The organism is Salinivibrio sp. IB643, from assembly GCF_001996105.1.
GTDB lineage: Bacteria > Pseudomonadota > Gammaproteobacteria > Enterobacterales > Vibrionaceae > Salinivibrio > Salinivibrio costicola.
Map to the genome: position 1 here is coordinate 1 of NZ_MUFF01000022.1, position 57,671 is coordinate 57,671.

The following is a 57,671-nucleotide window of genomic DNA, read 5'->3' on the forward strand; positions in this document are numbered from 1 at the left end:
CCTATATATAACAATAATATAGGTCGATTAGCGGTTCATGATTGCCTGTATTTTCAATGTTGATTTTTGTGATGGCACTCAAAAAAGTGTTCTTAATTGTGAAAATACACTACTAAAAGCTTGTTAACTGTTAATAATTGGTAAATTATGGGTGGAGTAACCATATACTCACAAAACATAAATAAAACAAAACTATCTGAAATAGATTGAAAAGGACCCTACCATGAGAAAGATTGCCACACTATCAGCTGCTCTAACCTGTATGGTTTCTCTACCTAGCTTTGCTGAAACCACGATTCGTATTGCACACGATAGCCAGCCAGGTTCTCCACTTTTCGTTGCATTTGAAGCGTTTGAAAAAGATCTTGAAGTTCGTTCAAATGGTGATATTCAGGTTGAGATTTATGGTGCAGGCCAACTTGGTGGTGTACGAGAAACTACTGAAATGGTTCAGTCAAATAACCTTCAAATGACAACGGCGGCATCAGTGCTGCTTTCTCCTATTATTCCACAATTTAACGTGCTTGATACTTTCTATATGTTTGAAGATCGCGACCACGCACACCGTGTTCTAGATAGTGATGCAGGACAGGCTTTGCTAAACAGCATGGATGAAAAAGGGTTAAAAGGCCTTGGTTATTTAGAACTTGGTTTTCGTAGTTTTACCAACAATAAAAAGCCACTAGAAACCCTTGAAGATTTTAATAATCTAAAGATTCGTTCAGCAGCAAATCCGAGCCAAATCAAAGCATGGAAATCGGCAGGGCTTTCTCCAATACCACTGGCATGGGGTGAGATCTATACCTCTCTTCAACAGGGGCTAATTGAAGGACAAGAAAGTGCGATTGACTCTATCTATACCCAGCGCTTCTATGAAGTACAAAAATACCTATCTTTGACAGAGCACATGTACAGTAACCACGTTCTGTTTACTAACACAGAGTTTTGGGAGCAGCTCTCTGGTTCAGACAAAGCTTTGGTTGAACAATCGATGGACGCATTTATTGCTAATCAGCGTGTTCTAGCTGAAGAGAAAAACCAAGCCACACTCGCAACGCTACAAGATGAGGGCGTTATTATCACTGAAGTTCCAGCTGAGACTCGTGAGCAACTTAAACAAACGCTTAATTCTGTTATCACGGAAGAAATTAAAGCGAAGACAGGTGAAGGACTGTACAGTTTTATTATGCAGAAGACTGCATCTCTACGCTAGAAGATCATGGAGAGGGCATGCAAGTGCCCTATTTAAATTATGTTGAAAAAAACGTTTAACCTGCTGGATAAATACTTCGAGCCTAGCATAATTGTTACCTTTACTCTTGGTTTGTTCACTTTTATTTTTTTAGAGATCATTTTACGTCCATTCAATATCTCAATTGCCTGGTCTGGTGAAGCAGCTCGCTTTTTATTTGTGTGGGTGATCTATCTCGGTATTAGCTATGCGATCCGTGACGGACGTCATATTCGAGTCTTGGCATTGGTGAAATTATTTCCGGTTAAAACGCAACAGTTTTTTAACTTAATCAGTAATCTAGTCTTTCTCAGCTATCAAGGGATCGTGCTTTATTACGCGATAAAAATTACTGAAAAGAGTTTTCGCTTGGGGCAACTTGCACCAGCAATGGAAATCTCACTTGCTTTTCTTTATGCCTGTCTTGTAGTAAGTGCTGCTCTTTCACTTATTAGGCTGTCTATCACCATAAAACGCGATATATCGATCCTTTTCAATATTTCAGAAAAAAACGCAGTAGCGAAAAAAGCCTAACTGGATAATAACTATGACTACGCCAATTCTATTTTTGTCTCTTACTTTGCTGATCGCAATTGGGGTTCCTATTGGTATCGCACTTGGTTCTGCAAGTATTCTCGCCATTTTAAATCTCCCATTTCTCAATATCGATTTCTATGTTCAAGGACTAGCGTCTGGTCTAGATTCATTCCCACTCATCGCCATTTTACTCTTTACTCTGGCGGCTAGCATTATGAGTCATGGTGGTATTTCGAATCGCCTACTTGCACTTTGCCAAAGTTTTTTTGGTCATTACACCGGTGGTCTTGGTGTGGTAGCAATCATGTCGTGTATTTTCTTTGCTTCTGTGTCTGGTACAGGCTCGGCAACTGTTGCGGCTATCGGTCTTACAATGATCCCGATGATGGTTAAAAGTGGCTATGACAAAGCTTATTCTGGTGCCATGATTGCTACAGCTGGTGGTATTGGTGTCATCATTCCACCGAGTGTAGTCATGATTGTGTATGCCATTGTTTCTGGGCAATCAGTGTCTGCGATGTTCATGGCGGGTATTGTTCCGGGCATTGTTGTTGGTCTGTTTTTGCTTGGGTATAACCTGTATCAATCAAAGAAACATGGTTATGTGGGTACGCCACGAAAAGCGACATGGCCTGAGCGTTGGCAAGCATTCAGTGCGGCAAAGGAAGCGATGCTACTGCCAATGATCATTTTAGGTGGGATTTACAGTGGTCTATTTACGCCTACCGAGTCAGCAGCGGTAGCAGTCGCTTACGGCATCGTACTGAGTATGTTCTACTACAAAGAACTGACACTCAAGAGCTTAGCTAAGATGACACTAGAGTCTGCTCTGCTTGTGGCAACCGTATTGGTGATTGTTGGTGCATCAGTGGCGTTCGGTCGTATCTTAACCATTGAGCGTATTCCAAGTATGATCACTGAATTCATTTTAGGGATCACTGAAAACAAGATTCTAATCTTACTGTGTATCAACTTGCTGTTGTTGTTAATCGGTACTTTCTTAGAAACTCTAGCCGCAATTGTTATTTTGACGCCTATCTTATTGCCAGTTACTGCATCTATCGGTATGGATCCGGTTCACTTCGGTATTGTTATGGTGGTCAACCTAGCCATTGGTTTTGTGACTCCGCCGTTGGGTGCAAACCTGTTTATGGCATCGCAAGTTGGCGATATTCGGTTTGAGGATCTCTCACGTGCCGTCATGGGTTGGATCGCCAGCATGATTGCAGCACTAATGTTAATTACTTTCGTGCCTGAAATCTCGCTATGGCTACCTAGCATAATAGCAAAGTAACTCTTTCTCTTGCCCTGTTTTAAAATAGTAAATAAAAATAAGGGTCAGCTCAATGTTCCATAGATTACATAGTGCTATTAATATGGCAGTGCTTAACAATATCGGAAAATACTATGATCCCAGCAGAGCGCCGCAGAACCATTATTTCGCTGCTTTCAGCCCATGAGGTTATAAGCATTAATGAGCTTGCAGATCGGCTGCAAGTCTCACATATGACCATTCGTCGCGATATCGCAAAACTTGAAGATGTTGAAAACGTAACTTCCGTATCCGGTGGTGTGCAACTGACTCAGATACTCGACAACGAGCCATCTCACGATGTGAAGTCGGTGCTTAATTCAAATGAAAAATCAGCTATTGGCTACATCGCAAGCCAGTTGATTCCGAAGAAGAGTACTATTTATCTTGATGCGGGTACGACAACACTTGAGATTGCTCGTCACATTGCCCAACGTGATGATTTGCTGGTGATCACTAACGATTTTGTGATCGCCGCTTATCTGTCACGCCACAGTGAATGTGAGTTGTATCATACTGGTGGGCGTGTGGATAAAGCCAACCAGTCCACTGTTGGTGGTAAAGTCGCGGAGTTTTTGACCTCAATGAATATCGATATCGCTTTCATTTCGACATCTTCATGGAATATAAAGGAGATTTCAACACCAAGTGAACCTAAGGTTGCCGTGAAAAAAGCGGTCGCCACTGCGTCACAACGGAATATTCTTGTTAGTGATTCATCCAAATATGGGCGAGTTGCAACGTTTCATGCTATCGGCATTAAATACTTTGACACAATCGTTACTGACACTGGCTTTCCGCTCCATGTTCAAAATGAGCTAGAGGAGAAAGGTATTAAGGTATTAACTGCACACCTTGATGAGCCTCTTGCTACACTGGATAATAAAGTAGTGAAACCCAAGTAATCAGGGCGAGATCGCGAACGTTTTTAACCAAAAAGATCGGTTCGACGATCACCTCTGGGTGTGATCGTATAGGCCGATTATCAAATAGGTCGGGATAGATATCGTGCAGATAAATACATTTAAAGACTACTTCAGCGCCGTTGATGATAATTGCCAGAATGCTGAGATGACCTTTCCGCTATTCGACCTGCTTTTTTCTTCATTGTGCTCGGTTATTGCGGGGTCGAGCGGATGCCAGCGAAAACCATCTGGTGCTTGGCCAGCTCACAAAAGACGAAAAAAGCAATGAAATCAGTGCGATTCCCGAGAACTTTACCCGTCTGCGACACATAGCCTCAAACATGGTGCGGGCTGAGCCGACCAACACCAGCTCGGTGGCCAAGAAGAAACGTTGTCTCATGAATCCCAGCGTCATAGAGCAGGTTTTAGCCGCAGGCATACCGGCAAGGGTTGAAGAATGAACACTCATGCGCTCGCCCTGCCCAGGCAATTGAGTTTTGTCGCTCAAAATAAATCTTATCTTTAATTTATAGGAAGAACAATCATGGTGGATCTGCTCTTTCAGCTATCCTTTTCCCTTTCTATTGTTGCCCCGATCTTTTTTATAATTACCCTTGGCTACACCTTTCGTCGTATCAATTGGATTGATCCCCACTTTATAGATATCGCATCAAAACTTGTTTTTCGGATTGGTTTACCCGCGATGCTATTTATTAGCATCGCTACAGCAAATCATAACTTTCTTCAGGCCATCGATTTTTTAACACTATCTGTCATTTTGACGGTAGCATTTTTTCTTATTTGCACCCTATCAACCAAGCTATTTTTTAAACATTCTAAAGATCATGGTGTACTGATACAGGGCTGCTTTAGAGCGAACACATCTATAGTTGGTGTTGCTTATGTCGATAATGCGTTTGGTAGTCAAGGGGTGGCACTTGCTGCACTATATATCGCAGTTATCACGGTAGTATACAATATCCAAGCAGTTATTTGTTTATCGCCTCATAAGAGAGGCACTCGCTCAATCAACATTGCAATCCTTGTAACCAACTTAGCCAAAAATCCGCTAATTATTGCGATTACCTTAGGCTTACTCGTGGCGATCTCTCCTTTTGCTTTACCTAATGTGATAGTAGATACGGGTAATTACTTAGCGAAAATGACCTTGCCTCTCGCGCTTATCTGCACTGGAGGGAGCCTTAACTTAAAGATGTTACGCAATAATCAAGGGCCCACTTGGTTTGCGTCATCCTATAAATTGGTAATTGCTCCGCTGCTGTTCACCCTTTTTGCTTACTACTTTGGTTTTCGGGGTGTTGAATTGGGGGTATTGTTCTTTATGAACGCAGCTCCAGTTGCGGCTGCAAGTTATGCGATGGTACTGACATCGGGCGGTGATACTACCTTATGCGCCAATTTAATCGGTCTGACAACCTTGCTTTCTAGTCTCACTGTTTGTTTAGGAACGTTAGCTTTAACGTTACTTGAAGTTATTTAGTATTCATTCGAACTAAACGGCGTTGTTGATCAAATCACTCAGCTAATGCATTGATTCTATTTGGACTACTTCCACCAAGCAACTCGGTGACTAACAGGCATACCGAGTCTTATGAAGTTGTAAATGATCGCTGGATCACACTGTTTTAATCCATTAATTGGCTGCGGAATGGCGGGCGGAGGTCAACAGTGTTGTTTGATAAGAGGCATCACTAGCTTGATAATGGGCTATCTAATTTGGCGTCAGTACAGATGGTTTTTACTCTTCATTTTAATAATACCTATTATTCAATAAGATATAGAAGCGAGAATACGTTACCCGATTTCTGAGATAGTTCTTTTACCGAATCGGCCAGTTCGCAACAGGGTTGATACCGCGGACACGTGACGACATGATCATTGACCATGCCCAGCGCTTGCATCAACGAATAACAAATGGTTTCTCCCACAAACTTAAATCCACGCTTTTTCAAAAAACGACTCATGGCACGGGACTTGTCCGTCGCAGTAGCCACATCGGCATCTGATTGATGCTGGTTCACAATCGGTACACCGTCAGTGAACTGCCAAAGTGCCTTAGCCAATGATCCGTACTGTTCCACCAGCGTTACTGCAGCCTTGGCATTGGTAAACACAGAGGCCACCTTCAGTCGATTACGGACAATCTCATGGTTGGCCATGATCTCAGCAATATTTGGTTCAGCCACCGCGGCAAGCTGATAAAAATCGAAGTGAGAAAAAGCGTCACCATAAGCCTGCCGTTTTTCCAGTATTAGCCGCCAATTTAATCCTGCTTGCGCGCCCTCTAAACAAATGAACTCAAAGATCGCTTGATCATCAAATGTCGGTACGCCCCACTCGGTATCGTGATACACACGTTCAGATTCACTGTGCTGCGCCCATTGGCAAATTTTCATCTTTTTTCCCTTCTTCAAACACGACATCGGGTGTCAATTTTGTTGCTTATGGCACGAAATCAGCGAGTTAACTGAGTAAATGCTATCGTTATGTGCAATATGACGCTATCTTTGATCGCGATAAGTGCATGAAACGTAATAGAACCGTTAATCCTTGTTATTGATGCCATCCATACATAAATGCAAAGGAACACGCGTGACAACAAAGCATATATTGATTACCGGCGCCGGACAGCGCATTGGCTACGCACTCGCCTGCCACTTTCTCAATCAGGGTCACCAGGTAACGTTATCTTATCGTACCGAGCGCCCTCAAGTGGCCGATTTAAGAGCGCGGGGCGCGCGTTGTTTGCACGCAGACTTCTCAACGGATGAGGGCGTTTATTCCTTCATCGACCACATTGATGCTTTAAATCCCACTTTCGATACATTGATCCACAATGCGTCATCTTGGGACAGTGAGAAACACAGCCAAGATATTGCATCGCTGTTTGATAACATGATGCAAATCCATGCAAAAACCCCTTATCTCATCAATATGGCCGCGCCCCGCTGGATGCAACAGGGTGATATTATTCATCTCACCGATTATGTCGCGCAAAAAGGCAGTGCCAAACACACCGCTTATGCCACCAGCAAAGCTGCGCTCGAAAATCTTACCCTCTCGTTTGCACAGAAAATGGCACCATCAATCAAAGTGAACAGTATTTCACCAGCATTAATCATGTTTAATGATGGCGATGATGAAGCCTATCGAGAAAAAGCACGCTGTAAGTCACTATTAAGATCGGTCCCCGGTGAGCAAGAAGTGGTGAATGCATGCGAATTTATCCTTGCGAGTCAACATATGACTGGCCAATCCATCAAACTTGATGGCGGCCGCCATCTTATCTAACTTTCGTGACCAGGAAACGACTATGAACGACGCTGTGATTAAAATAACCAACCTACGCCTACGTACTTACATTGGGTTTAATCCTGACGAGCAGGAGAAAAAACAAGACGTAGTCATCAATGTCGAGATTCATTATCCCGGCCACAAGGCGTGTGAAGAAGACAACGTTGATGATGCACTCAATTACAAAGATATAACCAAAGCGATTATTGACTATGTTGAGAACGGACGTTTTCTCTTACTCGAAAAGCTGGTTGCGGGTGTTTTAGAGATTACACGTGATCATCACTGGGTGCGCTACGCACAAGTGACCATTGATAAGCCGCATGCACTCAGATTTGCCGACTCTGTCTCATTAAGCCTAAGCTGGACCGCTAGCGAGTCGTAACACCGCACAGAGTTTGTTAGAATTATTCGAACATCATGTTCAAGGTGAACAGCTTCTATATTGCCGTTCACCTTATATACTGTGTTGGATTAGTAATTGGGAGCGGGAACAAATGACACCGAAAAATAGCTACGATCGCGTTATGCGTACGCTACACTGGCTATCGAGTCTCGTTATCGTTGGCCTTTTCGCTGTCGGATTGTGGATGGTCGACTTGAGCTACTACAGTAGTTGGTATCAAACTGCGCCACACTGGCACAAGTCGATAGGTATATTACTGGCGATAACGACTGTTGGTCGACTTGTGTGGAAAGCAACACACACTATGCCCACCGTTGAAGGTAAGGCTTGGGAACGTAAAGCGGCAACAGCAGGCCATCATACTATTTACTTGCTCCTTGCCACACTGTTTGTCTCTGGATACTTGATCTCAACCTCAGACGGACGCGGGATTGAAGTATTCACCTGGTTTACCGTGCCGAGCGCAGGGGAGCTGTTTCCCAATCAATCAGACATTGCTGGCGATATACACTACTACGTCGCCATCACCTTGATTGTGTTAGCAGCAGGCCATGCCATTATGGCACTTAAACATCATTTTAAAGATAAAGATAATACGTTACGGAAGATGATCGGAGGAAACCCGAAATGAAAAAACTCATGTTAGCCATGGGAATGAGCGCCGCGACACTCTTATCTGGGCCTGCACTGGCAGACACTTATATGATTGACACCAAAGGCGCACATGCCTCGGTCAACTTCAAAGTGCCACACCTAGGCTACAGCTTTATCAAAGGTCGTTTAAATACGTTTGACGGCCAGTTTGAATTCGACCCAGATAACATTGGCGCATCAAGTGTGTCGGTGACGATTGATACAACCAGTATTGATTCTAACCACGCTGAGCGTGATAAGCACATTCGTAGTGGTGACTTCTTGGATGTAGGCGAATATGGCCAAGCGTCCTTTGAAAGCACCAACGTAACCGACAACGGCGACGGCTCGATGACCATTGCAGGCGATCTCACTTTGCATGGCCAAACCAAGCCAATTGAAATCGACGCTGAACTCATCGGTCACGGTGAAGATCCTTGGGGCAACTACCGCGCTGGCTTTATGGGTAACACCCGCCTGGAGCTAGAAGACTTTGGTATTCCCACTATGGGCCCTGCCACATACGTTGATATGGAGCTGCACGTAGAAGGCATTCGCCAGTAACTTGCTAGACTCAGTAAACTAAAAAAGCCTTGGCCACATGCCAAGGCTTTTTTGTCGCATCAACACTGAAACCTTTTCGTCAAAGTCTTTAGTTACGATGGCGGCAATAATACAGAAAAATTAGTTTAGCTATGACAGTACCTATTAACATTGCATTCTTTGACTTAGACGAAACCCTGGTCGCTACCGACACCAAACAAGCGTGGCTGGAATACCTTTGCCAGCATGATCTCGCCCCGCAAAACGTGGTCGATCAAGAAAAGCGGGCGTATTTGGATTTTAAAAAAGGCCGCATCAACCTTGAGCAATATATGCAAGTACAGCTAATCTCGGTCAAAGGAAAATCGATTCAAACCGTGGCTGCTTGGGCCACCGACTTTATCGATCAGCATGTCGCTCCCGTGGTGGTACCACAAGCATTAGCGCGTATCGAGTGGCATCGCAACCGCGGCGATCACTGTGTGTTAGTTTCCAACACCGCCACCCACCTAGCGCGTCCGATTGGCAAACTGCTCAAACTCGATACCGTGATTGCGATTGAGCTTGAAACATTAAATGGCGTGTATACGGGCAGCATATCGCATTGCGTGCGTGATTATCGTGGCAAGCACGACTACATGCAGGCGTGGCTATCTGACCGTCATGACACCGTAGGCCATACCTACGGCTACAGTGATTCACATTGGGATGTCCCCTTGCTTGAGCAAGTTGACAGCGCTTTTGCGGTTAACCCTGATCCGCACTTGAGCCTGCATGCCCAAGAAAAAGATTGGACCATTATGGAATGGGCGCGCTACGACACCATTCGTGATTAGTAAAAGATCACAGGAAACGTGACGACAGGGCGCCTCGTGTGCTCTTTTTAACAACACTAAATTGAGAATGATTATCATAAACGTTATTTTTAACGCATGATCGGCTGGCGACCTCTCGCCGTAGTCACACGCATAATGAATGAGATTAACGCTTATGAGAAAACACCTGCTAATTATTGCGGCGATCTTGCTCTCTCCGATGGCGCACGCCGACCAATTAAAACACGCGGACAAGTTAAAAGTGGTGACCAGCTTTACCATTCTCGCGGATATGGCTGCCAACGTAGCGGGCGAGCATGCCGAGGTAGTGTCGCTCACTAAACCCGGCGCGGAGATCCACAATTACCAACCCACTCCAGGAGATATTCTGCGCGCGCAAGGTGCGGATGTGGTGATGTGGAACGGATTAGGCTTAGAGCGCTGGTTCGAACGTTTTTTCCGTAAGCGGTTAATAAACCGGTGAACCCCTACTCGACATCACTGAGATCCACACACCATGGCATCAGATCTGACATATCACCTTCATCAACAAGCTCTACGGCATCGAGCGACGCGGGAAACACTTATCGGCCGAGGCTCGGCAACAACTCAGACAGCAAGAAAGTCTGCCTCTGTTAAATGACTTTAAACGCTGGCTTGATAGCATGCATGTGTTACCCAAAGGCACCTTAGGCCAGGCCATCACGTATGCGAAAAATCAGTGGCCCAAACTGCNTCACCTTCATCAACAAGCTCTACGGCATCGAGCGACGCGGGAAACACTTATCGGCCGAGGCTCGGCAACAACTCAGACAGCAAGAAAGTCTGCCTCTGTTAAATGACTTTAAACGCTGGCTTGATAGCATGCATGTGTTACCCAAAGGCACCTTAGGCCAGGCCATCACGTATGCGAAAAATCAGTGGCCCAAACTGCTGACCTATCTGGAAGATGGCCGCATTAGCATCGACAACAATGTGACGGAGCGAGACATCCGCCCGTTCGCCACGGGTCGAAAGAACTGGATGTTCTCGACATCTGTCGGTGGAGCAAAAGCGAGTGCTAATCTGTATAGCTTGGTGATGACATGCCGTGCCAATGACATCAATCCCTATTATTACTTCCGGCACCTGTTCGCTGAATTACCCAAGCGGTCGCCATCGGATGATATGTCAGATCTGATGCCATGGTGTGTGGATCTCAGTGATGTCGAGTAGGGGTTCACCGGTTTATTTACCGCTTACCACCGGTAATGAAGCAGGGCGAGATCGCGAACGTTTTTTGACCAAAAAACGTTCGCTATCTCGCCCTGGTATTACAGCCAACTTAGGCCACATCAGCATAATAGCGGTATGAGTCCGAACCTGGCAGAGAAAAAATACTGGATTAACTATAAACCGGTGGCCAGTTTTTCTTGACCACGACAATTTGCACATGACCAATAAATCGGTCATCTAAGTGTAGGTTAATGTCGTAGTGAAGGCAGTCATCTATCTAAAAGGATCCACTATGTTCTCGTTTCTAAAACCGAATCCGGTTAAAAAGCTAAAAAAGCAGTACGACGCCAAACAACAACAAGCCTTTGAAGCTCAACGCAATGGCGATATCAGAGGTTACTCACTACTCACCGAAGAAGCGGAAAAGATTGACCAACAAATTAAAGCCTTGGAAAACAAGGCTTAGTGACTTGAAGAAGGGTTAAATTGCCGTTTTACCAAGCGCTGGTATAAAGGGCAGCGTGCCAACAGCTCGGTATGACTGCCCACATCCACCAACTTACCTTGATCCATCATCACAATGCGATCAACATGTTGAATAGTCGACAAACGATGAGCAATAATCAAGGTCGTTCTATTGCGCATCAAGGTGGCCAATCCTTGTTGTACCGCATGCTCACTTTCGCTATCCAGCGCGCTGGTAGCTTCATCAAGTAATAGAATCTTTGGATCCTTAAGAATCGCGCGGGCAATTGCAATCCGCTGTCGTTGGCCGCCCGAAAGCCGAACACCACGCTCGCCCAAAAAGCTGTGATAGCCGTCCGGTAATTGCTGAATAAAGCCGTCAGCATGCGCTTGAACTGCCGCCTCTTTCACCGCTTGCTCACTGGCGTCTGGCCTGCCGTAGCAGATGTTTCCTATCACATTATCGCTAAACAATGCCGGTTGCTGCGGCACCAATGCCATTTGTTGGCGCAAGGCTTGCGGGGACAAGCTGCGAATATCTTGTCCACCCAGCGTAATCGCACCCGACTGCGGATCGTAGAAGCGTTGCAGTAACTCAAAGACCGTCGTTTTTCCGGCCCCCGACGGCCCCACTAAAGCCACGACTTCACCAGGCTGAATATGTAAGCTCAGTGCATCAATCGCAGGCTGGCGTGGACGAGTGGGATAATGAAAATGTATCATTTCAAAGCGAATATCACTGATCAGTGATTGGGCATCGGTAATCGGTGAGGTAGCGGGAGTACGAATATGACTTTGCACGTGTAAAAGTTCCACCAAGCGCTCTGTCGCGCCAGCCGCTCGCTGCAACTCCCCCAGCACTTCCGACAAGGTGGCCATGGAAGAGGCAACCATGATGGCGAAAAATACAAAAGCGCCCAAATCGCCTGCCGACATAGTGCCTTGAATCACATCGCGACCGCCGACCCATAACATCCCTGTAATCGCGCTGAACACAATCACGATCACCCCGGAAATGAGAATGGCTCTTTGTTTCACGCGCTCGCGTCCGATGAGATAGGCACGCTCCACTTCTTGCCCAAATGCAGCTTTGGCGTGATCCTCTACCGCGAAGCTTTGCACGGTTTTAATATTGGTGATGGCTTCACCGGCATAGCTGCCTACATCCGCCATCGAATCTTGGCTTTGCCGCGACAACGCCCGCACGCGACGGCCATAGATAAGTATTGGCACCAAAATAAAAGGCACGGAGGCCAGCACAATTAAGGTCAGTTTAATATTGGTGGCAAACAGCATGATGATAGCGCCCACACACAGTAACGCACTGCGCATCGCCATGGAAAAAGAGGAGCCGATGATGTTTTGCAGTAAGCTGGTATCTGTGGTGATCCGCGACATGATCTCGCCACTGCCGTGGGTTTCAAAATAACTCGGATGCAGATCAATCACATGATCAAACACCGCTTGGCGAATATCGGCACTGACCCGTTCACCCACCGATGACACCAGATAGAACCGGAAAAAGGTGCCGATCGCGATGAATACCGTGATCAGCAAAATAAACTGTACCGCATTGCCCAACTCAACCAGTGATTGCTGTGCAAAGCCTTGGTCGATCAAAAGTCGAACGCCGTGCCCGACGGAGAGTGTTAATGATGCGGTAAAAACCAAAGCCAGCAATGCCGCGCTCACTTGCCAACGGTAAGGGCGGATAAACGCAATAAGCTCCCACAATATAGTCAGGTTTTTACTGTTGCGATTCACGGCAGATTGTTTCGATGAGGTATCCGTTGCGGTTTGATTTGCCATAAGTTCACTTAATGCTGTCCTTGCGTGTTAAGGGCGGGTGAGTAGGATCATTAACTCGCGATTGTCGTTAATAAGTGCATCGATGGTGCATGTATCCAGCTCATTTAAAAATGCTTGTTTGGCTTTCGTTAATCGGTCTTTTAAACGGCATGCTGGAGTGATATGGCAAAACTCGACCGAGCAATTGACGAGTTCCAACGGTTCAAGCTCGCGCACTACTTGCCCCACCGTGATCGCTGTCGGCGCTTGCAGCAGACGAATACCACCGTTCTTCCCACGCACCGTTTGAATATACCCCAGCTGCCCTAAACGGTTGATGACTTTCACCATATGATTGCGCGACACACCAAACAAGCGCGTCACCTCGGTAATGTTGGTAAGCTCACCCTCTGGCAAGGATGCCAGAAAAATCAAGGTGCGAAGTCCGTAATCTGTAAAGCTGGTTAGTTGCATGTGTACCTCTTACTACCCAGTCAAATTGTAATTCTTCGATTGATTAAAAGATATATTTGAGATACAACTTAAAACATGCATTAAATATACATGTTTAGAGAGGCGCTGATGTTAAGCCAACAAACCATTGATATTGTTAAATCAACTGCCCCTGTGCTCGCCAAAACAGGCCCGAAGCTGACAACCCACTTTTACCAAAGACTGTTCCACCATCACCCCGAGTTAAAGGATATTTTTAACCTCCGCCACCAGCAAAATGGCGATCAGCGGGAAGCACTGTTTAACGCGATTTGTGCCTATGCACAGAACATTGACAACTTGCCTGCTTTACTGGGTGCGGTAGAGAAGATTGCTCACAAACATACCAGCTTGCTGGTCCAAGCTGAGCACTATCCGATTGTCGGTCAGCATTTATTGGCCACCATTGATGAGCTACTCTCGCCGGGACAAGCCGTGCTCGATGCGTGGGCTGAAGCCTACCAAGTGCTCGCGGATGTATTTATCGCCAAAGAGCAGCAGCTTTATGAAGATAGCTACACCCAAACTGGTGGCTGGCAAGGGCAGCGAGCCTTTACTTTGATTGAAAAACGCCCTGAAAGTGAGCAGGTCACCAGTTTTGTGTTTGCCCCTCAAGATGGTCAGCTCATCGCGCCTTTTACGGCCGGACAATACATTGGCATCGTCGTTAATCATACCGGTTTTGAACATCAAGAAATTCGCCAATATAGTTTGTCACACGCGCCTAACGGCCAGCATTATCAGATCTCGGTAAAACGGGAGCCACACGGTCAGGTCTCCAACTACTTACATGATGAGTTAGCTGTTGGTGGTACTGTGATGCTCACGCCACCGGCGGGCGATCTCAAACTGAACGTGGATCAGGGTACGCCCGTCGTATTAATTTCTGGCGGGGTGGGCGTAACGCCAATGTTAGCGATGTTAGAAAGCCTTACCGAACATGATGCGCCCGTCACTTGGCTGCATGCTACCGAGCACGGCAAACTGCATGCTTTCAATCATCCTGTCCGCAACCTCGCGCGTCAGCACAGGCATATTCAGACGCACATTTGGTATAACCAACCTCAACCCGCGGATACGCTTGGACAAGACTTTGATCATACCGGATGGATGGATCTGACTGCGGTGAGCGGTACGTTCAGTCCAGTCACGGTACAGGTCTATCTCTGCGGCCCAGTTGGCTTTATGCAGCATGTCCAAACCCAACTACGCGCCTTGGGCGTCCCTGACGAACAGTTCCACTATGAGTGCTTTGGCCCGCATAAAGTATTATAGCTCGCTATTTCTCTTTCTTTAAGCAGCTAATCCCACGTTTGCAAAGGTGTCGTTGAAATTATACAAAACAGTCAATATAATCATCGTACCAAATTTTTAGGGTTTTCCTGCCTAATAATCYCACCTTTGAGAAGCTATTATGAGGTAAACTCTAGTCGCAACACTTTTAATCAAAAGGATTACCATGAAAAAATTTATCGCTATTGCTGCACTTGCTACCCTTCCACTCTCTGGCGCGGCACTGGCAGATTCAGATATCGGCTGTGGTCTCGGCACAATGGTATTTGATGGTCAACAAGGAAAGGTTTACAAAGTACTCGGCGCCACCACAAACGGCACCTCTGGTAACCAAACCTTTGGTATCACCTTTGGTACGCTAGGCTGTGATGGCACAGGCACCATTGATTCGCAGCAGAAGCTAGCCATGTTCATTGACGGAAACATGGATAACCTAGCACGTGATATCGCACGCGGCGAAGGCGAAACGTTGGCAACGCTTTCTGAAGTTTGGGGCATCAAAGATGCAGACAAAGCAGCATTTAACGACGTTGCTAAGCAAAACTTTGCATCGATCGTAACCTCTGATCAAGTCACTTCACAAGAAGTACTGACCAACCTAAATACTGTTGTAGCGCAAAACGAGCAGCTTTCAACGTATAAAATTTAAGCGGTATAACGCTTGACGGTTATCCGCCAAATAGTGGCGGTTATTAAGTACGAAAGTGCCCTACTTGGGCACTTTCATGTTTCTGGACGTGAATCGTTGTACTGATATGAGACTTATTCATTCTCGCACCTCGCTATTTGTTCGTCTTAGTCTCATCATTCTTTCTCTCTTTAGCGCGCCGGCTTTTGCGAGTACGCCTGATTTTACCAACACGGCTACGTTTGCTAAGACCGCTACTGTTACGAAAAATAGTGACTTTGATATTCCCTCCTTGGCCAACCAAGCATACTGGCTAAAACTGGTTCACTATCTACCTAACACGTTATCAGGCTATGAAAGTACGGTTGATTCAGAAGATTTTTTCCTTGCCGCTAACGGAAAGACACACCCGCAACAAGAGCTAGCAGCGACAATTAATGCGCTTTACCATGCCGATGCCTCCGTTGCAAAAGCAGCAAGGTGTCAATATCCCGCGCGTTTTACATGGCTCGAGTCTAAAGCAGGACGCACTGCACAACTCGATTGCCCTGAACTTGAGCGTTGGCAAAAGGTGCTTGATCCAGATGGCATGACGCTGGTTTTTCCAACGGCATTTATGAACAATCCCTCATCAATGTTTGGCCATACGCTGTTGCGAATTGACGCACAAGATCAAACACGAAATAAAGAATTGGTGGCATTTGCAGTCAATTTTGCTGCCGAACCCAGCCAAGATGACAATGCCGCCATGTATGCCGCAAAGGGGCTGTTTGGCGCTTACCCGGGGCAATTTACTGTGATGCCTTATTATCGTAAGGTTCGCGAGTATAACGACATTGAGTCGCGAGATATTTGGGAATATCCCCTTAACTTGTCCGAGCAAGAGGTAAATCGTGTATTGCTGCATTTGTGGGAGATGCAAAGCGCGACCTTCGATTACTACTTTCTTGACGAAAACTGCTCATACCAACTGCTCGCATTGCTTCAGTTGGCTCGCGATGATTTAAGTTTGGTCGATGATTTCCCGTTTCAAGCGATCCCGTCAGATACAGTAAAAACGCTAGCCAGTAATGACTTGATTGAGACACCGAGTTTTCGTGCCTCGTTTGGCACTCGCCTATTAAATATGTCGCAACAAGCCTCTCCTGCGGTGTTTGAAGCCGCGAAAAAAGCGAAAAGTGGCCATTTCCCTGACCATCAGCAATATACTGACGAGCAATTGGCCGCTATTTATGAATTTGCTTACGAGTGGCTCAATTTTGATTTTTATGATCAAGCACTTCCTAGAGATCCCTATGCGCAGCGCCTCACTAAATTACTCAGCATGCGCAGCCAAGTCAGTGCAGCCTCTCCGTTTGAGTCCGTAGCTAATATCAATGTATCGCCGGATAAAGGGCACGGCTCTACACGTATTGGTTTTGGAGCAAGAACCGCAAAATACGGTCCCGATGCCCTCTCGCTTGAATGGCGTGCGGCATACCATGACTTAATGGATCCCCAAGATGGCTTTGTGCCCGGCGCACAAATCAGCTTTGTTGATGTCGCTATCAGTCAGGATGAAAACGGTAATACGCAACTGGATAAGCTTTATCTGATCGATGCAATGACAATCGCGCCGAAAAAACGGGTTTTCTCTAGTCTATCGTGGAATATCCGTGCAGGCTTTGACCGTTTACCAGGCACAGAGAGACAAGATAGCCGTTGGTTTGCCCAAGGGGGCGTAGGTCAGTCGTGGGGAGAAAGTGACGGTTTACATGCCTACGCTTTGTGGTCAACAGCATTAACTCATGGCGACGCCAGCGATAACCAATTTAATCTAGCAACCGGCATAGAATCAGGATTGCTATGGCAACTTGCTGATGACCATCGTCTCGGCGTGCAAGCACAGTATCTGCCGCTGCTTAATCGTTCCTCCCTGACACAATCACAAGTCGATATGACTTGGCACTGGCGCGTCACCGATGATTGGTCTATTCGCAGTAAAGCACGCTACCAGCACTGGGAGAACGAAGAGATCAGTGGTCACATTACTAGCTATTTTTACTTTTAAACACCTCAAATCGTGTGCAGTCCTCTCGAACTGACAGCAAAGAAATAGCACGCATCCCCCAGAAAAGCGGGTCTAATAGCATTCAAGATTAACGGCCCGCTTTCATAACAAGTTACTCCTCGGTTTTCCCTCAGCGTGTTTATATCCTTCTCTCACAATTAATAATATTTTTATCATCTAAATCGTCTACGCTTAGCTTAACGTTGTTACAAAACACCTTTGCGCTAGTTCATAAGCGCGATGAACAGGAAAGCAGATGATGAAAGATCTTAGTGTTGTCAAAAAAATAGGGCTCAGTTTTATTGCCGTTTTTATCGTTTTTGCCTCCGTTGCCATCATGTTTATGCTCGGCCTATCCACGATAAGTAAAGACATCACACAACTTTCACACAAAAGTCTTCCCTCGGTATCAATATTAAAAGGCATTCAGGTCGACATCACCAAAGTCCGGAAAGATGAATTTTCACTGCTACCAAACAGCGGTAACCCAAAAATATCGCAATGGTTAAACGATCTCGACCAATGGCGTGCCGATGTACAAGCTGGGATCAAAGCTTATCAAGCTCTGGACCTCACATCACAAGAGAAACAATCATTTAATGTGTTTAAGAAAACGTGGAATCAGTATATTAAGGAAACCCAGTCTTATAACCAGCTTTTAAGAAATGACGATCCCGACAAAGCGAATGAAGTCGTTTTAGCCAGTTTTGGGACCTATTCCGATGCGCTAAAAAGCTTGGATAACACACTCGAACTAAACGATGACTTAGTAAAGCAAATTGGGGCAGAAGCCCAGAGTGCAGCAACCACCGCTCAGATAAATGCAGCCATTGGAACACTTGTGATCATTTTAGTGATTATGGCTGCATCTATTCTGCTTTCTCGCGCTATCTCTCGCCCAATTGATAAAGCGCTCGCGTTTGCATCGAGTATTGCCAAAGGTCAGCTCAACAACAAATTTGATGAAAAGGACTTGTCCAAAGATGAGCTTGGCTCCTTACTCAAAGAATTGGTGACGATGCAAAACAATCTTCACGGATTGGTATCAGAAATTAACGATTCTACCATTCAGCTAACTGCCGCCGTTGAAGAGGTGAGTGCGATTTCATCTCAAAATGCGTCAGGTATGCAAAACCAGCAGCAAGAGCTTGGATCGGTGGCGTCTGCGATGACCCAGATGCAAGCCGCTGTCAGTCAAGTGGCACAAAATACCGAAGAAGGCGCAACATCAGCGCATTCGGCAGCAGATATAGCAAAAAAAGGGAGTGGTTCATTAGCCGATGCGATTAGCATTATTGAACGCGTATCTAGATTGATGCAAGACTCAGAGACGTTAACAGAACAACTTAAAACAAGCTCCGAAGACATTAATGTCGTAGTTGATGTGATTCGTGGTATTGCCGAGCAAACTAATTTACTTGCTTTGAATGCGGCGATAGAAGCAGCCCGTGCCGGTGAGCAAGGCCGAGGGTTTGCTGTGGTAGCCGATGAGGTTCGCTCACTGGCACAGCGTACTCAAGAATCGACCGAGCAAATCGTTAATACCATCGAGACACTGCAAATAAACACGACTAAGGTCCGCGAATCCAGCCATGAATGCCAAATAGGCATTACGCAATGTGTAGAAACGGTCAGCGATACCGGCGAACAAATGCGGGAAATTGAAGTCTCTGTTGATGATATCGCCCAACGCAGTACCCAAATTGCTACCGCCTGCAGTGAGCAAAGCTCTGTCTCTAACGAGCTTAACCGCAGCGTTGAGAACATTAATAGTGCCTCAACGGAAATGGCCGAGGGGGCAACGCAAACAGCGATTGCCTGTGACCAAATCAGCAATCTTGCGCATAACTTAAAAACACGCATGGAAACATTTAAGCTTTAGTACATTATCTGATGCGTGCTATATCTCCTGCACGATACTCGTTCAATGTTTTAGAACAAGATGCTCAATCTTACGCCGTGTTCGCACGGCGTTGTTGTTTATACACTGCAGCTATTGTTCAGCGTCACCGCTGTTCAGCATCGAATCAGTGAGGAGAAGCATTATGATTACCGTCCGTCATGCCAGCGATCGCGGTCAGGCCAACTTTGGCTGGCTACAAAGCCGCCATACTTTTTCATTTGGTAGCTATTACGATCCCCAGCACATGGGCTTCTCTGCACTGCGTGTGATCAATGATGATATCGTCTCGCCCGCCGCAGGCTTTGATACCCATGGACACCGTAATATGGAAATCATCAGTCTGGTGCTGGAAGGGAAAATAGAACACAAAGATAGCCAAGGCAACCGACAAACTCTACCCGCTGGCGAATTCCAGCTGATGTCGGCTGGGCGTGGTATTTATCATAGTGAATATAATGCCTCGTCATCCCAGCCATTGCACTTTTTACAGATTTGGATTGAACCTAACGAAAGAGGCGGAGAGCCGGGCTATCAGCAAAAAGATTTTGGCAACCAAGCCGGCTTTACCGTCATTGCGACGCCAACGGGTGAGAATGGCTCGTTAAAAATAAAACAAGAGGCACGTTTGCTGCAACTTGTCTTGGCGCCGAGTGAGTCTGTTACCTTCACTTTGGAGGCAGGACGCCATACCTATGTGCATCAAGTCGTGGGCACTCTTCAGGTTGAAAACACGCCTCTTTCTCCCGGTGATGGCGCGAAAGTCGAAGATACCCGTCATGTCACCTTTAGTAATGTCAGCAACGAAATCAGCCAAACACTGGTATTTGATTTACCCTAAAGTGCCGATTAACGACTCAAAAAGACTCGGCCTGCTGGCTTATTTGCGCCACAGGCCTAATGCTATGTACACTGCGCGCCTCTTGTTAATATTTGAGGCCGTATGCTGACTCTATCCAACAAAGTAGCGATTCCCGACAGTGAAATCGAGCTCACGGCCATCCGCGCCGCTGGGAAAGGCGGACAAAACGTCAATAAAGTGTCGAGTGCCATTCATTTGCGCTTTGATATTCAAGCCTCGTCACTGCCTGATGCCTACAAAGCACGCTTAATGACGCTGTCCGATTCACGCATCTCCAAAGACGGCGTCGTGGTGATAAAAGCGCAAAACTACCGCACCCAAGAGCTTAACCGAGAAGACGCGTTAGAACGCCTCGCTGCACTAATTAAAAGCGCGATGGTGGAGCAGAAAAAACGCAAGCCAACTCGGCCAACCAAAGCGTCACAACGCCGCCGCGTAGAATCCAAAAAGCGTAAGAGCCAGACTAAGTCTTTGCGCGGAAAAGTGGCGCCATGACAAATCGCATTCGCTTAATGATCAATATAAAGATAGCTTTGCCAACTTTTCATACGAATCAGAATCTTTCTCATTATTGATACATGGTGTACGCGATCCGAATAAACGGCAACTTCAAAACTCGCACCAAGCGGTAATTGATGAGCCATTGCGTCATCGTCAAGTTTGAGCGACACCAGCGCGCGCCCGTTATCTTTGAACGCATCGGTACCGATTAAGCTCCCTTGAGCCCGGAATTGACTCTCAGCGATCGCGGGTAATACCTCGATAACTTCGCCTTGGAATACCCTCCCCGGCATGGAAGGAAAAATAAATTCAGCCTCAAACCCAGGAGCTAAACGCTGGAGTGAGTTTTGTCTAAATGCGGCAGTAAATATTCTCTCCTCATCATGAATAAACGTCATCACTGGCGATAAGGGAAAAGGCACCGCCATCATTCCTGGGCGTAATGAAAGTTGTGTTACAAATCCATCCGTTGGCGCCCTTGTCACGGTTTGCTCTAAGTTAAATCGCGCTTTTCTGTACTCTGAAAGCAGACGCGCAACAGTGGTATTTTGGCCCCCTATCTGGGAGTTTAAAGCTAGGTTGGCTTGATTAAGACGCGCATCAGCCACATTGATCGCTTCTTCAGCAGATAGGTAAGCTTGTTTCTTCGTATCAAGCTCCTGTTCAGTGAATGCACCTTTATTGAAGCCTTTTTGATAGCGCTCATATTCTCGCTTCGCTTTGTCCCGCTCAGAAACGGCTCTTCGCCTTTCTGCTTCAGCCTCCAACACCGTGGATTCTAAACCGAGTGCATTCTGACTTGCCTCTTTAATCTGTGCTTCTATTTTGTCCACTTCAGTTTGAAAAGGAGTAGGATCCAGCTTAAATAAGACGTCGCCTTTCTCGAGAGGTTGGTTGGCTTTTACGGGAACATCGATCACGCGACCACGCACGCCAGGAACAATTGGGGTTGTTGGGAACACTTGCTTGCCGAGCTGTGTAAACGGATGGTTATAATTCATCAATAACGTCATGGCCCCCACGATCACAATGCCACCCAAAATTGCCGTCGGTATACTCCATTTGTTCAAAGGAATTTTGAATATTTTAAAGATAGCGATGCAGATCGCCGTATAAGTCATGATAAGCAGTAGGTCCATTAGTCATTCTCCTGCTTTTCTTGGGTCATCGTTTGGTCGTTTTGTTGTTGCTGCTGTTGCTTGAGGGATTCAACGTCACTTTTCAGCTGTTCGATTCGCTCGCTCAACTGTGTAACCTGATGATTAATGTCATGCTGCTCTTCTTTTAATGTCGTGAACCCCCAACCGCGATCCTCACGCCATAACGTTGCCCATATCCACAAAAAAGGCCATAGCGTATGAAGTGTAAACAAGCTTATCCAGCCTGCCACATGGATAGCATCTTGTTGGGGATGATTACGCCTTTTCGCAATTTCATAAGGAATATCGTGAATCGCAATCACACCATAAAAAATAACTAAAACCACAAAAACCAACATCCCAAGAGCAATATAATCTAACGCCATAGAACACTCACTAAACAACGAATTAACAGTCATGTTATAGTTAAATGTAGCATATACATATTTGGTATAGGGCTTTATCGAGACTCATCAGTGTCGCGACGCCCCGAGAGTTAATCGGTGACAGCTTGTAACCATGTCGGATGTGTCATTCGGCACCCTCATTGTATCTCAAAGCGTTCACTGCGCGTGTCACCACAGTATCAATGTCTGCATCAATGCCGACTCGAACCACATCAGGCTCATCGATGCCCGGCACCTCCAACGTCGCAAACTGGCTATCCAGCATATGGGTTTTCATAAAATGCCCTTTGCGCGCTCGAAGTCTTGCGAGGATCAACGCATAATCTCCGTCCAAAAACAAAAAGGTAACGTTCTGATTGCCATCTCGGATCTGGTCTCGATAGCGGCGCTTTAAAGCAGAACACACAATCACGCCGTATTCATGTTTATGCTCCAAACTAAAGGCGGCATCGCTAATCCGGCCCAGCCAGGGAGTTCGGTCATGATCATCAAGCGGCTTACCCGTTGCCATTTTTTCGATATTCGCACGCGGGTGTAAGTCGTCTCCATCAATAAACTTTGCCCCTAAGCGCTGTGCCAACTTTGCGCCAAGAGTGCTTTTCCCCGAGCCACTGACGCCCATCACAATCACACTGCCAATTGCCATACCCACTCCTTAGCGAGATTTTAACCAGATCTCATTTTTGATAACGCATTCAATAGATGCCGATAATATTGGTCGCGTTTGTTATCGTAGCGCTATTAAGCGTTTTACTATAAGGGAATCCCATGACTGAACTACACCAACGTCTCAAGGCAATTCGCATTGTGCCGGTGATTGCGATTAATAATGCGGACGATGCCGTGCCGCTCGCTAAAACCCTGGTCGACAATGGCTTACCGTGCGCCGAAATCACCTTTCGTACCGACGCAGCTGCCAGTGCTATCCGCCAAATGCGCGATGCCTATCCCGAGCTACTGATTGGGGCCGGAACAGTACTGACGCTTGCACAAGTCGATGCCGCGATTGACGCTGGGGCAGATTTTATTGTTAGCCCTGGGTTTAATCCCACTACAGTAAAACATTGCCAGCAACGTGGGATTGCCATCGTCCCTGGGATCAACAACCCGAGTTTGGTCGAGCAAGCCATGGAACTTGGTCTTGATACATTGAAGTTTTTCCCCGCGGAAGCGTCGGGAGGCATTGCGATGTTAAAAGCGCTATCTGCGGTGTACCCGGTCAGCTTTATGCCAACCGGCGGCGTGAGTGAAGAAAACGTGAGCGATTATCTCGCGTTGCCCTCTGTACTGGCATGTGGCGGTACTTGGATGGTGCCCGCCAAGTTGATTGATGAGCAAAGGTGGGATGAGATCGCAGCACTGATTAAGGCGCTGTGATAGCTCTCGCATCCGTTAAGAAAAGATCGACCCCACTTATTGAAGATAATGGGGTCGCTCGCACGCATACCGCCTGTGCTTGCAACCTCGGCACATAGCCGATACCTTTTCCCGCCTGTTCATAAACAGACACTTGGTTAAAAGTAGGGGAAAGACGGTATGTTGGCACAAGCACTTGAGCAAATTTTTGGGTTTTCGTCATTTCGTGCGGGACAAGAAGCAGTGATCTCGCAGGTGATGCAAGGTGAATCGGCCTGTGCGATCTTTCCCACCGGTGCAGGTAAATCATTGTGCTATCAATTGCCGGCTACACAGCTGCCCCACTTAACATTGGTGATTTCTCCTTTGCTGGCATTAATGCATGATCAACTTGCATTTATGACCCGCAAAGGCATCCCAGCGGCCACCATCGATTCAACGCAGACACCCGAACAAACCAAACAAGTGATGGATCAAGTCCGTCGCGGCGACATCAAAGTACTGATGATTTCAGTCGAGCGTTTGAATAACGAACGTTTTCGCCAGTTTATCACGCCTATCCCGATCTCGTTATTGGTGGTGGATGAAGCGCATTGTATCTCTGAATGGGGACACAATTTTCGTCCGGATTACCTCAAACTCCCTACTTACCGACAGCAATTAAATATTCCGCAAGTCTTGCTTCTCACCGCCACCGCAACGCCGGCTGTGGTTGAGGACATGCAGACGAAGTTTGCCATCCCGGCAAATAACACCACATTAACGGGGTTTTATCGTCCTAACCTGCATCTAAATGTGGTCGCCGTGGAAGAGGCGCATAAGCGGCAAGCCCTGGTTGAGCAGTTAAAGCACGACCCCGATTTGCCGACCGTCATTTATGTCACCCAGCAGCAGACCGCGGAGAATATCGCCCAGTGGTTACAATCCCAGCATATATCCGCGACAGCTTACCATGCCGGTATGAGTCACGATGTTCGCGTGTCGATACAAGAGGCATTTATGTCGGGCCAATCGCCATGTATTGTTGCGACCATCGCCTTTGGGATGGGCGTCGATAAGGCGGATATTCGCCGTGTCATCCATTTTGATTTGCCGAAGTCGATTGAAAACTACAGCCAAGAAATTGGCCGCGCGGGACGGGATGGTCACAAGGCGACCTGCACGGTACTCGCTAACCAGTCGAGTCTGAATGTACTAGAGAATTTTATCTACGGCGATACGCCAGACAAAATGGCGATTCAGGGGTTACTGGAAGAAGTACAACAGGCCGGTCAACAATGGGAAGTCATGCTCCATAGTCTTTCACGGACATATAATATTCGGCTCTTACCGCTTAAAACCTTGCTCGTTTATTTAGAACTGGCCGGCGTGATCACCAGCCAATACAGTTACTTTGCCGATGTGAAATTCCAGTGTGTGGAGTCACCCGCCGCCATTACGGCCAAATTCCATGGTGAGCGACGCGAATTTGTTGCCCAGCTATTTGCATGCGCGATCAAAGCAAAAACCTGGTACAAGATGGATTTCCAACAACTGTGGCAACGCTTTGGAGCAGAAAGAAAGCGCGCGTTAACTGCATTGGAGTACTTTCACGAACAAGGTTGGTTATCACTCGCGACCCAACAAGCCACACAAGTGTTTGGCGTGAACACCCACGAGATTGATATTCACGATCAAGCTGAGACGCTGTATGCCCTTTTTGCCAAAAAAGAACAGAGCGAGCTTGCCCGTATCAACCAATTACTGACCTTGTTATCTTCTTCAACCTGTATTAGTCAGCGCCTTGCCGACTATTTTGGTGATCATGCGGCACCAACCACCTGTGGTCATTGCTCGGTATGCCAAGGCGAGATCGCCCATTTACCTCCGCGCCCAGAATTACCGGCGATCGATGCGCAAGCGTTATCCTCATGGTGTCAGCACTTTGCGGCTGCTTGCGACGGCACGCCAACTTCGGCGGCAATAACGCGCTTTTTACTCGGCCTATCGTCACCGCTTCATACCAAAATTAAGGCGAAGGCCATACCTGGGTTCGGCGCTCTTGCATCTTATCCGTTTCAAACTATCAAAGAACAGGTGATCGCTGAGCACGATACCTATCATTAAGAAGTGGCGATTTGATTCATTGACCTTTGTGTGCGTTAACACCCGTTTAAGCGGCTAGCCGAACAATCTCAATGTTATGCAACAGCCACGATCGTCTTTAGAACCCTATAGTTATCAGGAAACGAGGCAAATTTATCCCAGAAGTTAAGAATTTATTCATATACTGATGATAAAGACGTGATGCGATGACCACCGCATACTTAATGTATTGCCATATTCAGGGTTTATTTATGCTGCATTCTGGGGCGTTGTATGTTTTGGCCCGCCAAATTGTTTTTACACTGTGCGTTGGCGTGTTGTTATCGATAAGCCCCAGCGCTCACTCTGATAACAGCGAACAACCTGAGTCACAAAAACCTGTTTTAAAGGTGGCTAATTCGCATGCATGGCGTCCATTTTCTTATCTCAATAGCAACCAAGAATCCAGAGGGATCTTGATTGACTTTTGGAAAGAAGTTGGCGACCGCAATGGCTATGATATCGAGTTTCTATTAACCGATTGGCAAACGTCAATCGATTTAGTGCGTACCGGTCAAGCTGATGCGCGCTGGGCTCTTTCAGTCACCGGATCGGTTGCAATTCATGGATTTTGGCACGCCTCTATTTGCCATTGATACGCAAGTATTTTTCAGTCAATCCATGATGGGCACGTCTGCTGACTTTGTCCTTTCTGGTGATACCGAACATAAGATTGGCGTGGTACAAGGCGGGTACGAAGAAGAGTTTATGAGCGCTAACTTTCCAGACGTAGCATTGCAGCTTTTCCCGAATAACCAAGCCATGCTTGATGCGGCATTATCTGAAAAAATTCAAGCATTTGTGGCCGACCTACAAGTGGCAAATTATCACCTTTATACCACCACGAACCACAACCTATTTATCCCTGTTAGGCACCTGTATACGGAGATGCTGCACGCTGGATTTGCGAAAGGCAACGCGGCATTACTTAATCGCATAGACAATAAATTTGCTTGGTTGGATGACGATACTTAACGCCAGCTACTCAATCGCTGGGTCTATTATGACGTTGAAACGGTTTACCCTACCCATTTATTTCCTGCTTTAGTCGCTATCAGTATTTTTATCGTTACCAGTTACATTGTCTTACTTAAGCGAACGGTCAAACAAAAAACGCGCGCGCTACAAACAGCCAACGATATGCTTCAAGATCAAGCCATTACCGACTCATTAACGCTGTTGCGCAATCGCCGGTATTTTTATCAACACCTCTATGACTTGGATAAAACGAGAGGCGACATCGCGCTAATGGTTTTTGATATTGATGATTTTAAAGCATTTAACGATGGTTTTGGTCACGCTCATGGGGATGAGGTGCTCTGTTTTGTGGCTAAAACGGCGACAATTCTATTGCCGAAAGATGCCATTATCGCCCGTATTGGCGGCGAGGAATTTGCAATACTTCAATATTTCTCAAGTGCAAAGGGCGCCTTGGCACAAGCAAGGCTTTTATGTAGAGGTTGCGCGACAGAGTTTAGCGCTATTTAATCACGCATCTAAGCCTGTCACGATCAGTTTAGGCGTTGCTTATTACCCTAACGGCATGCCTCACAGTGAAATTGTCGATGCTGACAAAGCCATGTACCAAGCCAAAAAACAGGGTAAAAACTGCGCGGTTCTACACGTGCTGTAACCCTTTAATCGCGGCTACACAACCACTGAGCTAATCGTTGAACATGCTTTGACGAAACAAAAATAATAGAAAACGCAATGGGCCAAGCAACGATAAAGGCCTCTAACCAACGCCAAACAAACCCACTGTTTAGCCCGGTATTCACAGCGGTGATTACCGCTGTCATCAACGTCACCATTAACACTGACATCAGAAACGGCGCAACAATAGGGAAAAATCGTTTTGGTAACATATACACCCAATAATTTAGCAAGTACTAATTCTTATGGTAAATGAGCAAGCAGAAATAACAAGTGGTGTTACTGCGTCGATCAACTATAGCAGATCCACTCCCCCCCTAATTTGTAATATGRCATGGTCACTTGATGGGAAACGCCATCGCGGCTACCGCTTATTGTAGCCGCGCAATGTTTAGACTGTTTTTTGCTCTGCTAAACGTGATAACACCCGAGTGAGCAAGCGGATCCTTGGTTCAATGGAGCCGAGTTGCAAATACTCACCATCACTATGGAAGTTGGCTCCTACTGGGCCAAATCCATCTAAACTAGGGATCCCCAATGCTGCGGTATTATTGGCATCGGAGCCGCCGCCCACCGCTTTCCAGTGGATAGGCACGGTTTCCTCAAAGGCTGCCGCTTCAACAATACCCATCAAGTGTTCCGTTTCAGGGGTCGGCACCATCGCTGGTTTATAGGCTTCGCGAACCAATTCAATGGTGACATCGGGGGTGTAAGGGTGAGAGGCGCGCGCTTGAATGGCTTGATCAAGCGCGCAATAAGCATTGTTGTCCCAGAACCTGACGTCAACCAGTGCCGATGCATAAGCAGCGACAATATTCGCCCCCGCTCCACCTTCAATCAAACCAGCATTAATACTGGTACCGGCCTCTAGATCTTTCATACCATCGAGGGTCACCAGCCAATGAGCTAACTCTGTAATCGCGCTACGTCCTTTTTCTGGCTCGTTACCAGCATGAGCGGCGCGACCTGAAACCGCAATTTTATAACGCGCCATGCCTTTACGCGCTTTTACTAAGCCACCATCTGCGCGGGCCGCCTCTGCCACCAGCACATAGCGTGCATCACGAGCAACGGACTCAAGCCAGGTACTGGAATGTATCGAACCCACCTCTTCATCCGGGTTCATGCAGACACAAATGCTCAATGCATCACGTTCTGCTTGCGGCAATGCGCGCAGTGCATACACGATATTAAGCAAGCCTGATTTCATGTCTGATACACCGGGACCGTATGCGAAGCCGTCCTCCACATGCATGGGACGCTCTGCCGCCGTCCCTTGAGGAAAGACCGTATCCATGTGACCAATCAGCATCACATCGATATGTGGATGGGTTGGCTGGTTGCGAATTTCCAATCCAATCCCTGCCTCTCCACATTCCACTCGCTTAATATGCCATCCTGTCATTTGCTCATATTTATCGGCCATTAAGGCCGCAATCACCTCAATACCTTCTCGTTGAAAGGTGCCACAGTCGATATTGACTAGAGGCGCCAACTCATCTAGGTAGCGTTGCAAAGAAAACGTCATCATGCCTCCTAAAGTAAAAGATTCATCACCCACATGGCGCCAAAAGCATTCAGAATAGAAATGCCGACCATAATAGGGATGTAGCGGCCTTCAGTGCCAATCGGGCCCATTACTCGGCCAATGTATTGCACTTGCGAACCCATTAAATAAATAGCAGGAACCAAGATAGCGATATGGGTACCGGTGAGAATGCCTTGGTCAAACAAAGTGATCACGACACCAACAGCGCCTCCCATCGACATCCATGCCCCCATTAGCACTGCGGCGGCTTCACCGGGTAATCCGAATACAGCCATCACAGGTGCAAACACATCGCCCATCAAGGCCAGTAGGCCGGTAATTTGAAGTGCTTTGATAATCACAAACGCCATGACAACATTAGGCACGGTTGATGTTGTTGCAATATGCCAACCTTTCTTAGCGCCTTCGACAAAGATGTCAGTGATCATCGGTTTACTGGTAGAAGACTGGGTCATGATGCGTGCTCCTCTTGATAGGATTGTGTCTTGTCTCGCTGCGGTCCTTTGCCCTCAGTTATATTGAGATACAAACGAAAGACATTGGCACCAATGAACTTAAATAAGAAGATCACGCCAATAGCAAGACCAATTGACGATGTCACCGCTAACGAACCGTCTGACATGGTTAAAGTAAAAAGTACCGCGCCCGAGGAAAAAAAATTGACGATGGTTGCACCTGCCGTGAACTGAAACATGGTGAACACATCGGTTTCACGCTTGGTCAGGTAACCCGCATCTTTCAATTGACGAGTCATCGCTGCGCCAGCATCCGTGCTTTGCATGGAGGCAATCAGTGCTAGTCCTGAATTTCCAGGGATGCCTAATACAGGCTTAAGAAGAGGCGTTAAGAGTTTGCGCGCGGCATCAAGCGCTCCATAGTGCTCAAGTACACCAATCATACCTAGCGCAAACATCACGGTAGGAATTAAGGTCAACGCAAAAATGAAACCATCACGCGCACCGCTCCCTCCCTTACCGCGAAGTGATGTTGTTGCCACCTCTACCGTGCCGTCTGTCGCAGTCGTGGCCTGATACGCAACTTGTCCGAACGAACCATTCAAGGTGGTAAAGTCGAACACGCCGTACCATTGATTGGATTGTAACAATCCCGAGAAAAACACCACAGCGAATACCAGTGCCAAGTAACATCCCCATGTCACTTGCCGATCTGTATCGGTTGGATGTGTCATAAACAGCCCTCATGATCAATGAACATTGACCTTATCATCGGCGCTGACACACAAACAAAGATTGATAATTATCAATTTATCCCACAAGTAATAGGCTAGCAGTTACATAATATGAGCTCATTCATAAGCTGACAAACAAAGTCAAAGAAAATAGAAATGAATGTGACTTTAAAGGCTGATTTAAATGGATTTATATGTCACAACTGAGAGCTATGCGCAGAGAACATCGGATAAGAAAACCGCTTATAATAGATTAGAAAATATAATCCAAAAAGCGCCCAGTGGGCGCTTTTTTAATGGATGATTACGAATACTTAATTAGCCAATCAGGTTATATAGCAATGCTGATATCGCAAGCATCCCTGTGATGAAGATAAAGTAAGTACCTACTTGCCTACGATACTGCGCCAGGGCTTTGACCTTGTAAGCGGCAACCGTTGGCATAATGAACAAGATCATCGCAATCACAGGCCCAGACAATGCACCCATCATGTCAAGGATACTGGGGTTGATCACGGCACAGCCCCAAATAGCAAAAAACATCACGATGACGCCCAGTTTATCGGCGCTTTTGTAAGTGAGTTTACTGTGCTTCGTCACCAAGCCGTTCAAACTTTCACGCGCGCCAAGGAAGTGTCCCAAAAATGATGAAGTAATCGCAATGAAAGCAACCAATGGCCCCAAGGTACCAATAAACGGGTTATGTGTGACGTTAGCAAGATATGACAATACAGACACATTTTGTGCTTTTGCTTCTGCCATTTGTGCTGGGGTAAGTGTCAACACACACGAGAACACAAACAGCAACACAAAAGCTACTAGCATAATGCCAGCGCGTTTAAGAATTTGCTCTGACTTACCTTGAGCCTCGTCGCCGTAATGCCGGCGCTGAATGTTGGCAAAGCTAGAAATCGCCGCTGCATGGCTAAACGAGAAAATCACCACAGGCACCGCCAACCAAAGACTCATACCCAGCTCACCCATCGGCGGTAAACTGAGATTAGGCGTTTGCCACGATGGAACAAGATAAAAAGACAGAAACGCCAGAATGGCAACCAACGGATAAACCATCGCCGCGAACGCACGCAGCATCAGGCGTTCACCACCCAACATGATCGCAATCATACCAGCAACTAGTACACCCGACAGCAACACGCGATTTGGTGATACCCATCCCAGTTGGTTGACTAAAAAGCTGTCAACCGTGTTGGTCAGCCCAACGCCGTATATCAATAAAATGGGGAAAATAGAGAGGAAATACAGCATCGAAATCATACGTCCGACATTGGCGCCGAAATGTTCTGCGACGACATCGGTGAAATCGGCATCGTTGTGACGCGACGATAATACAAAGCGGGCTAGGCCTCGGTGCGCCATATACGTCATCGGAAACGCTAATACCGTCATAATAATCAGCGGCCAAAAGCCTCCCATTCCTAGATTAATGGGTAGGAACAAAATTCCGGCACCGACCGCGGTTCCAAACAAGCTAAGCGCCCAATGGGTGTCATGCTGGGTCCAACGGTGCGATACACTTTTTGAGGAGAAATCTATAGTCTGGTTCACGTCAAACTCTCTTAGTTATAATATTTTGTACGGTTGCATAGTACCGAGATCGACCTAAACTATCACATATATGTAATAGATATATGTCCTAATTGTATCACCAAAAACACGCAAACCCAGCTGGGTTATTCTTTAAATGTCAGCACAAAAAACCAATAATCCACCAAAAAAACAGCATAATAATCCAAATTATTCGCGTCCATTAGATTGATTGAATTGTTTGCAAAACAATGCAACAACCACATTTTCGTTTGCGTGTTGTTGACAAATTGTAACTGTTTACACCTCGTTTTTTGATGATAAATCACGCACATGTTACATCTCGCGCGACATGGCTGTTTAGCGAAAGGGATCACAAGCACAGTGCAGAAACACATTTATCCTAAGCATGATTCAACGGATATTTACCTCTACGGGATAGGTTGTTTATGAATGAACCCATTATTATTGACTGTGATCCGGGACATGACGATGCCATTGCACTGGTAATGGCTTGTGCATTACCGCAACTCTATATCAAAGCCGTGACGACCAGTGCGGGCAACCAAACCCCTGATAAAACGCTTTACAACGCACGGCGCATTCTCACCTTACTGCAACAATCGCATATTCCCATTGCGGGTGGGGCACATAAACCGCTCACCCGTGATTTGATTATTGCCGATAATGTTCACGGCGAGTCGGGCTTGGATGGTCCTGAGCTGCCAGAGCCTATGATGGATCCTGATCCTAATAATGCTGTTAATCTGATGGCCAGTGTCTTAAAAAAAAGCGATCAGCCTGTCACCTTGGTTGCAACAGGTCCATTGACGAATGTGGCGTTACTAATCGCTGCCTACCCTAATCTGACCAACCGAATTAAGCGGATTGTATTGATGGGGGGAGGCGTGACTTTTGGCAATTGGACACCCGCCGCTGAATTTAATATTTATGTTGACCCTGAGGCGGCAGACTGTGTTTTCCGTGCAGGGATCCCCATAACCATGTTTGGGTTAGATGTGACCCATCAAGCCCTAGTCAAAGATGAAGACGTGGCGTCTATCCGAGCCATTAATAATCCTGTCGCGCAAACTGTCGCGGGGTGGCTTGATTTCTTTATGCGCTACCATCGCGATCCTAAATGGCGACTTGATGGCTCACCGTTACATGATCCATGCACGATTGCGTGGTTGGTCAAGCCTGAGCTTTTTGACTGTGAATCCGTTTGGGTGGGTATAGAAACTCAGGGAGCACTGACAACAGGTATGACAGTGGTCGATCGTTATCAAGTTACAAGTAATCCAGCCAATGCCGAGGTTGCAATGGCAATCAACCGAGAAGGGTTTATCGATTTACTGTGTAAGTGTATACGCCACTACAATTGACTGCTCTCCTACCTAAACGAAGAGGTTTTCGGCAAGTCTGATAAATAACGCGCGGATCATATCCGCGCGTTTAGCTCAGCATCTTACCATTCATCACTTGTCGTGCAGCGAATGCTGTTAATTGCCAACAAACGCCTAGTAACGGGCGGTCACGCTGACACCACTAAATGCTGCTGCGTAGCCGTTTAACATCACATGATAGCGACCTTTCAGGGTGTTCTGCACGGTACACACTTCGCTATTACCGTAATTATACGGTCGACAATCCCAGTTATTAAGGGTTGGCTTTGAGCCATAGCGCAGGTACAAATCAGCATCGCCTGAGCCGCCGCTAATATTCACCGTGAGGCGTTGCCCAGCGTCTACATCAACATAGAAGAAGCGCTGGGCGCCTTGCCCACCCGAAATATCTGTTAGCGCCTGACCATTTTTAAGCTCACCCTTAGGATCAGGTTCTGTACCGCAATTTGGCTCACAACTACTATCGGCTTGACTATACAACAGTTTGTTGACGGAGCCACGAGGGTCGTTAATTTTATCGACACTCGCGCGGTTGCTAATTAAATTCGCTAATTGTACAGGCGAAAGGCTGCTGTTTTCTTGTAGGTACAAGGCAGCAACCCCAGCAACATGAGGGGTCGCCATCGAGGTGCCGCTGATGGTGCGATAACTCCCATCATACCAAGCGGACTTTATGTCCGATCCTGGGGCGAACACATCCAAGCAGCTTCCCCAGTTTGAGAAGCTAGAGCGGGTATCGCGAACCGTGCTAGATCCTACAGTGACACCGCTTGGCTCTCGTGCAGGCGAACTATTACAGGCATCAGCATTGGAGTTACCCGCTGCTAGCATAAAACTCACGCCAGATTGTACCGCGCTGGCCACGGCACGATCGAGGGCTGTTGATACGCCTCCACCTAGGCTCATGTTTGCCACTGACGGGCCATTTGCATTGGCTGCTACCCAATCGACACCATCAATCACACCGGACGTTGACCCCGAACCGCTACAGCTGAGCACCCTCACCCCGACAATATCGACATTTTTAGCGACGCCATATTGGCTACCACCGATAGTGCCGGCCACATGCGTACCGTGGCCGTTACAGTCAGTCGCATCTTGATCGTTATCAACAAAGTCATAGCCGGAGCGTGCACGACCACCAAACTCAACATGTGACGTTGTCACACCAGTATCAATAACATAAGCAGTGACACCTGTGCCATCAAAGTTAGTGTTGAAGTTGTTGTCTAGAGGAAGGTTGCGCTGATCAATACGATCTAACCCCCAAACAGGGTTATTTTGGTTAGCGTCAGGGGTAATCACCGGGTCCAATGAAATGGTCTTATCTTGTTCAATAAAATCAACTTGCCAATCCATGCGTAATGCACGTAGCTGTGCCGGTGTAAGCTTAGCTACAAACCCACTTAACGAGCGATCAAACACTTTTTCTACCTTAACCGCATGTTGGTTAGCCATGCTAGACACGGCTTGTTGAGTAAAGGTTTTTAACGCTTGCGGATCATCACTCAGCGTCATTGGTTGCTTGAGTACCACGATGTACTGATCCTCAATCCCCCGGTTTTCCGCCGCAACCATCAATGGCGCTAGCGTTTGCTGCTGAGAGACGCCTTGTTGACCTTCATTTTGTTCAGAAAGTGCTGTGGGTGATGCCGCCATCAGCGCCGACGCGACGCAACAGCTAAGAGCATGCTTTAACATATTGTATTCCTTACAACGGTTAAATGTATTAGCAATTATTGCCTACAAAAATCAACAATAACGCTTTAAAGCTATACAACTCAGGCTGTTTTTTCCGTAGTGAAAATCACTTTATTAAGGAGATTTATTAGTATTATTGGCCTTCTTGTCAGTCAAGTATTTTTAACTAATTGTTTACAATACATTAATTGACTCAGCTCACTCACATCTAGCATTTTTTTAACTAGGCATTGTTAGTCCTTTATTTTTGACACTCGCCACACTCTATATGAAAAGCAAATTGAGACTCACAGCCTATTAGTGATCTCTGTGAACAGAACAAAGCCAGCAGTTTCGCTGGCTCATTACATATTTCTTAATGCTTTTTTGTTAGGCAGATTCTTCGTGAACCAACACGCCGCCTTCAAGCGCCCCCACTAACACATTGGGTACTTCAGTATCTGAAGACGTGACAGCGATACGCGTACCCGGCCCAATGGCAGAGATAGGCGCTGCAATCATTAAAGGGCCAAGCTCTCCTTGATAAGCGAGCTTCCATGAGGGTGCAGCCGCAGCGTGATCGTTGGCATAAAGTCGACACTTGTTTCTATCCGGCTCAATTAAACAATCCAGGCCATATTCAATATCGTCATAAAAAAACGACCACTGATAATAGCCCGCATTAACGCTGCATGGGGTTTTGATAAAACGCAACGCCTCTGCGTTATCTTGGGTTAAGGTAATAAAGCGCTGCGCATCGGGCACCATCGCCAAAAACCCCAGTGATTTGCCATTAGCATCAGTGGCGGCGAGCTTTACCTCTTGCTCGACCATTGCTCGTTCATGATTGCTAATATCTGGCAGCATAGAATCGGGTTGTATTGAAAAAGCCATTAGGTTGCTCCCTTGGTTGCCCGCATCGGTATTAACACTTATGTAACAACAAAAGGTATAGATCAATGTCCCCCAAAAAGTTTAGTGATTTAACCTAACAATGTATAGATCGGAAGACAAACTAGAACAGATACTCCTAATTATCTGAGCAACCACCAGCGCATTAAGCGTTTATACCAGCGGTTGTATGGCGGTTTAACTAAAAAGCTGGTGTCCCATCTATCACGTGTGAGCACGGTTTTACTGTGGCTAAAGGTATAAAAGCCTTCAATGCCGTGGTAATGCCCCATGCCGGAATCACCAATGCCGCCGAAGGGTGCATCTTCTGCCGCGACATGAAACAAGGTTTCATTAATCCCCATGCCACCGGCGTGAAGCTGTGTGGTGACCTGCGCGCGTATCTCCGCATCATTACTCATCACATACAAAGCGAGCGGTCGTGGACGCGCCTGAATATAATGCAGTGCTTCGGTAAAATCTTGATAAGTGACAATGGGCAAAAGCGGACCAAAAATCTCTTCTTGCATCACCCGCATTTCGTCAGTGACATGGGTAAGTAACTGGGTTGGCCAGCGTCGTATTTCGGCCGTCGGTATAGTTTTTTGATCGAGCGCGCACCAGCGCTTCGCACCTTTATCTAACGCATCTTGCAGTGTTTCTTCGAGCCGCGTTGCCTGAGTTTGGTTAACAATCTGGCTGTAGTCTTGGTTGGCCTCAAAATCAGGATACATGGCACGAAACGCTTGTTGGTAGGCGTGGATAAAGGCCTCTTGACGATGTTTGGGGCAAAGCACATAGTCGGGAGCAACACATATTTGCCCAGCGTTTAAGCACTTTCCGTAAATAAGCCGCGAGACAGCGACGTCCATATCAATCTTATCATCAATGATCACAGGAGATTTACCTCCCAACTCAAGGGTCACCGGCGTCAAATTATCAGCTGCAGCCAGCATGACCTGGCGTCCAACTTGGGTCGAGCCGGTAAAAAATAGATGATCGAACTCTAATTCGGTAAAGCGACGCGACACTTCCACTTCCCCTTCAATCACGGCCACTTCCTTAGGGCTAAACACATCCGCGATGAGCTCGCGTAATACCCGATTGGTGTTCGGCGTGAACTCCGAAAGCTTGAGCATTACCCGATTGCCGGCCGCTAACGCGCAAATCAATGGACTAACTGCCAGCATGATTGGAAAATTCCACGGCACGACAATCCCAACGACGCCTTTTGGCTGTTGGTGTACCGCCAATTTGGTTCCGAGTAAGGTAATCCCAGGACGCCGTTTTTGCGGCTTCATCCATCGTTTTAATCGGCGACGGGTGTAATCAATTTGGTGTATCAGTGGCAAAATATCAGCGATTTCGGTATCACCAAACGCGCGGTGGCCGTAATCGTCGCTAAGGGCTTTTTGTAGTACTTCATGGCGACCTTTTATTGCTCGACGAAGCCGCTTAAGGCTATCAATACGTTGCGTATAGTTAGGAAACGCGTCTTGGTTGGCTATCGCTTTCTGTTTTTCAAACACAGAGCGCATATCGCGCACTCTTTCTAACCATTGATAACTGGACTCAGACATCCCTGCCTCCTATTTCCTCACGACGACTTCATTGATGACACAGGAACCAAAACAACGCAACTCGATACAGATACAGGTACAACAATGAGGGGTACTATCAGTGCTAATGTTAAAAGTCTGTGATTGGATGACGTATTTGATACATCAATTAGCGCGATAGGCCACAGATCATCGTTTGATTGATGTGCAAATATTGTCGCTTTAACGATCTCGGACTTATACTGACCAAACGTAAGCTCAATCAGCATTGTTCGCTGTTATCGAAAGGAAATGTGGTAGGCATGAATCACGAGCCATTAAAGAACGAAATACTAACGGAAAGTGGGACGAATGAGCTCGAAATCATCGAGTTCCACTTGATAAAACAACTTCCTGACGGTAGCACCAAAACTTGCTACTACGGTATCAATGTGGCCAAGGTTCGTGAAGTCATTCAAGTCCCTGAAACAACGGATTATCCCAATGCACAATCACACATGATTGGTGTGTTCTCATCGCGCGACAAGCTAACCCCATTGATTGATCTCGCTGGCTGGTTGGGGGTGCCTACACGACCAGAAAAAGATAACAAATTTGTCATCGTTACCGATTTCAACAATATGACCAATGGCTTTTTGATCGATAGTATCAGCCGCATTCATCGGATTTCATGGGAAGCCGTCGAGTCTCCTAGCCAGTTTTTAGAAGCTGGCGAGCAAGATTGTGTGGTTGCTGTGGTACGTAAAGACAAAAATCTGATCATGATCTTAGACTTCGAAAAAATCATCGCTGATATCAACCCTGAATTGAGCATGGAAAAATACGATGTTACTCAGGATAGAAGCGTCAATATATCCGAATTTAGCGCTAAAAAGCGCGAAGCGAAAACCGCGTTGGTCGTCGATGATTCCGCCTTTATTCGTAGTTTGATCGAAAATACCCTCCGCTCAGCCGGCTTTAATATTATCTCCGCCAAAGACGGTGGTGAAGCGTTCGAAAAACTGATCGAGTTTGAGCGTATATCTAAAGAAGAAGGCGTCGCCATCACTGAATTTGTCGATGCCATTGTCTCAGATGTTGAAATGCCCCGGATGGACGGTATGCACTTGGTCAAGCGCCTACGTGAAACAGACGCCTATAAAACCATGCCAATTATTATGTTCTCATCCATTATGAGTGAAGATAACCGCGCGAAAGCCTTGCAGCTCGGTGCAAACGACACCATTACAAAACCTGAGATTGGGCGTATGGTTAGCTTGGTTGACAAGTATGTGTTTGGTGCGCCGCTAGATGACTAACACACATACGCACGAAAGCATTGCCTTCTTCGATAGAAAACAGTCTACTTTGATACAAAAAGGCTGCCGAACATAGGCAGCCTTTTGATATTGCTCTTTCGGCTATAACAAAAACAGCGGTTTAATGATGAGGAGCGCGAGACTGAACCTGGGCTGCCCCTTTATATGCCTGACTTGAAAAATAGGCTTTTGCCGCTTGATTGACTTTTGGTGCCAATAACAGCCCAGAGACCATCGTAGGAACCGCCATCAGGCCATAAGCGCCGATCAAGAATAAGAAGACGACATCCAATGATACAACCGCCCCTAACACCACCAATGAGAGATATAAGTACTTGTAATACTGTCCTGCCGTTTCGCCGAACAGATAAACAAAACACTTATACCCGTAATACCAGAACGTAAATACAGTGGTAAAAGACAGCACCAAAACTTGTGCGGCTAATAGCCATGCCCCAGGCGCACCAAATGCGGCTTTAAAAGCAGCCATCGTCAAACTGACACCTTGCATGCCGTCAGCCTGGTCCAATACCCCCGTAACTAAGATAACTAAAGCGGTAGAACTGCATACAATTAACGTATCGATAATTGGCCCGAGACTTGCGACTAAGCCTTCGCGCACCGGTTCATTGGTTTTAGCCGCGCTATGAGCCATCACTTCAGTGCCAATCCCTGCTTCATTCGAGAAAGCGCCTCGACTGACACCAACAATAATCACACTGATTAAGCCACCAAACATGGCATCAGGCGAAAAGGCGCTAGCAAAAATGGATTGAAAAACAGCCGGCATACGCTCTGCGTTAAGCAGCAAAGCTACAATCGCCATCACCATGTAACTTCCAGCCATCAGGGGAACCAGTGCGCCAGCAACGTCCGCAACCCGCTTCAAGCCGCCCCAAATCACCAACCCGACAAAAATAGCCAAGACAATACCCAGCCCCCAAGAAAAGGCCGTACTTTCGAGCCACTCAACCCCTGGAAACAGTTGTGTTTGGACTACCGCGCCGAGCTGATTAATCTGAAAAGAGGGAACAAAGCCCATTAATCCCGCGATAGCAAATAACACCGCGAGCCATTTAAACTTGTTACCCAAGCCATTACGCACCGTGTACATGGGTCCGCCATGTACGCGACCTTCGCTGTCTTTGTGGCGATACATCACGCCAAGTGTGCAGGTATAGAATTTCGTCGACACACCCAGTAATGCAGTTAACCACATCCAAAATACCGCGCCAGGACCACCCGCACTGAGCGCCAAAGCGACGCCAGCAATGTTGCCCAGCCCAAGCGTCCCCGACAAGGCAGCCGCCAAGGCCTTTCGATGCGATAAGTCACCATGCCCCGAGCCATCATCAACCTGCCCTGTAAGGAGTTTTAAACTGTGCCCCATATAGCGAAATGGCGTAAACTTGCCGTATAGGGTAAAAAAGATCCCTCCCCCGACAAGTAAGATGAGCATGGGCTTCCCCCAAATAAAGCCGACGAAGGCATTAATCCATTCTTCAAGCATCTGCGAATTCCTTCCTTTGATTGTGCAGCCATCGCTCAGCTCCTACCACAAGCCAGCGAGTCACGCCCAGCCACAAATGGTTAGAGTACAAAATAAAAACAAACATGGCGTGACTAAAAACGCATTCAAATTACGACTATAATCTTACATGAGCGATATCTTTGCCGCGAATTCATGACTCTTATCACATAAATATTGGCTTTGATGTCGCCGTTACAGGCTTTATTTGATTTGAGAGCGAAACAGTTGGAGCGCACCAAGCCGTGCATGGTACGTTTTTTTGCTCAGTAACCATACTTTCTGTCGGTGTTTAGAGGGTTGTCATTTCGATATACTCCGCGCCCTGCTTTATTCCCCTAATAACCCATGCACTGGATTTACGCTCCAGCCAGCAAGAGGAAAAAACATGTCTACTTATGTCATTTGTGCTTTGTACAAATTTGTCACCCTTGAAGACTATCAGTCTTTGCAAGCGCCATTGCTTGAGGTAATGGAAGCCAATCAGATAGGCGGTACACTCCTTCTCGCTCACGAGGGCATCAATGGTACAGTCGCTGCGACACGAGAAAATATGGATGCGCTATTTGCGTGGTTTAAAAACGACCCACGCCTGGCCGATATTGACTATAAAGAATCGTTTGAAGACAGCCAGCCGTTTAGTCGTACCAAGGTAAAACTGAAAAAAGAAATCGTCACCATGGGCGTGGAAGGCATTGACCCACGCAAAAGTGTCGGCACCTATGTCAAACCGACCGAATGGAACGCATTAATCAGCGATCCGGATGTGTTGGTGATTGATACGCGCAACGATTACGAAATTGAGATCGGTACCTTTGAACGCGCCGTTAACCCGCATACGGATAGCTTTCGCGAATTCCCGGACTATGTCGAGCAGCAACTTGACCCCAGTACCCACAAAAAGGTGGCGATGTTCTGTACTGGCGGGATCCGCTGTGAAAAGTCGACGGCATTTTTGAAAGAAAAAGGCTTCGATGAGGTGTATCACCTCGAGGGCGGGATCCTAAAGTATCTTGAAGAGGTGCCTGAAAGTGAGAGCTTATGGAACGGTGAATGTTATGTTTTTGATAGCAGAGTTGCCGTTAATCATGAATTAGAAAAAGGCTCTTACGCAATGTGTAACGCTTGTCGTCTGCCAATAACCCAAGCAGACATGGAAAGCGAGCACTATGAACAAGGCGTCTCCTGTCCAAAATGTATCGATAAACACACCGACGCGCAAAAAGCTGCGTTTCGTGAACGAGAATATCAAGTTCGCCTCGCCCGTGAACGGGGTGAACAACACGTCGGCGGTGAAGCGAGAAAAGTCATTGAGCAGCGTCGCGCAATGAAAAAATACCGGCGCCAACGCCAACACCATAAAGGTGATTAATCACCATCAACATTCCCGTCGGCTTATTGCGACGATAGGCCTTAGCGAATGCATAACATTTCAATTAACATCCCAGGTCGCTCTCATCGGAGCGGCTTTTTTTTGTCTTTATGTTAAGGTAAGGATCTAATACCACCAAGGAGAGGAAACATGCAGGCTCGCGCGCTTTTTATCGCTATATTGAGTGTTTTTGGCGCCATGTGCGCGATTCAATTCGGTGCCTCGTTTGCCAAGCAGCTGTTTCCTCTGGTGGGGCCTGTCGGGACAAGTGCTCTGCGAGTCGGGTTTTCCGCCCTGATACTATGGCTGGTTTTTCGGCCTTGGCGCCAATGGCCTCGTGGACGCCACTGGCGCGCTATTAGCGTTTATGGCAGTTGCCTGGGTGGCATGATGCTGCTGCTTTATTTAGCGATTGAAACCATTCCTCTCGGGATTGCCGTTGCACTCGAATTTACGGGTCCTCTTCTGGTTGCATTGCTTTCAATACGGCGCGCGCGGGACAGCCTTTGGATTGTGCTCGCCGTCGGCGGTGTGATCACATTGCTCCCGGATCTATCAGGCGTAAATGCCCTCGACCCACGAGGGGTTACATACGCCCTAGCCGCCGGGGGCTGCTGGGCTGGCTATATTTTATTTGGTCAAAAAGCGGGTAATCTAGCGCCAGGCGGCGGCACTGTTGCACTGGGGATGACGGTTGCTGCGCTCTATCTTGTACCCGCCGGCTACATTGCCACCGATGGCGCTCTGCTCCAGTGGCAACTGCTGCCATTGGGCATTGCGGTGGCACTCATTTCTAGCGCTATTCCCTACTCGTTAGAGATGATCGCGCTGCGAAATATGCCTAAGCAAACCTTCAGTGTGATGATGAGTTTAGAGCCCGCTGTTGCCGCAATGGCAGGGCTATTGATTCTCGACGAGCAACTTGCACTGCGCCAATGGCTCGCCATCGGTATGGTAATCACTGCCTCGTTAGGCAGTACGTTATCGGCTAAAAGGCATTAACGAAAAGGCACTAACACCAACCAATAGAAAAGAGCGCCGATGGTCGGCGCTCTTTTTAGTCATCGAATCTTGTTCTCTGAACGACTCACTTTACCGAGTGTTAGCTCGCTTCACTCAATGGCAGTGCATGCACCTTGACGCGCTGTTGCTCGATGTACTGGCTAATCGCATCAGCCTGCTCTTCAGTCAAATAGAGACCAAGCTTCGTACGGCGCCATAGCGCGTCTTCAACATGCTGCACAAACTCGTGTTGAATGAGATAATTTAGCTCAGCTTGATAAACACCATCTGCAAACTGACGTCCCATATCTGCCTCGCTGGTGCAGCCTTTCATCAACTGATGGGTGCAAGTACCGTATGTGTCCACAAATCGCTGCGCCGTCTCGTGACTTAACCACGGGTAACGTTGCTTGATTGACATGGCCAGATCATCGCGACCACAGCTGAAGTCACCACCAGGTAACGTTCCGTTTGCGGTCCAAGGCTGACCCATTTTGTCAAAGAATGGTTCGAGTTTACGCATCGCGGACTCCGCCAGCTTACGATAAGTGGTGAGCTTACCACCGAAGATGGATACGAGCGGCGCTTGACTGCCCTGCTGCTCTAACTCAATGGTATAGTCACGTGTCATTGCCTGCGGTGAATCCGATTCGTCATCACATAGAGGACGCACACCACTGTAGGTCCAAATAACATCCTCGCGTTTGATTTGATGCGTAAAGTGCTGATTGACCACATCAACCAGATAATCAACTTCAGCATCATCAATTTTAGCTTCACGCGGATCCGCTTTGTGTTCAACATCCGTGGTACCAATCAGTGAAAACTTATCCAGGTAAGGGATCACAAATACAATACGACCATCATTATTTTGCAGAATATAGGCTTGTGGATCTTGATGGATACGTGGCACCACCATATGAGAGCCTTTGATCATTTTGATCCCACGTGGCGATTTTTCATGAAGACTATCGTCGTAGAATTGTTTGACCCAAGGCCCTGTTGCATTCACCAAGGCTTTCGACTTGCGCTCAAAACGCTCGCCGGTGTGTGCATCTTCTAAGGTAACACGCCAGATATTGTTTTCACGCTCTGCCGTCACCACTTTACAATAGTTACGGACTTCACCGCCTTTCTCTTTGGTAAACTGAGCGTTAAGCAGTGTGAGACGCGCATCATCTACCCACGCATCAGAGTACTCAAAACCGATCTTCATCTCTTTTTTCATATAGCCGGTTTTGCTGAGATCCACTTTGTGGCTACTTGGTAACGTCGAACGTTTACCTAAATTGTCATATAAAAAGAGGCCACAACGAATCATCCACGCGGGGCGCAGATAAGAGCGATGCGGCAAACGAAAGCGCATAGGAAAGGCAATATGCGGCGCTTTGTTGATTAGCACTTCACGCTCTGCTAACGCTTCGGAAACCAAACGAAATTCATAATGCTCTAAATAGCGAAGCCCACCATGAATCAACTTTGAGCTTGCTGACGATGTGGCCGATGCGAAATCTTTTGCATCGTACAATCCAACATTAAGCCCCCGGCCTGCTGCATCTGCAGCGATGCCTGTACCATTGATACCGCCTCCCACGACGATAATATCGAGTAATGCTTCTTGATGAGTATTATGCGTAGTCATTATTAGCCGACCCTGTCCAGATATGAGCGAACGAACATTAATTGATGGGTGTAACTGTATATCAACTTTCGTTTTCGGTCACTATTAATGTTCGAAAAATTATTATCGAGTGTGACAAGTGTAGAATAAGTGTTATAAAAATGCGTGAATTGTGAACCGTAAAGCCAAGATTAACGTAGAAGGAGCGTGTCGATGTTACTCTGCTATTCAATAAAGCAGAATTCATCCGTCTGCGTTCAGACATAAAAAAAGGCGCGAAAACGCGCCTTTTCAAGATGACTCGATTTAGGAGTAATTAAATGTCTTCTTCTTCATCATGAAGCTGTGCCCATGCCTGAGCACATTTTACCGCACGTTTCCAACCACGGTAACGACGGTTCCGCTTTTCTTCATCCTGATGAGGCTCAAAGCTACGATTGAGTTTCGCTTTGTCTTTTAACTCATCCAGACTACCCCAGAAACCAACAGCCATCCCCGCAAGATAACCTGCGCCCAGCGCCGTGACTTCGGTCACTTCGGGACGGTGAACTTCCGTATTAAGCACATCGGCTTGGAATTGCATCAAGAAGTCATTGGCAACGGCACCACCATCCACGCGTAACGCCGCGAGCTTGATACCTGAATCGGCTTGCATTGCATCCAATACGTCACGCGTTTGGTAAGCAATCCCTTCCAATGTTGCTCGAATAATATGGTTTGAATTCACACCGCGCGTTAAGCCTACAATAGTACCTCGGGCATATGCATCCCAGTAGGGGGCGCCTAATCCCGTGAAAGCCGGGACCACATAAACACCATTTGACGTATCGACTTTAGTGGCAAAATACTCAGAATCGTGCGCGTCTTCGAGCACTTTAAGCTCATCACGTAACCACTGGATAGAGGCTCCGCCCATAAAGACCGCGCCCTCAAGCGCATAAGAAGGTTCACCCTGTGGACCACAACCAATCGTCGTCAGCAGGCCATGAGAAGACGTAACTTTCTCTTGCCCGGTATTCATCAGCAAGAAGCACCCTGTGCCGTAGGTATTTTTCGCTTGTCCGGCTTCTACACACATTTGACCAAATAGCGCAGCCTGTTGGTCACCCGCGATCCCAGCAATTGGAATACGTGTCCCGCCTTTACCGCCGATATTCGTTTGCCCATATACCTCAGAAGAGCGACGCACTTCAGGTAACATTGAAGCGGGGATACCGAGCTCATCGAGCATTTTTTGATCCCAGCACATATCATTGATATTAAACAACATAGTTCGTGACGCATTGGTATAGTCCGTCACATGTACACGCCCTTGGGTCATTTTCCAGACCAGCCAGGTATCCACGGTACCAAACAACAGCTTACCCGCTTCTGCGTCCTCTCGCGCGCCTTCTACGTTGTCCAAAATCCACTTCACTTTTGTACCTGAGAAATACGGATCAAGTACAAGCCCAGTGTTATCGCGAACATATGAAGTTAAACCACGCTCCCGCAAGTCATCACAGATGTCGGCGGTACGACGGCATTGCCACACAATCGCGTTGTACACAGGCTTTCCGGTTTCTTTATTCCAGACTACCGTGGTTTCACGCTGGTTTGTAATACCGATACCCGCAATCTCATCACTGCGGATACCCGTTTTGCCCAACACCTCAACTAAGGTGGAGCTTTGTGTCGCGTAAATTTCCATTGGATCATGCTCGACCCAACCGGCTTGAGGATAAATCTGGGTAAATTCGCGCTGAGACACACCCACAATATTGGCGTCATGATCCATGACGACGGCGCGTGAGCTGGTAGTACCTTGGTCTAGAGCAACGATATATTTGTGCGCAGACATAATCGGGTTTCCTTCTATCTCTTATATTTTAGTCGTTATGGCGCACTAACGCGCCCATGCTACTTATGCGTTTACTTTTTGCGTCTCGGTTTCAGTCAGCTCCAGATCCTCATCATCACACTGATTAGGAATGGTGCAACCATGACCCTCTTGAGGCAGGTATGGGGCAACCGCTTTGGGATATAACCATCCGCCAAAACACGCCCCTAAAATTGGCGCGACAATGGGCACAATAAAGTAAGGAATATCACGTGCACCTGTCAGGGCATAATCCCATCCGGCAAAGAAGGCAAATAGTTTAGGACCGAAATCACGCGCAGGGTTCATCGCAAAACCGGTCAATGGACCTAACGAGCCACCGATAACCGCAATCAAAATACCGATGAGTAATGGATTCATTGGGCCACGGGCAGCACCATTGTTGTCATCGCCTAGCGCTAGGATGCCAAACATCAACACCGCTGTGATCACAAATTCAACCGCCATAGCCCCCATGAAAGACAAAGCTTGATGCGGATAGGTTGAGAAAATACCTGCGGTTGCTAAGGCCTCAGGGCTACTCCGAACAACATTATTGGCCAACTCCCACTCGACGAAAAGATTGCTATATAGACTGTAAACAAGTGCGGCGGACGCAAACGCACCAAGCATTTGCGAAATAATGTAGGGAACAACTTTACTTTTATCAAAGCCATGGAAGGCCGCGAGAGCGATGGTAACGGCAGGATTAATATGCGCGCCTGAGACACCTGCTGTGCAGTAAATGGCAATCGCCACACCAAAGCCCCAGACGATACTGATTTCCCACTGACCAAAATCGGCGCCAGTCAGTACCAGCGCTGCCACACAACCCACGCCAAAGAAAATGAGCAAGCCCGTGCCGATAAACTCGGACACGCACTCGCCTAATAGAGTCGACGATGCTTTTTTCATGATGATTATCCTTGTCACTGTTAGTAGGGGTACACGTTCAAAACCACATTACCATTTTGCATAATCACAGCATCTCGAAAACAAACTCACAACAAAAATGAGCGTTCGAGCATAATTTTATGACTTAATACTGACATTTTTGTTAACTACATCATTGTTTGAGCATGTTCGCGCACAAAATGCGCACACACAGTGGGATGGCTAGAAAGCTAGGGATGGCAAGGCTTGGCGCCCCTCATATCCATGCAGTGATCGTTGAGGAGCGCGCTTTGTTGTTATCTTTTTGTTATCGAGAGGTTGGCATTGAGACCCCAAGTGTATCAAGATCGATCCCTTTCTCCTTTGCTAACGATTCGAGCACAGGAAGTAAGGGGCCAAGCTTTTCGCTCAACGTATCACGCACGGTATCCACCATCACTTGGGTTTGTCGCTCGATTTCTATATTAACGGAATCACCGACAGTCTTTCGCTCGAACGTTGTCATTCGCCGCGTCTCTGGGATCAACCAAACGTCAAACCACCCTTCATCCTTGTTTACGTCGGCAATGGTCAAGCTTGCACCATTAATAGCGATATAGCCTTTGGCAAAGATGTAACGCATCCATGACGTTGCTAAGGAAAATCGCAATCGACAATTTTCCTCTTGAAACAGCACGTCATGCACTAAAGCACAGCAATCCACATGCCCCGATAACGGATGTCCGCCGATTTCTGCGCCACCTTTCGCTGCTCGCTCCGCATTCACGCTATCGCCAGTATTAAACGAACGTAACGTCGTTATCGCTAAGCTTTGTAGCATCACATCAAAACGCACAAGATTCGCTTCTAATCGCTCAGTGACCGTCAAACATACGCCATCAATGGCGACACTGGCACCAATTTCTAATCCATCACAAAAGCCATCTGGGAAGCGAATATCGAACGTTCGGATACCTTGGTGATCGCAACAAACGTCAATATTTGCCACCGCTTGAATAATTCCGGTAAACATGGGGACTCCCTCACTCATTGTGTTTTTAGGATACTGCTGCACGTTTGGTGGTGCAACGATGTGTTTCAGTAGTGAAAATCATTCTTATTGGCTCATTTAGGTCGGCATATTGGTGTTAAAAATAGGTTCATAGATGCCTGAAAGGTTAGTGGGTAAAGGTTAGTGGGTATGATTCGACCATAAACACACACTTTTTGGGGTTTATTTCTGATCAAAATCACGTTATTGATAGAGACCATTCACCTCCCCCGATTAAACCGGAGGCTATTTAATGACGACCATTGCCGTATTTAGCGCGAAATCTTATGACAAGGCCGCCTTTACTCATGTCAACGACGCATTCGCGTACACGTTTGAGTTTCATGATTTCCAACTCACTGACAAAACAGCCAAAATGGCGCAAGGTGCCGAGGTGGTTTGTGCGTTTGTAAACGATGATTTGTCTCGCCCCGTACTTGAAATTCTCGCAAAGGCAGGGACTTCTCTCGTAGCCTTGCGTTGCGCTGGCTACGACCGTGTCGATCTCGACGCAGCTAAATCACTGGGGATCACGGTTGTGCGCGTGCCCGCGTACTCGCCTGAATCGGTCGCCGAGCACACGGTTGGCATGATGATGTGTCTTAATCGTCGTTTCCATAAAGCGTATCAACGTACCCGCGACGCGAACTTTGAGCTCGAGGGTTTAGTCGGCTTCAACTTTCATGGCAAAACAGCGGGGATTATTGGTACAGGAAAAATTGGTATTGCGACCATGCGCATTCTCAACGGCCTAGGGATGCGTCTACTCTGCCACGATCCCTATCAAAACCCACAGGCCCTTGAACTGGGGGCGGAGTATGTTTCAAAAGAAACGCTTTATGCGCAAAGTGATGTGGTTTCTTTACATTGCCCCATGTATAAAGAGAACTACCATTTACTCAGTGCCAACGCATTCAATCAAATGAAAGACGGTGTGATGGTGATAAACACCAGTCGGGGCGAGCTTCTTGATTCTGCCGCGGCCATCGAGGCACTCAAACAAGGCCGAATTGGCTCATTAGGCTTAGATGTCTACGACAATGAGCGCGATCTCTTTTTCCAAGATAAATCGAATGATGTGATTGTGGATGACGTATTTCGTCGGCTTTCAGCCTGCCACAACGTATTGATTACCGGCCACCAGGCTTTCTTAACCAAAGAAGCACTGCACAACATTGCCAAGACCACATTGGCGAACATTCAGATCGTACTAAGTGGTCAGACTTGCCAAAACCAAATTGTCGAAGTGGAAGACAGAAGCGATTAACGCCGATTAAAAAAGGCCTGATCGCTCAGGCCTTTTGTTCTTCAATATCGATTTAGCGGCTGATTACATGGCTTCCATGAAAATTTTAGCGATTTCTTCATGGGTTGCTTGCTTCGGATTGGTAAACCCGCAAGCATCTTTGAGCGCATTTTCCGTCAATACATCAATATCGTCTTGTTTCGCACCTAATTCGTTCAGGCCTGCAGGAATACCGACATCCGTTGACAGCGACTGAATCGCTTGGATTGCGGCTTTCGCACCTTCATCCTCGGTCATGTTATCGGTATTAACGCCCATCGCAGTTGCCACATCGCGTAAACGACCCGCGCAAACTTGCGCGTTATAGCGCTGAACATGGGGGAGCAATACCGCGTTACACACACCATGAGGGAGGTCATAAAACCCGCCGAGCTGATGTGCCATGGCATGCACATAGCCAAGCGACGCATTATTGAATGCCATACCGGCCATAAACTGCGCATAAGCCATTTGTTCACGTGCTTCAATATTCTGTCCGTCAGCCACGGCGGTACGAAGGTGATCTTGAATCAAGGTCATTGCTTTGAGCGCTACGGCATCCGTGATCGGTGTCGCGGCAGTTGACACATACGCTTCAACGGCGTGAGTTAACGCGTCCATTCCGGTCGCCGCGGTTAGTGAAGCTGGCTTCGCGAGCATAAGCTCAGGATCATTCACCGAGATAATTGGGGTGGTATGCTTATCGACAATCGCCATCTTAATATGACGTTCTTCTTCAGTAATAATACAAAAACGCGTCATCTCAGATGCCGTACCAGCCGTTGTATTGATCGCGATCAGTGGCAGTTGAGGTTTCGCCGATTGATCGACACCTTCATAATCACTGATATGGCCGCCGTTCGTGGCAACCAAAGCGATACCTTTCGCACAATCATGCGGCGATCCGCCACCCAAAGAGATCACGCAGTCACATTGATTCGCTTGCAAAAGCTCAAGGCCTTGCGCCACATTGCCGGTTGTTGGGTTAGGCTGAGTACCGTCATACACCACACTGTCAACCTGGCGACTGTCCAGTAACGCCGCGATTTGTTTGACGACACCAATTTCATTCAGCACCTTATCGGTAACAATGAGAGCTTTTTTAAATCCATGCGATTGAATAGCGTCTGCGGCTTCTGAAAGGCATCCGGCCCCCATAAGGTTAACCGCTGGGATAAAGAAAGTGCTCGACATGATCCTTGACTCCTTTTGTAGGGATAACAGAGGTTTTAGCAAAAAGTGCTTTCCTCTTTTGATGCCATTTTGTAACACGCCAATAGTTCGTCACATTTTGATCCAGCGCAATTTGCTAGGCAAGATAAGCAAAATAAAAGACAAAACTGAGAGGTGTGTCCGCCATGAATTCCATTGTGTTTAAAACATCAGCAGAAAATCATTTTTTTGACACTTTCTTGAAGAATAATGTCTAACATGCAATAGAGTAGAGTCATCGCTAACTTGTGATAGAGAGAACACAATGGGAACAAAATATAAACTGACTGCGGTTGCGGTTTTGACTGCCTCACTGGCATTAACAGGCTGTGAATCCATGTCGAATGCCCAAAAAGGTGCGGCCATTGGCGCAATCACCGGTGCGATTGCGGGTAAGTCCACCTCCAACCACAAAGATAAACGCGCATTTATCGGGGCAGCCATTGGCGCGATCGGTGGTGCCGCGGTGGGCAACTATATGGATAAGCAAGAGCAAGCTTTCCGTGAGGAATTGGCAGGCTCCGGGATTCAAGTAGTGCGAGAAGGGGATAACATTCGTTTGATCATGCCATCGAATATTACCTTTGGATTGGATCAAGATGCTATCGCCGCCGACTTCTACCCTACCCTCAATGCGGTTTCCAACGTCATGCGCAAATACGACAAAACCTTTTTAAGCATTGAGGGCCATACCGACAACACAGGGGCGGCCTCATACAACCAAGGCTTGTCTGAGCGACGTGCGATGAGCGTTAAACGCTATCTTGCCAGCCAGTCTATCGACAATGCGCGCCTTTATACCTCTGGATTTGGCGAAACACGTCCACTCGTTGCCAATAACAGTGCATCCAATCGCGCATTGAATCGTCGGGTTGAGATTCAAGTGGTGCCAAACACCCAATAGCGGCGGTGATCAGTCAAGAGTGACACAACACAGTGCGCTTATTGGCAGTAAGCGCACCATAAAGAGGTATTGACTACCAACACTAGAGATTATCGAGATGAGCAAGCAAATAGTCTGCACGCTCAATCATGGCCTCGCGCTGGGCAGCGTCCATTTTATCCCAGTTTCTGTAAGGCATGGCCATTCTTGGATTTTGACTAAAGCGATCGCGATGACGCTGCATAAAATGCCAATAAAGTGCATTCAGTGGACACGCGTTATCCCCCACTTTCTCTTTCACTGAGTAATGACAATCGCCGCAATAATCACTCATGCGATTAATATAAGCGCCACTGGCCGCATAGGGTTTCGTGCCAACCAACCCGTTATCAGCAAATTGCGTCATCCCCCTGGTGTTAGGCATCTCAACCCATTCTATCGCATCAATATAAATTGATAAGTACCAGTCATCGACGGCATCCGGGTTAATACCGGCTAGCAAGCAAAAGTTCCCCGTTACCATGAGTCGTTGAATATGGTGTGCGTAGGCCGTTTGCAATGACTGGGTCACCGCTTGAGACACACAGCGCATTTTGGTTTGCCCATCCCAGAAATAACGCGGGAGTGGTCGATTTGCCTCGAGGACATTTTTCTCTGCATAAGCAGGCATATTTGCCCAATATACGCCACGGATGTACTCCCGCCAGCCTAAAATTTGACGCACAAAGCCTTCGATCTGCGCCAGATTGATGGCATCACTATGTCGGAAATACTCAATCGCGACGGTAATAACCTGCATGGGATGAAGTAACTTTGCATTCAGTGCAAACGACAAACGGCTGTGATAGAGGCTCCATTGGTGATCGCTACGACCCGTCATGGCATCTTGAAACTGACCAAACAGAGGCAAGCAATGACGGCAAAAGTGATCCAACAAGGCTTTCGCCTGTGAACGTGTCACAGGCCAGAGTAGGTCTGGTGCAGGTTCACCGATTGTCGCAACGTTATGCCGTTCGATACGAGCTAAAATATCGCGAACATCGTTACTGAATACTAAGGGAGACGGAATGGCAGCTAAATCGCTTTTTTTGAGCTTGTTACGATTATCTTGATCGTAATTCCAGCGTCCACCTTCTGGCGCATCACCGTCCATCAGGACACCAAACTGGCGACGCATATCCCGATAAAAATACTCCATTTTACGATGTTTATTCGCCGTAAACTGAGTCGCTATATGCTCGTAAGGCAATAAAAAATGCTCTGTATCAACACATTGGATTGCCACTTTATCGGGGAGATTGAGCGCGATGAGTTGCTGCGAAAGCCGATACTCGTCCGGCCGCTGGTACGCAAAGGTGTTTACCTGATAATGTTCACACAAAGCACTTATTAGCGCGGGTAAATCTTGATAGCGTTGAGTGTCATCTAAAGTGAGGTAACAGACATGGTGACCCGCCTGCTCAAGTGCATGGGAAAAGGCCGCCATCGCCGCGAAGAATGCGCTTACCTTTTGGACATGATGCCTGACATAGGTGGCTTCTTGGTTAAGCTCCGCAACCAAATAAAGCACAGAGTCATCGGTCTGTTTAAACCATGAATGGCTCGCATTGAGCTGATCGCCCAGCACCAAGCGCAAAGTTTTATAGTGCGTGCTCTTCACTGGCACCTCGTTGTCATAATAAGTGTTGCAAGAAAAATGTTGAAAAATCATACGCAGCAAACCACATTTTCGATGATTGCCTAGATCAACCAGCTTGAATATCTGCCAAAACGCTCTACATTGGTCCAAACACTAGCCATTATGCCCTACTCTTATGCGCGCACTTCTTGTCAGATTTTGCCTGTTGATCACTCTAATGATAGTTGTCTATCCGACATTGGCAATGAATGAGCCCGCTAGCCAGTTTGTACAAGACCTTCGCTTCCACGGCTACATAGATAATTACGGTAACGTAAAACTGCGGTTTGCGCCGATTACAGCACTCCCTGCAGGGTTCAAAACAAAAGGGTACCTGGATATTGAAGCCAGTGATATTGTACGGCTACCTCGCGGATTAGAGGTGGGCGGGTATTTTAACGCGGCCAATACCGCTTTGAAGCAGCTACCGAGGATGAAAGTCGGTGGCTATATTAACCTGACCAATACACAAATAACGCGTCTGCCCCCTAACCTCGTGGTGCGAGGCGATTTAAGCCTGGTCAATACGCCATTGACAGCGCTCCCTCAGCGTCTATTTGTTGAAGGCAATTTATACCTCACGAACTCACCGATAAACGCTATTCCTGACGATATCTATATCGGCGGCAATCTGTATATTCGCGGTACAAATATTCAAGAAATCAGTCCGGATCTTCGTATCGAAGGACAAGTCCTTCCCGCTCTTACCCAATGATCTGCCAACCATTATTGATCGAATCAGCATGAGAGTCGTACGTTATCCCGAGCCTAGTTTTTAAATTACAGTCTAAAACGGTCCGATATGATTACTTTACATCATTTAGAGCAATCGCGGTCTCAGCGTATTGTTTGGTTACTGGAGTCTTTGGCGGTTCCATATCAGTTGGTTCGCCACCAGCGTGACCCAAAAACCAAACTCGCGCCGCGTGAGTTGAAACAAATACACAGCTTGGGGAAAGCGCCCGTGATCGAAGACGGGGACATTGTGATTGCGGAATCTGGCGCAATTATTGAATATTTGTTAGATACATACGGGGATGGCAGCTTAATACCTGAAACAAAAACAGAGAAGAGCCTCTATCGATACTGGATGCATTATGCCGAAGGCTCTCTGATGCCACCATTGGTGATGTCTCTGATATTCAGTAAAATTCCAGAATCTCCCATGCCATTTTTTATTCGGCCCCTAGCCCGAAAACTGATGGATGGTGTGAAGCAGCAGTTCCTGACGCCGCAGTTACACGACCATTTCGCCATGATAGATAACCATTTAGCGCATCATCAATGGCTCTGTGGGGACCAAATCACAGCGGCCGATATTCAAATGAGTTTTCCATTGTTGGCAGCGCGCCCACAGCTTCATACCGAACATCACGCCAACATTTGTCGCTATCTGGCGCAAGTTGAGCAGCAACCCGGCTACCAGAATGCATTATGCGTGGTCGGCCCCCTAAAAACACTGTAACAAGGACAGTGTTAGAGCTTGTTTTATGCAGGCAGAGTCGACTCTGCTTGCATGATCCAACGCTGATAGCCTGGCAAATCAGCTAACTGTCGATACCAGCGAGATACATTAGGTGGTAAGGTTAAAGACGCCTCATTATGCAAGCTATGGACCAAACTTCCTATCGCAATATCAGCCAATGTTTTGCGATCTGACGCGAGATATTTTTGCTCTGCCAGTACCTCATCGATTCGTTCCAGGTGATAACGACACTGCTCTAGCGCCTTTTCTCGTGATGACATAGCTTGTGAAGACATAGCATGTGGGTGGTCAGAGGCTGAAGAGAATAGCGCCACTTTAATAACGGGTTGGAATGAGGAGAGACACCAGTCCATCCAGCGTTCATAACATGATCGTTGAAACGCACAATCCGGATACCACATTTTATTACCATAACAAGCAACGAGGTAGCGCAATATGGTATGTGATTCCCACACGCTATTTGGGCCGTCTTCTAAAACGGGGGTTTGTTGCATCGGACAACGCTCAGCAATGGCTTGTGCGTCGCGATGGCTATGACGAATATCGACTTCTTCTAGCGCAATACTTAAATCCAGCTCCTCAATCAACCACATCACTTTCTGAACATTAATTGACAGAGGATGTCCATACACTTTCATTTTACTCTCCTTGTAACAATCAGAAGCAGTTCCTTGCCTTGATTTTATTTTATTTAAGCTCGATGTTTGAGGCTCGCATAATCCAACGAGCTTAGCAAGTCATCGTGTTTCTATGCTAAAAGCATGACAACTTAGCCATAAAAACACCGGCAAGACCAACGATCATGCTGCTTTAATCACTTAAACCCCTATTTAGTGCTACTCGCGAGGTGTCACCTTTTATTGCTGTTACCAACGCTCATCATATTTCTTTCATCTAGGTTTTATTTCATCAGCAATTAGGGTTAATCTATTGATTGTTAAGATTTATTAACAAATTACTCAACCAAGGAAGGCTTATGAAAATTAAGATACTCGCCAGCGCCATGGCGTTAGCATTATGCAGTTCAGCGTTTGCCGCCCAAGTGCCAGAGAATGTCACCCTCGATAATGATCAGACCCTCATTTGGGGCGTCGCCGGTGAAGTACCAACATTAGACCCGACCAAATCCAGCGATACCGCCAGCAATAAAATTATCTCCGATTTATTTGAGGGGTTAATGATTCGCAACCCAGAAGGCGAGGTTGTGCCCGGCCTGGCGAAAGACTGGGAAATCAGTGACGATGGACTTAAATATACGTTTCATCTACGTGATGCGAAATGGTCAGACGGTGAGCCTATAACGGCCGACGACGTTATCTTTACCTTACGACGCGTCGTCGATCCTGTTACGGGTGCGCCTTATGCTTGGTATTTAGGGACCGCCAATATTCAGAACGCAAAAGCGATCACTGACGGCGAAAAGCCAGCAGAGCAACTCGGAGTTAAAGCCATTGACGATCACACGGTTGAGTTTACCCTGGAACGTCGTACGCCTTACTTCCCCAATATGCTGACTCACTCATCAACGTATCCAGTACCACAACATGCGCTTGAAGCGTTTGGTGACAGCTGGACTCGCCCCAACAATATGGTGAACTCGGGTGCCTACAATCTCACTAACTGGGTCATTAATGAGCGCATTGATCTTGAGCGAAATCCGCTTTATTGGAACGACAAAGAAACAGTGATTAATAAGACTTCGTATGTTGCATCAAGTAATGTCAATGCTGAATATAACCGTTATCGTACCGGCGAGATCGATATAACCTCGAGCTTCCCTTTGGAAGCGTATGATCAAATCAAAAAAGAACGCCCTAATGAATTGGTCACCATGCCGTCTTTGGCAACCTATTATTACTTATTTAATACCGAAAAGGCCCCTTTTGACGATGTCAGAGTGCGCAAAGCCTTGTCTTATGCCATTGATAGAAACATCATCACCGATATTATTCTCGGCCAAGGCCAAATTCCTGCGTATGGCGCTACCCCACCAGCGATTAACCACTTTGAGGCACCCAAGCTTGAATGGGCGGAAATGAGTCAGGATGCGCGCTATCAAAAAGCCAAATCCTTATTGGCGGAAGCCGGGTTTACGCAAGACAATCCACTGGAGTTTGAACTGGTTTACAACACCATGGAGTCACACAAAAAACTGGCACTGGCAGTAACCTCGATGTGGAAGCGTCATCTCCCGGTTGATGTCAACTTGGCCAACCAAGAGTGGAAAACCTTTTTACAAAAAGTGCTGCAAAAAGATTTTGATGTCGCCCGAGACGGTTGGATTGGTGACTATAACGAAGCATCGACGTTCTTGAGCTATTTCAGTAGTGACGGTATGAATAAAACCAGTTGGGGGAATAAAGATTATGATCACGCGCTGGATCAGGCTTTGACGGTCGTCGACCCGGAAAAACGCAACGATTACTATCAAGAAGCCGAGCGTATTTTTGCTCGCGACATGCCAGCCATTCCGCTGTACTTCTACACACGTAGTGTGATTAAAAGCCCTAAAGTAGGCGGTTATAACGTTGAGAACCCGAATGAATTGCGGTACACACGTAATCTATACATAACGCAAAACTAATGACAAAAAGTGCAAACGCCACGCTACCTAGCGTGGCGTTTGACAATACGTGACAAAATCCAAAAAAAAACGCCAGTCTTTCGACTAGCGCTTTCTCTAAATTTGGCTCCCCCAACTGGACTCGAACCAGTGACATACGGATTAACAGTCCGCCGTTCTACCAACTGAACTATGGGGGAATTGTCTTTTGCGACAACGAGCGAGATGATAGGCAATCCATTATCTCGGTGCAACCCTTTTTTCGGAAAATCCCGTCAATGCGAAGCTGATCGGCTAAAAAGAGAGCATTTGTCAGTCAAACGTGGATAGATAGCACCAATCTGCCTAACCTTATTAGTAAATGGATCAATAATTAGGGGGCAGCATGCAAGGAGAAAACCACGCACTCGTTTTTGATTTCCCGGAGCATCGCGATCGTATCCACCACCTTAAGCAATATGACCCCGCGTTTCAGCTCGATGCGCAACGCTATCATCAACTCGATCACCATATTCGTGGTTTAGAGATGAACCAAATCCCCACCAGCGACGACATCTTTACTGCCATGAAAC

At 47.0% G+C, this 57,671-nt stretch carries 56 protein-coding genes, 1 tRNA gene and 3 pseudogenes (1 of these 60 running past the window's edge); 37 read left to right on the plus strand and 23 right to left on the minus strand.

From position 1 onward, the window contains the following. The first annotated feature begins 223 nt into the window (after positions 1-223). The 6 genes and pseudogenes from BZG77_RS10240 to BZG77_RS10265 all read left to right on the plus strand — a co-directional run bounded on the left by BZG77_RS10240 (position 224) and on the right by BZG77_RS10265 (position 5,486). Positions 224-1,213 (plus strand): TRAP transporter substrate-binding protein, encoded by a 990-nt coding sequence (locus BZG77_RS10240; protein ID WP_077647163.1) that lies wholly within the window; start codon positions 224-226, stop codon positions 1,211-1,213. Positions 1,214-1,252: 39 nt separating this feature from the next. Further along, positions 1,253-1,765: a TRAP transporter small permease gene (locus BZG77_RS10245; protein ID WP_077647164.1), complete on the plus strand. Its 513-nt coding sequence runs from the start codon at positions 1,253-1,255 to the stop codon at positions 1,763-1,765. 13 nt (positions 1,766-1,778) lie between these two features. Beyond that, positions 1,779-3,062: a TRAP transporter large permease gene (locus tag BZG77_RS10250; RefSeq protein ID WP_077647165.1), complete on the plus strand. Its 1,284-nt coding sequence runs from the start codon at positions 1,779-1,781 to the stop codon at positions 3,060-3,062. Between the two features lie 113 nt (positions 3,063-3,175). Beyond that, positions 3,176-3,985 (plus strand): DeoR/GlpR family DNA-binding transcription regulator, encoded by an 810-nt coding sequence (locus BZG77_RS10255; protein WP_077647166.1) that lies wholly within the window; start codon positions 3,176-3,178, stop codon positions 3,983-3,985. A gap of 103 nt (positions 3,986-4,088) precedes the next feature. Continuing rightward, positions 4,089-4,290: pseudogene (locus BZG77_RS15210) on the plus strand (hypothetical protein); the annotation flags it as partial. Between the two features lie 239 nt (positions 4,291-4,529). Next, the gene (locus tag BZG77_RS10265) at positions 4,530-5,486 is read left to right on the plus strand and encodes an AEC family transporter (protein WP_077647168.1); all 957 of its coding nucleotides are present in this window, start codon (positions 4,530-4,532) and stop codon (positions 5,484-5,486) included. 283 nt (positions 5,487-5,769) lie between these two features. Here the strand turns inward: BZG77_RS10265 and BZG77_RS10270 are convergent, their stop codons facing one another. Then, a complete protein-coding gene (locus BZG77_RS10270; protein ID WP_077647169.1) occupies positions 5,770-6,402 on the minus strand; it encodes a DNA-3-methyladenine glycosylase I in 633 nt (210 codons plus the stop codon). Positions 6,403-6,598: 196 nt separating this feature from the next. On the opposite strand from BZG77_RS10270, the gene folM reads away from it, so the two are divergent. The 9 genes and pseudogenes from folM (at position 6,599) to BZG77_RS14725 (ending at position 11,378) form a co-directional block, all read left to right on the plus strand. Further along, on the plus strand, positions 6,599-7,297 hold the full coding sequence (gene folM, locus BZG77_RS10275) for a dihydromonapterin reductase (protein WP_108743975.1): 699 nt from the start codon (positions 6,599-6,601) through the stop codon (positions 7,295-7,297). Positions 7,298-7,319: 22 nt separating this feature from the next. Continuing rightward, a complete protein-coding gene (folX, locus tag BZG77_RS10280; RefSeq protein WP_021024263.1) occupies positions 7,320-7,685 on the plus strand; it encodes a dihydroneopterin triphosphate 2'-epimerase in 366 nt (121 codons plus the stop codon). Between the two features lie 112 nt (positions 7,686-7,797). Then, positions 7,798-8,337 (plus strand): cytochrome b, encoded by a 540-nt coding sequence (locus tag BZG77_RS10285; RefSeq protein ID WP_077461382.1) that lies wholly within the window; start codon positions 7,798-7,800, stop codon positions 8,335-8,337. After that, positions 8,334-8,903: a YceI family protein gene (locus tag BZG77_RS10290; RefSeq protein ID WP_077647171.1), complete on the plus strand. Its 570-nt coding sequence runs from the start codon at positions 8,334-8,336 to the stop codon at positions 8,901-8,903. The genes BZG77_RS10285 and BZG77_RS10290 overlap by 4 nt, the downstream gene beginning before the upstream one ends. 131 nt (positions 8,904-9,034) lie before the next feature. Then, positions 9,035-9,718, plus strand: a complete 684-nt coding sequence (locus BZG77_RS10295) for an HAD family hydrolase (protein WP_077647172.1) — start codon at positions 9,035-9,037, stop codon at positions 9,716-9,718. Between the two features lie 154 nt (positions 9,719-9,872). After that, positions 9,873-10,181 carry a metal ABC transporter solute-binding protein, Zn/Mn family gene (locus BZG77_RS10300; protein WP_108743976.1) on the plus strand — a complete coding sequence of 103 codons (309 nt, stop codon included), beginning with the start codon at positions 9,873-9,875 and terminating at the stop codon, positions 10,179-10,181. A gap of 55 nt (positions 10,182-10,236) precedes the next feature. Then, positions 10,237-10,431, plus strand: a pseudogene (locus BZG77_RS15215) (IS66 family transposase); the annotation flags it as partial. 10 nt (positions 10,432-10,441) lie between these two features. Continuing rightward, positions 10,442-10,912 (plus strand): annotated as a pseudogene (locus tag BZG77_RS10310) (IS66 family transposase); the annotation flags it as partial. Positions 10,913-11,204: 292 nt separating this feature from the next. Further along, positions 11,205-11,378 (plus strand): DUF6435 family protein, encoded by a 174-nt coding sequence (locus BZG77_RS14725; RefSeq protein WP_108743977.1) that lies wholly within the window; start codon positions 11,205-11,207, stop codon positions 11,376-11,378. On the opposite strand, the gene BZG77_RS10315 is transcribed toward BZG77_RS14725, so the two are convergent. Together BZG77_RS10315 and nsrR are read right to left on the minus strand one after the other, a co-directional pair. Next, complete coding sequence (locus tag BZG77_RS10315) at positions 11,375-13,186, minus strand: ABC transporter transmembrane domain-containing protein (protein WP_077647175.1); 1,812 nt, start codon at positions 13,184-13,186, stop codon at positions 11,375-11,377. The two genes, BZG77_RS14725 and BZG77_RS10315, sit on opposite strands and share 4 nt — an antisense overlap. A gap of 27 nt (positions 13,187-13,213) precedes the next feature. Next, a complete protein-coding gene (nsrR, locus tag BZG77_RS10320; RefSeq protein WP_077647176.1) occupies positions 13,214-13,639 on the minus strand; it encodes a nitric oxide-sensing transcriptional repressor NsrR in 426 nt (141 codons plus the stop codon). Positions 13,640-13,747: 108 nt separating this feature from the next. Here nsrR and hmpA point away from each other — a divergent pair, with 108 nt between their 5' ends. From hmpA to arfB, 6 genes are all read left to right on the plus strand, one after another. Further along, on the plus strand, positions 13,748-14,932 hold the full coding sequence (gene hmpA / locus BZG77_RS10325) for an NO-inducible flavohemoprotein (protein WP_077647177.1): 1,185 nt from the start codon (positions 13,748-13,750) through the stop codon (positions 14,930-14,932). A gap of 184 nt (positions 14,933-15,116) precedes the next feature. Beyond that, positions 15,117-15,599: a DUF3015 domain-containing protein gene (locus BZG77_RS10330; protein ID WP_021022964.1), complete on the plus strand. Its 483-nt coding sequence runs from the start codon at positions 15,117-15,119 to the stop codon at positions 15,597-15,599. Between the two features lie 106 nt (positions 15,600-15,705). Continuing rightward, positions 15,706-17,628 (plus strand): Lnb N-terminal periplasmic domain-containing protein, encoded by a 1,923-nt coding sequence (locus tag BZG77_RS10335; protein ID WP_241844142.1) that lies wholly within the window; start codon positions 15,706-15,708, stop codon positions 17,626-17,628. Positions 17,629-17,884: 256 nt separating this feature from the next. Then, positions 17,885-19,510, plus strand: coding sequence for a HAMP domain-containing methyl-accepting chemotaxis protein (locus BZG77_RS10340; protein WP_077647178.1), 1,626 nt, complete (start codon positions 17,885-17,887; stop codon positions 19,508-19,510). A gap of 163 nt (positions 19,511-19,673) precedes the next feature. Continuing rightward, positions 19,674-20,369: a pirin family protein gene (locus BZG77_RS10345; protein ID WP_077647179.1), complete on the plus strand. Its 696-nt coding sequence runs from the start codon at positions 19,674-19,676 to the stop codon at positions 20,367-20,369. Positions 20,370-20,471: 102 nt separating this feature from the next. After that, a complete protein-coding gene (gene arfB / locus BZG77_RS10350; protein WP_077576105.1) occupies positions 20,472-20,885 on the plus strand; it encodes an alternative ribosome rescue aminoacyl-tRNA hydrolase ArfB in 414 nt (137 codons plus the stop codon). 14 nt (positions 20,886-20,899) lie between these two features. Here the strand turns inward: arfB and BZG77_RS10355 are convergent, their stop codons facing one another. The 3 genes from BZG77_RS10355 to BZG77_RS10365 form a co-directional block, all read right to left on the minus strand. Beyond that, complete coding sequence (locus BZG77_RS10355) at positions 20,900-22,030, minus strand: HlyD family secretion protein (protein ID WP_077647180.1); 1,131 nt, start codon at positions 22,028-22,030, stop codon at positions 20,900-20,902. Then, a complete protein-coding gene (locus tag BZG77_RS10360; RefSeq protein ID WP_077647181.1) occupies positions 22,030-22,416 on the minus strand; it encodes a DUF3302 domain-containing protein in 387 nt (128 codons plus the stop codon). The genes BZG77_RS10355 and BZG77_RS10360 overlap by 1 nt, the downstream gene beginning before the upstream one ends. 145 nt (positions 22,417-22,561) lie before the next feature. Then, on the minus strand, positions 22,562-23,083 hold the full coding sequence (locus BZG77_RS10365) for a gluconokinase (RefSeq protein WP_077647182.1): 522 nt from the start codon (positions 23,081-23,083) through the stop codon (positions 22,562-22,564). Positions 23,084-23,205: 122 nt separating this feature from the next. Here BZG77_RS10365 and BZG77_RS10370 point away from each other — a divergent pair, with 122 nt between their 5' ends. From BZG77_RS10370 to BZG77_RS15230, 6 genes are all read left to right on the plus strand, one after another. Beyond that, positions 23,206-23,814 (plus strand): bifunctional 4-hydroxy-2-oxoglutarate aldolase/2-dehydro-3-deoxy-phosphogluconate aldolase, encoded by a 609-nt coding sequence (locus BZG77_RS10370; RefSeq protein WP_077647183.1) that lies wholly within the window; start codon positions 23,206-23,208, stop codon positions 23,812-23,814. A 159-nt stretch (positions 23,815-23,973) separates the two neighbouring features. Then, positions 23,974-25,899, plus strand: coding sequence for a RecQ family ATP-dependent DNA helicase (locus tag BZG77_RS10375; protein ID WP_077647184.1), 1,926 nt, complete (start codon positions 23,974-23,976; stop codon positions 25,897-25,899). A 185-nt stretch (positions 25,900-26,084) separates the two neighbouring features. Next, the gene (locus BZG77_RS15220) at positions 26,085-26,513 is read left to right on the plus strand and encodes a transporter substrate-binding domain-containing protein (RefSeq protein ID WP_077647185.1); all 429 of its coding nucleotides are present in this window, start codon (positions 26,085-26,087) and stop codon (positions 26,511-26,513) included. After that, positions 26,482-26,892 (plus strand): transporter substrate-binding domain-containing protein, encoded by a 411-nt coding sequence (locus BZG77_RS15225; RefSeq protein WP_158011436.1) that lies wholly within the window; start codon positions 26,482-26,484, stop codon positions 26,890-26,892. The genes BZG77_RS15220 and BZG77_RS15225 overlap by 32 nt, the downstream gene beginning before the upstream one ends. Positions 26,893-27,057: 165 nt before the next feature. Beyond that, positions 27,058-27,405 (plus strand): GGDEF domain-containing protein, encoded by a 348-nt coding sequence (locus tag BZG77_RS10390; RefSeq protein ID WP_077647187.1) that lies wholly within the window; start codon positions 27,058-27,060, stop codon positions 27,403-27,405. Next, positions 27,335-27,550: a diguanylate cyclase domain-containing protein gene (locus BZG77_RS15230; RefSeq protein WP_158011437.1), complete on the plus strand. Its 216-nt coding sequence runs from the start codon at positions 27,335-27,337 to the stop codon at positions 27,548-27,550. Before BZG77_RS10390 ends, BZG77_RS15230 begins: the two co-directional genes overlap by 71 nt. A gap of 4 nt (positions 27,551-27,554) precedes the next feature. Here BZG77_RS15230 and BZG77_RS10400 read toward each other — a convergent pair whose 3' ends face one another. The 5 genes from BZG77_RS10400 to BZG77_RS10420 form a co-directional block, all read right to left on the minus strand. Continuing rightward, positions 27,555-27,782: a DUF2798 domain-containing protein gene (locus BZG77_RS10400; protein ID WP_077647189.1), complete on the minus strand. Its 228-nt coding sequence runs from the start codon at positions 27,780-27,782 to the stop codon at positions 27,555-27,557. A gap of 179 nt (positions 27,783-27,961) precedes the next feature. Beyond that, entirely contained in the window at positions 27,962-29,098 is a 1,137-nt protein-coding gene (locus BZG77_RS10405; protein ID WP_077647190.1) for a M20 family metallopeptidase, read from the minus strand. An 8-nt stretch (positions 29,099-29,106) separates the two neighbouring features. After that, positions 29,107-29,574, minus strand: coding sequence for a YjiG family protein (locus BZG77_RS10410; protein ID WP_021022978.1), 468 nt, complete (start codon positions 29,572-29,574; stop codon positions 29,107-29,109). Further along, complete coding sequence (locus tag BZG77_RS10415; RefSeq protein ID WP_077647191.1) at positions 29,571-30,308, minus strand: nucleoside recognition domain-containing protein; 738 nt, start codon at positions 30,306-30,308, stop codon at positions 29,571-29,573. The genes BZG77_RS10410 and BZG77_RS10415 overlap by 4 nt, the downstream gene beginning before the upstream one ends. A 318-nt stretch (positions 30,309-30,626) precedes the next feature. Then, entirely contained in the window at positions 30,627-31,874 is a 1,248-nt protein-coding gene (locus BZG77_RS10420; protein ID WP_077647192.1) for an aromatic amino acid transport family protein, read from the minus strand. 428 nt (positions 31,875-32,302) lie between these two features. Between BZG77_RS10420 and rihA the strand changes: the two genes are divergently transcribed. Then, on the plus strand, positions 32,303-33,238 hold the full coding sequence (gene rihA, locus BZG77_RS10430) for a pyrimidine-specific ribonucleoside hydrolase RihA (protein WP_077647194.1): 936 nt from the start codon (positions 32,303-32,305) through the stop codon (positions 33,236-33,238). 135 nt (positions 33,239-33,373) lie between these two features. On the opposite strand, the gene BZG77_RS10435 is transcribed toward rihA, so the two are convergent. From BZG77_RS10435 to BZG77_RS10445, 3 genes are all read right to left on the minus strand, one after another. Further along, positions 33,374-34,960 (minus strand): S8 family peptidase, encoded by a 1,587-nt coding sequence (locus BZG77_RS10435; protein WP_077647195.1) that lies wholly within the window; start codon positions 34,958-34,960, stop codon positions 33,374-33,376. Between the two features lie 369 nt (positions 34,961-35,329). Further along, positions 35,330-35,833: a hypothetical protein gene (locus BZG77_RS10440; RefSeq protein ID WP_077647196.1), complete on the minus strand. Its 504-nt coding sequence runs from the start codon at positions 35,831-35,833 to the stop codon at positions 35,330-35,332. A 140-nt stretch (positions 35,834-35,973) separates the two neighbouring features. Then, positions 35,974-37,410 (minus strand): coniferyl aldehyde dehydrogenase, encoded by a 1,437-nt coding sequence (locus tag BZG77_RS10445; protein WP_077647197.1) that lies wholly within the window; start codon positions 37,408-37,410, stop codon positions 35,974-35,976. A gap of 281 nt (positions 37,411-37,691) precedes the next feature. On the opposite strand from BZG77_RS10445, the gene BZG77_RS10450 reads away from it, so the two are divergent. After that, positions 37,692-38,687, plus strand: coding sequence for a chemotaxis protein (locus tag BZG77_RS10450; RefSeq protein ID WP_077647198.1), 996 nt, complete (start codon positions 37,692-37,694; stop codon positions 38,685-38,687). Between the two features lie 121 nt (positions 38,688-38,808). Here the strand turns inward: BZG77_RS10450 and BZG77_RS10455 are convergent, their stop codons facing one another. Beyond that, the gene (locus BZG77_RS10455) at positions 38,809-40,197 is read right to left on the minus strand and encodes an alanine/glycine:cation symporter family protein (RefSeq protein ID WP_198532410.1); all 1,389 of its coding nucleotides are present in this window, start codon (positions 40,195-40,197) and stop codon (positions 38,809-38,811) included. A gap of 406 nt (positions 40,198-40,603) precedes the next feature. On the opposite strand from BZG77_RS10455, the gene trhO reads away from it, so the two are divergent. Together trhO and BZG77_RS10465 are read left to right on the plus strand one after the other, a co-directional pair. After that, complete coding sequence (trhO, locus tag BZG77_RS10460; protein WP_077647199.1) at positions 40,604-41,587, plus strand: oxygen-dependent tRNA uridine(34) hydroxylase TrhO; 984 nt, start codon at positions 40,604-40,606, stop codon at positions 41,585-41,587. Between the two features lie 150 nt (positions 41,588-41,737). Continuing rightward, the gene (locus tag BZG77_RS10465; protein WP_077647200.1) at positions 41,738-42,589 is read left to right on the plus strand and encodes an EamA family transporter; all 852 of its coding nucleotides are present in this window, start codon (positions 41,738-41,740) and stop codon (positions 42,587-42,589) included. Positions 42,590-42,689: 100 nt separating this feature from the next. Here the strand turns inward: BZG77_RS10465 and glpD are convergent, their stop codons facing one another. The 4 genes from glpD to BZG77_RS10485 form a co-directional block, all read right to left on the minus strand. Continuing rightward, positions 42,690-44,231 carry a glycerol-3-phosphate dehydrogenase gene (gene glpD, locus BZG77_RS10470; RefSeq protein WP_077647201.1) on the minus strand — a complete coding sequence of 514 codons (1,542 nt, stop codon included), beginning with the start codon at positions 44,229-44,231 and terminating at the stop codon, positions 42,690-42,692. A gap of 295 nt (positions 44,232-44,526) precedes the next feature. Beyond that, the gene (glpK, locus tag BZG77_RS10475; protein ID WP_077460889.1) at positions 44,527-46,050 is read right to left on the minus strand and encodes a glycerol kinase GlpK; all 1,524 of its coding nucleotides are present in this window, start codon (positions 46,048-46,050) and stop codon (positions 44,527-44,529) included. A 63-nt stretch (positions 46,051-46,113) separates the two neighbouring features. Continuing rightward, positions 46,114-46,983, minus strand: a complete 870-nt coding sequence (locus BZG77_RS10480; protein ID WP_077647202.1) for an MIP/aquaporin family protein — start codon at positions 46,981-46,983, stop codon at positions 46,114-46,116. Between the two features lie 286 nt (positions 46,984-47,269). Next, positions 47,270-47,974, minus strand: a complete 705-nt coding sequence (locus BZG77_RS10485) for a riboflavin synthase subunit alpha (RefSeq protein WP_077647203.1) — start codon at positions 47,972-47,974, stop codon at positions 47,270-47,272. Positions 47,975-48,245: 271 nt separating this feature from the next. Between BZG77_RS10485 and BZG77_RS10490 the strand changes: the two genes are divergently transcribed. Next, on the plus strand, positions 48,246-49,259 hold the full coding sequence (locus tag BZG77_RS10490) for a 2-hydroxyacid dehydrogenase (protein WP_077647204.1): 1,014 nt from the start codon (positions 48,246-48,248) through the stop codon (positions 49,257-49,259). Between the two features lie 63 nt (positions 49,260-49,322). Here BZG77_RS10490 and yiaY read toward each other — a convergent pair whose 3' ends face one another. After that, positions 49,323-50,471, minus strand: coding sequence for an L-threonine dehydrogenase (gene yiaY / locus BZG77_RS10495; RefSeq protein ID WP_077647205.1), 1,149 nt, complete (start codon positions 50,469-50,471; stop codon positions 49,323-49,325). Between the two features lie 283 nt (positions 50,472-50,754). Between yiaY and BZG77_RS10500 the strand changes: the two genes are divergently transcribed. Then, positions 50,755-51,393 carry an OmpA family protein gene (locus BZG77_RS10500; RefSeq protein WP_025744343.1) on the plus strand — a complete coding sequence of 213 codons (639 nt, stop codon included), beginning with the start codon at positions 50,755-50,757 and terminating at the stop codon, positions 51,391-51,393. Between the two features lie 82 nt (positions 51,394-51,475). On the opposite strand, the gene BZG77_RS10505 is transcribed toward BZG77_RS10500, so the two are convergent. Beyond that, positions 51,476-53,032 carry a cryptochrome/photolyase family protein gene (locus tag BZG77_RS10505; RefSeq protein WP_241844143.1) on the minus strand — a complete coding sequence of 519 codons (1,557 nt, stop codon included), beginning with the start codon at positions 53,030-53,032 and terminating at the stop codon, positions 51,476-51,478. Between the two features lie 196 nt (positions 53,033-53,228). On the opposite strand from BZG77_RS10505, the gene BZG77_RS10510 reads away from it, so the two are divergent. Beyond that, entirely contained in the window at positions 53,229-53,765 is a 537-nt protein-coding gene (locus BZG77_RS10510; RefSeq protein ID WP_077460883.1) for a hypothetical protein, read from the plus strand. A gap of 87 nt (positions 53,766-53,852) precedes the next feature. Then, complete coding sequence (locus BZG77_RS10515; protein ID WP_077647208.1) at positions 53,853-54,515, plus strand: glutathione S-transferase; 663 nt, start codon at positions 53,853-53,855, stop codon at positions 54,513-54,515. 23 nt (positions 54,516-54,538) lie between these two features. On the opposite strand, the gene BZG77_RS10520 is transcribed toward BZG77_RS10515, so the two are convergent. Then, on the minus strand, positions 54,539-55,174 hold the full coding sequence (locus tag BZG77_RS10520) for a glutathione S-transferase family protein (protein WP_077647209.1): 636 nt from the start codon (positions 55,172-55,174) through the stop codon (positions 54,539-54,541). A 338-nt stretch (positions 55,175-55,512) separates the two neighbouring features. Between BZG77_RS10520 and BZG77_RS10525 the strand changes: the two genes are divergently transcribed. Further along, a complete protein-coding gene (locus BZG77_RS10525; protein ID WP_077647210.1) occupies positions 55,513-57,120 on the plus strand; it encodes a peptide ABC transporter substrate-binding protein in 1,608 nt (535 codons plus the stop codon). A gap of 103 nt (positions 57,121-57,223) precedes the next feature. Here BZG77_RS10525 and BZG77_RS10530 read toward each other — a convergent pair. Next, a tRNA-Asn gene (locus tag BZG77_RS10530) sits at positions 57,224-57,299 on the minus strand. Between the two features lie 185 nt (positions 57,300-57,484). Here BZG77_RS10530 and BZG77_RS10535 point away from each other — a divergent pair. After that, positions 57,485-57,671, plus strand: partial view of a YdcH family protein gene (locus BZG77_RS10535; protein WP_025744348.1) — the 5' portion only. 53 nt of this gene lie beyond the right edge of the window; 187 of the gene's 240 nt are visible here — the first part of the coding sequence; the start codon lies at positions 57,485-57,487; its stop codon lies beyond the right edge, outside the window.

Excerpts from the sequence above, each read along its gene's own strand:
- BZG77_RS10440 (WP_077647196.1), bottom strand. The coding sequence starts at position 35,833 with ATGGCTTTTTCAATACAACCCGATTCTATGCTGCCAGATATTAGCAAT.
- hmpA (WP_077647177.1), top strand. The coding sequence starts at position 13,748 with ATGTTAAGCCAACAAACCATTGATATTGTTAAATCAACTGCCCCTGTG.
- BZG77_RS10400 (WP_077647189.1), bottom strand. The coding sequence starts at position 27,782 with ATGTTACCAAAACGATTTTTCCCTATTGTTGCGCCGTTTCTGATGTCA.
- BZG77_RS10265 (WP_077647168.1), top strand. The coding sequence starts at position 4,530 with ATGGTGGATCTGCTCTTTCAGCTATCCTTTTCCCTTTCTATTGTTGCC.
- BZG77_RS10520 (WP_077647209.1), bottom strand. The coding sequence starts at position 55,174 with ATGAAAGTGTATGGACATCCTCTGTCAATTAATGTTCAGAAAGTGATG.
- BZG77_RS10410 (WP_021022978.1), bottom strand. The coding sequence starts at position 29,574 with ATGACCCAGTCTTCTACCAGTAAACCGATGATCACTGACATCTTTGTC.
- BZG77_RS15220 (WP_077647185.1), top strand. The coding sequence starts at position 26,085 with ATGACCACCGCATACTTAATGTATTGCCATATTCAGGGTTTATTTATG.
- BZG77_RS10290 (WP_077647171.1), top strand. The coding sequence starts at position 8,334 with ATGAAAAAACTCATGTTAGCCATGGGAATGAGCGCCGCGACACTCTTA.
- BZG77_RS10285 (WP_077461382.1), top strand. The coding sequence starts at position 7,798 with ATGACACCGAAAAATAGCTACGATCGCGTTATGCGTACGCTACACTGG.
- BZG77_RS10500 (WP_025744343.1), top strand. The coding sequence starts at position 50,755 with ATGGGAACAAAATATAAACTGACTGCGGTTGCGGTTTTGACTGCCTCA.
- BZG77_RS10330 (WP_021022964.1), top strand. The coding sequence starts at position 15,117 with ATGAAAAAATTTATCGCTATTGCTGCACTTGCTACCCTTCCACTCTCT.
- BZG77_RS10300 (WP_108743976.1), top strand. The coding sequence starts at position 9,873 with ATGAGAAAACACCTGCTAATTATTGCGGCGATCTTGCTCTCTCCGATG.
- BZG77_RS10340 (WP_077647178.1), top strand. The coding sequence starts at position 17,885 with ATGATGAAAGATCTTAGTGTTGTCAAAAAAATAGGGCTCAGTTTTATT.
- trhO (WP_077647199.1), top strand. The coding sequence starts at position 40,604 with ATGTCTACTTATGTCATTTGTGCTTTGTACAAATTTGTCACCCTTGAA.
- BZG77_RS10335 (WP_241844142.1), top strand. The coding sequence starts at position 15,706 with ATGAGACTTATTCATTCTCGCACCTCGCTATTTGTTCGTCTTAGTCTC.
- BZG77_RS10370 (WP_077647183.1), top strand. The coding sequence starts at position 23,206 with ATGACTGAACTACACCAACGTCTCAAGGCAATTCGCATTGTGCCGGTG.
- BZG77_RS10315 (WP_077647175.1), bottom strand. The coding sequence starts at position 13,186 with ATGGCAAATCAAACCGCAACGGATACCTCATCGAAACAATCTGCCGTG.
- BZG77_RS10375 (WP_077647184.1), top strand. The coding sequence starts at position 23,974 with ATGTTGGCACAAGCACTTGAGCAAATTTTTGGGTTTTCGTCATTTCGT.
- BZG77_RS10295 (WP_077647172.1), top strand. The coding sequence starts at position 9,035 with ATGACAGTACCTATTAACATTGCATTCTTTGACTTAGACGAAACCCTG.
- folX (WP_021024263.1), top strand. The coding sequence starts at position 7,320 with ATGAACGACGCTGTGATTAAAATAACCAACCTACGCCTACGTACTTAC.
- rihA (WP_077647194.1), top strand. The coding sequence starts at position 32,303 with ATGAATGAACCCATTATTATTGACTGTGATCCGGGACATGACGATGCC.
- BZG77_RS10485 (WP_077647203.1), bottom strand. The coding sequence starts at position 47,974 with ATGTTTACCGGAATTATTCAAGCGGTGGCAAATATTGACGTTTGTTGC.
- BZG77_RS10435 (WP_077647195.1), bottom strand. The coding sequence starts at position 34,960 with ATGTTAAAGCATGCTCTTAGCTGTTGCGTCGCGTCGGCGCTGATGGCG.
- BZG77_RS10405 (WP_077647190.1), bottom strand. The coding sequence starts at position 29,098 with ATGACGTTTTCTTTGCAACGCTACCTAGATGAGTTGGCGCCTCTAGTC.
- BZG77_RS10450 (WP_077647198.1), top strand. The coding sequence starts at position 37,692 with ATGAATCACGAGCCATTAAAGAACGAAATACTAACGGAAAGTGGGACG.
- BZG77_RS10255 (WP_077647166.1), top strand. The coding sequence starts at position 3,176 with ATGATCCCAGCAGAGCGCCGCAGAACCATTATTTCGCTGCTTTCAGCC.
- arfB (WP_077576105.1), top strand. The coding sequence starts at position 20,472 with ATGCTGACTCTATCCAACAAAGTAGCGATTCCCGACAGTGAAATCGAG.
- BZG77_RS10355 (WP_077647180.1), bottom strand. The coding sequence starts at position 22,030 with ATGGACCTACTGCTTATCATGACTTATACGGCGATCTGCATCGCTATC.
- BZG77_RS10445 (WP_077647197.1), bottom strand. The coding sequence starts at position 37,410 with ATGTCTGAGTCCAGTTATCAATGGTTAGAAAGAGTGCGCGATATGCGC.
- nsrR (WP_077647176.1), bottom strand. The coding sequence starts at position 13,639 with ATGCAACTAACCAGCTTTACAGATTACGGACTTCGCACCTTGATTTTT.
- BZG77_RS10245 (WP_077647164.1), top strand. The coding sequence starts at position 1,253 with ATGTTGAAAAAAACGTTTAACCTGCTGGATAAATACTTCGAGCCTAGC.
- BZG77_RS10240 (WP_077647163.1), top strand. The coding sequence starts at position 224 with ATGAGAAAGATTGCCACACTATCAGCTGCTCTAACCTGTATGGTTTCT.
- BZG77_RS10490 (WP_077647204.1), top strand. The coding sequence starts at position 48,246 with ATGACGACCATTGCCGTATTTAGCGCGAAATCTTATGACAAGGCCGCC.
- BZG77_RS10250 (WP_077647165.1), top strand. The coding sequence starts at position 1,779 with ATGACTACGCCAATTCTATTTTTGTCTCTTACTTTGCTGATCGCAATT.
- BZG77_RS15225 (WP_158011436.1), top strand. The coding sequence starts at position 26,482 with ATGGATTTTGGCACGCCTCTATTTGCCATTGATACGCAAGTATTTTTC.
- BZG77_RS10365 (WP_077647182.1), bottom strand. The coding sequence starts at position 23,083 with ATGGCAATTGGCAGTGTGATTGTGATGGGCGTCAGTGGCTCGGGGAAA.
- BZG77_RS10390 (WP_077647187.1), top strand. The coding sequence starts at position 27,058 with ATGCTTCAAGATCAAGCCATTACCGACTCATTAACGCTGTTGCGCAAT.
- yiaY (WP_077647205.1), bottom strand. The coding sequence starts at position 50,471 with ATGTCGAGCACTTTCTTTATCCCAGCGGTTAACCTTATGGGGGCCGGA.
- glpK (WP_077460889.1), bottom strand. The coding sequence starts at position 46,050 with ATGTCTGCGCACAAATATATCGTTGCTCTAGACCAAGGTACTACCAGC.
- glpD (WP_077647201.1), bottom strand. The coding sequence starts at position 44,231 with ATGACTACGCATAATACTCATCAAGAAGCATTACTCGATATTATCGTC.
- BZG77_RS14725 (WP_108743977.1), top strand. The coding sequence starts at position 11,205 with ATGTTCTCGTTTCTAAAACCGAATCCGGTTAAAAAGCTAAAAAAGCAG.
- BZG77_RS10455 (WP_198532410.1), bottom strand. The coding sequence starts at position 40,197 with ATGCTTGAAGAATGGATTAATGCCTTCGTCGGCTTTATTTGGGGGAAG.
- BZG77_RS10415 (WP_077647191.1), bottom strand. The coding sequence starts at position 30,308 with ATGACACATCCAACCGATACAGATCGGCAAGTGACATGGGGATGTTAC.
- BZG77_RS10360 (WP_077647181.1), bottom strand. The coding sequence starts at position 22,416 with ATGGCGTTAGATTATATTGCTCTTGGGATGTTGGTTTTTGTGGTTTTA.
- BZG77_RS10465 (WP_077647200.1), top strand. The coding sequence starts at position 41,738 with ATGCAGGCTCGCGCGCTTTTTATCGCTATATTGAGTGTTTTTGGCGCC.
- BZG77_RS10525 (WP_077647210.1), top strand. The coding sequence starts at position 55,513 with ATGAAAATTAAGATACTCGCCAGCGCCATGGCGTTAGCATTATGCAGT.
- BZG77_RS10345 (WP_077647179.1), top strand. The coding sequence starts at position 19,674 with ATGATTACCGTCCGTCATGCCAGCGATCGCGGTCAGGCCAACTTTGGC.
- BZG77_RS10510 (WP_077460883.1), top strand. The coding sequence starts at position 53,229 with ATGATAGTTGTCTATCCGACATTGGCAATGAATGAGCCCGCTAGCCAG.
- BZG77_RS10515 (WP_077647208.1), top strand. The coding sequence starts at position 53,853 with ATGATTACTTTACATCATTTAGAGCAATCGCGGTCTCAGCGTATTGTT.
- BZG77_RS10270 (WP_077647169.1), bottom strand. The coding sequence starts at position 6,402 with ATGAAAATTTGCCAATGGGCGCAGCACAGTGAATCTGAACGTGTGTAT.
- BZG77_RS10480 (WP_077647202.1), bottom strand. The coding sequence starts at position 46,983 with ATGAAAAAAGCATCGTCGACTCTATTAGGCGAGTGCGTGTCCGAGTTT.